Raw genomic sequence first — 57,671 nt, 5'->3', positions numbered from 1 at the left:
GGGCGAAGAACAGATGACGGGCATGGGCCGGCACTGGGGTGGCAAGCAGACCTTGCTGGAACGGCATGACAGGCGAATCCTCGGCAAAAGCGGGAATGCTACTGCGACCGGGCGCCTGTCGCAATGCGGCATGGCAGCGCTGTACGCCAAGGTTTAGCGGGAATCCGGTAACAAACAGTTACCAAGTGCTGGCGCATTGCAATTAGCCAGTCCGTAGGGCCGGCCTAGACTGCTTGCATCCTTTGCCCGAGTGCCTGCCCATGACCGCCTCACCCTTGCTGACTGCGTTTCTCCCCCTGGCTTTGGGCTTCATCATGCTCGGTCTCGGGTTGTCCCTGACGCTGGCCGACTTCGCCCGCGTGGTGAAATACCCAAAACCGGTGGTGATCGGCCTGTGTTGCCAGATCCTGCTGTTGCCACTGATCTGCTTCCTGATCGCCAATGGGTTTGGCCTGGAATCGGCGCTGGCCGTCGGCCTGATGTTGCTGGCAGCCTCCCCCGGCGGCACCACCGCCAACCTGTTCAGCCACCTGGCCCACGGTGATGTGGCGCTGAACATCACCCTGACAGCGGTCAACTCGTTGATCGCGATCCTGACCATGCCGCTGCTGGTGAACCTGTCCCTGGCCTGGTTCATGGCGTCGGACCAAGCCATCCCGCTGCAATTTGCCAAAGTCATGCAGGTGTTCGCCATCGTCTTGCTGCCAGTGGCCCTGGGCATGCTGATCCGCCGCTGGGCACCACGCTTTGCCACCGGCATGGAAAAACCGATGAAGCTGGTGGCGGCACTGTTCCTGGCATTCACCATTGTCCTGGCCCTGGCCAAGGACTGGCAGACCGTCGTCGAATATGCCCCGGTGGTGGGCCTGGCAGCCTTGCTGTTCAACCTGATCAGCCTGGTGCTCGGCTACTGGGTACCACGCCTGCTGAGCATCCCCAAGCGGCAGGCCATCGCCATCGGTATGGAAATCGGCATCCACAACGGCACCCTGGCCATCGCCCTGGCGCTGAGCCCATCGCTGCTGAACAACGCCACCATGGCCGTGCCAGCCGCGCTATACAGCCTGATCATGTTCTTCACCGCAGCCGGTTTTGGCTGGTGGGTCAGCCGCGGTCGCGTGGCAACCGCGCCTGCAACTGGCGCTTGAGTACCTTCAGCGGCGGAGCGTAGAAGAAGCCGAACGAGACGCTGCCCGTGCGCCCTTTCACGGCGTGATGCAACTGATGGGCGCGGTGCAGGCGCTTGAGGTAACGGTTGACCGGCCGCGGCCTGCGCGGCCAGTGCCGGTGAAAGAAGCCGTCGTGGGCCAGCACGTAAAGCACCCCATACCCGGCCACGCCAGCCCCCACCCACTGCAATGGCGCATGCCCGGCCTTGCCCAGGGCGACCAGCGCCGTGGCAATCAGGCCCAGCGCCACCAGGTACAGGTCGTTGGTTTCCAGCATGCCCAGCTGCGGCTCATGGTGTGATCGGTGCAGCCACCAGCCCCAGCCATGCATGATGTACTTGTGAGCCAGCGTGCCGAAACCTTCCATGGCCACCAGGGTGCCGAGCAGCACTGCGAGATTGAACAGCATGTAACGGTCCGGGGTATGGCGAAGAATGGCGCAAGGGTACCCATTACCCACGTTTATTTCCATGCAGCGTCACAGGGTGTAGGGCATTTCCGGATGAATCCCTTGTCATGTTTTTGCCCTTGACCCGGTGTAGCTGGCGGCGTAAGGTCCGCCCCGCAATTTCGCATCCCTTAACAGGAGCCCTGCCTTGGACAGTAGCCCCAGTCGCTTGCGACAGGCCCACACGGCGAGCTAGTCCGGCAGTTGCCTGCCACTGTCTCGCCATTAGCCAGACGGTGGATTTCCCCAGCCTTTGAAGGCTGTCCCCCGCTTTCCCTTTCGTGGTCCTGCGCATTTTCTGGTTATTCAACCGTGCGGGCGTGTGCCCGTGAAAGAGGTTTGCTATGGATTGGAAAGTCTTTCTGCTGCGCGTCGGCATTGCCCTGCTGCTGGGCGCCCTGATCGGTGCCGAGCGCCAACTGCGCCAGCGCCTTACCGGGCTGCGCACCAACGCGCTGGTCAGCACCGGTGCCTGCCTGTTCGTGCTGATGACCCAGGCAGTACCGGGCATGGCCCCTACCGACGCCTCCCGGGTTGCCGCTTACGTGGTGTCGGGTATCGGTTTTCTCGGTGGCGGGGTCATCATGCGCGACGGTTTCAACGTGCGCGGCCTGAACACCGCCGCGACCCTCTGGTGCACCGCTGCCGTCGGCGTGCTGTGCAGCCTCGGGCTGTTGCTGGAAGCGGCCCTGGGCAGCTTGATGGTGCTGTGTGCCAACATCCTGCTGCGCGACATTGCCCAGCGTCTCGATCGCCAGGAAGTCCTGCCGGCCAACGAGGTCGAACAGCACTACGAAGTGCGCATCATCTGCCGTGCCGAGGATGAAATCCAGGTACGCAGCCTGATGCTTCACAGCCTGGGCGACCCGCAACTGCGCCTGCAATCGCTGCACAGCGAGGACCTGGCCAACCCGGCACGCCTGGAAGTGCGCGCCGAACTGCTCGGTAACCCGCAGGCCCCTGCGCAACTGGAACGCCTGGTCAGCCGGGTGAGCCTGGAAAAAGGCGTAAGCTCGGTGCGCTGGCAGTTGCAGCCACAGGTACTGGCAGCGGACTAACGCTCATCGCGCAGGTGGCGCTCCTTCTGTTCCTGGCGCTCCTTGGCTTCGATGCACAGCGTTGCCGTGGGGCGCAGCAGCAGGCGGCGCAGGCCGATCGGCTCGCCGGTTTCCTCGCACCAGCCATATTCGCCACGGGCCAGGCGCTCCAGCGCCTGGTCGATCTTGTCGAGCAGCTTCTTCTCCCGCTCCAGTGAGCGCAGCCGCCACTGCCGTTCCTCTTCGGCGCTGCCGATGTCGGCCGGGTCGCTGTGCACTTCCTGCTCGCGCAAGCTTTGGAAGTCCACATCGATACGGGCTTGCAGGTCGAAGCGCTGGCCAAGCAACAGGGTGCGGAAAAATTGCTGTTGAACCTCGTTCATGTAGGCTGCAGGCGCCTGACGCAGCAGTTCCTCTTCAGTCATCAAGGCAGTCTCGCGTGGCTTGGAAACAATAAATGTTACGTTATAACACGCTCATTGCAACCCCCACTCATCTCGCCGCAGACTATTGCCAGCCCATGGAGGACATTCAATGCGCATACGCCCCGCCCAGCCCGATGACATCGCCGAGCTGATTGCCGTCGAGCGATCCGCCGCACACGCGTTCGTGCGGCTGCCCGATCTGGCCTGGCTGGCACGTGCCGAGGGGCTGGACGAAAAGGCGCACAAGGCCTTCATAGACTGCCAAGGCAGCTGCTTGGCCGAGGATGACCAGGGGCAGGTCCTGGGCTTTGTGTGCCTGCGCCTGGAAGGCCAGGCATTGCACATTCACGAGCTTTCGGTTCGCTTGGCTTCACAAGGGCAAGGCATCGGCAGGCAATTGCTGGACCGGGCGTGTGCCCAAGCGCGGCATCAGGGGGCGCAGGAGGTAACCTTGACCACCTTTGCGCAAGTGCCCTGGAATGGCCCCTTCTATGCGCGATACGGCTTCGAAGTGCTCGATCAACCGCAACTCGGGGCAAGGTTGCAGGGCATTCTGGCCACAGAGCGCGCGCATGGTTTAACAGGGCGCTGCGCAATGCGCCTGCCGTTGGCCTGACCGCTCACTCGGTACGTTCCGCCATGGCCGCTGCCACCGTGTAACCGTCGCGCCCTTGCCGCTTGGCCTGGTACAACGCAGCGTCGGCCGCCGCCATCAGGCTTTCCGGTGTGATGGCATCACGCGACGGATGGCCTACGGCAATCCCGGCGCTGGTCGACACCCGCCCCAACGGGCTCGCGGCATGCACGATTGCCTGCCGACGCAGTGCCTGCATGATGTCCTCGACGACCAGCTCGGCGCCAGGCTTATCGGTGTCAGGCAGCAACAAGGTGAACTCTTCGCCGCCGTAGCGTACCGCCAGGTCTGCCGGGCGCTTAAGTGCCGTTTTCAACAACTCGGTAAAGCGCCGCAGGCACTGATCCCCGGCGGGATGACCATAGCGATCGTTGTACAGCTTGAAGTAATCCAGGTCGAGCATCACCAGCGCGATCGGGTAGCCCTGGCGCCGGGCCCGCTTGAACTCGGCCTCGAACACCGCATCCAGGCGCCGGCGATTGCCGAGCCCGGTCAGGCTGTCAGTCAGTGCCAGCGACTTGAGGGTCTGGTGCGCCTGGTGCAGCGCCCGCTCGATGGCGATGCGCTCGCGCAACTGGCGCAGCACCACCCACCCGAACGCGGCCAGGCCGACCAGTAGCAGCAACAGTACCGCGACCGATTTGATCACATCGTGCCGCCAGGGCGCGATGATCGATTCCCGTGACAAGCCCGCCTCCACCACCAGGGGGTAGCTCGACAATGCCCGGTAGGCATACAGGCGCGGGGTGCCGTCAATCACCGCCACCGCTTCGGCCAGGCCTTCGTTGGTATAAGGCAGGTGATTGCGGAACACTTCGCTGTTGGTCAGGCTGCGCCCCACCACCTTCGCCACGAACGGCCGTCGGACCAGAATGGTGCCATCGCGCTTGGCCAGTACCAACGCGCCACGTTCATCGATCTTGAAATTGCCGTAGTAGCGCACGAACCAGTCAACCTTGATGGTACCGAGCAACACCCCGGCGAAGCTGCCATCGCGGTTGTCGAGCCGGCGCGAGATGGGGATGACCAGGTCACCGGTGGTGCGGCTGCGCACAACCGAGCCGATGTGCACGCTGCGATCGGTATGGTTACGATGAAAGATGAAGTAGTCGCGGTCAGCATTGTTCGCATTGGGCGGGATCGCGTCGCGATCGGTCACGAGCCAACTGCCGTCCGGCCCGTAGACGAACAAACCGTGCAGCTGCGGCATGATCGCCATCTGCTGGGCCAGCAGTGCATGCAAGCGGCGGCGGTCCAGGTGGTCGAAGCCGTCACCCTCCAGGCGCTCGGCCAGTGCTGCGGTAATTGCATCCACCTGGCGTATGGCATCTTCGGCATGCTGGCTGGTAGCCCTGGCCAGGTTGGTGACCATGTTTTCAGCAGCGCTGAAAGCGAGCCGGTAGTCACGCCAGGTACGCCAGCCTTCGACCAGCACGAACACCAGCATCACCACGGCCATGAACGACAGCACCAAGCGGAACAGCGCCACGGCACGCCCCTCGCCGCTCACTGTGAACAGCGCGTCCTCGTCCTGCTTTCTGGCCGCACCCATGGAAGTCCTTGCCCTCAAGCGTATGCCACCTATGACTATAGTTCAGCGCCGAGGTGCCTCACGGTGGTCGCCCGGCGACAAGAAAAACGAAACCTTTGCCGCCGGGCACGGCTCAACCGTACGCGACACTGAGGTCGCGCCAACGGTTACAAGGAGTCAGGCATGAGCAATCTGTTCATCAAACGCGCCGGGTTGTCGCTGGTACTGGGCATGGCATCGCTGCAGGCCCTGGCCGCCACTTCCGATGATTTTGTCGAGGCCGCCACAGAGGCCGGGATCGCCGAGACGGTCACCGGCAACCTGGCCATGGAAAAAAGCCAGAATGCCGAGATCAAGACCTTCGCCCAGCAGATGGTCACCGACCACACCAAGGCCAACCAGAAACTCGGCGACATCGCCCGCAAACTGGATATAAGCGTGCCGGACGAGGCCGCACTGACCGATAAAGTGAAGAAGATGATCCTCGAATGGCGCGACGAGTCGTTCGACAAGTCGTACGTCAACAACCAGGTCGACGCCCACGAGAAAGCCGTGGAGCTGTTCAAGAAGGAAGCGGCTTCCTCAGACAAGCCTGAGCTGAAAGCCTTTGCCAGCGAAACCCTGCCGACCCTGGAACATCACCTGGAGCAGGCCAAGGCACTCCAGGCCACCCACGGCAAGTGACCGACCCACGACACGAGGCCACACATGACTAACGATGCATTGCGAAGCGAAATCCTCACCCGACTGCTACACGCCCACCCACAAGGGCTGGGCAAGGAGTTGCTGGACAACTACCGCGGCGAAAAGGCCGTGGCCGGCATGCTCAAGACGCTGCAGGAACACGGCCTGATCCAGGACGGCGCAGTGGCGGTTGACGCTGATCACCAGATCAGCATGAGCTATCCGGTCAAGCTGTCATCGGCCGGAGTCGAGGCAGCCAAGCAACTGGAGAGTTGAGGTGCAGCGCCCCATCGCCGGCCTAGCGGCGATGGGGTAGCCCGCATCAGTGCTTGCTCTTGGCCTTCTCATCGTCCCTTGGCGGCTTCGCCGGCCCTTGCGGATCGACTTGCGGATCGTCCAGGTCCGGTGAGTCAGGGTCGAAACCGAGGTCATCCTTCCGGTTGGCCTGCTCTGAAGAATGTGGCCCCTGTCGATGTTGCTCTGGCTTGTTCATGTTGCGCTCTCCCGGGAGTGTCTATGGAAGAACGCAGATACCTCGGGAAGTTTGATTCAATTGCTTGCAGCGAGCTGTACGCGACAGGCCTGCAGTGCGTCGTCGCGTTTCAACAGTTCGTCCTGCAGGTGCTGCAACTGCCTGCCCTGCTCGGCACACAGGCCTCGTTTGTCTTCCAGGATTTGCGTTTGCGCCTGCAGCTGCCGACGCATCTCATCGCTGGCGCCCTGGGCTTGCGCGAGAATCGTGCGCAAACCCTGGATCTGCGCTTCGCGCTGCTCGACCAGTTCGTTCAATGCCTTGCATTCGCCGCTGACCTGACGGTGCTCGCCGAGCATTCGCTCATTGTCGCGGTGCAGGCGTGTCAGCTCGTCCTGCTTGACGATCAGGCCCTGTTGCAGCTGGCGCAGCTCCACTTGCAACTGTTGGGTCTGCGCTTCGTGGCGGCGCTGGTCCTGCTCGCGCTGTTCGCGGCTGGCGCTGCGGTAATGCTCCAGTGCTTCACGGGCATGGCGATGCTTGTCTTCCAGCGAGCGCACCTGTTCATCCTTGTCGGTCAGACGCACCTGCAATTCACCCAGTGACTGGTTCAAGCTGGCGCTGCGCAACTGCTCGGCCTGAAGCGAGTTCAGGGCGGTCGCCAGGCGCTCCGATTCGGCAGCCAACGCAGCAGCCTGGATCTGCTGTTGCTGGTGAGCGGCTGCCAGTGCCTGCTGTGCCAGTTGCAACTGCGCCTCCAGCTGCTCGCGCTGTTCGTGGAACACGGCTTCGGCCTGCTCGACCCGTGCGTCCCCCTCCTCCTGTACCTGTGCGGCCAATTGCGATACCAGCCTGGTCAGCGAATCGCTGAGCGCAGCCTGGCCTTGCAGGGCGGCTGGCTTATGCCCTTCCAGTTCTTTCAGGTAGCGATGAATAGTCGTCTTCGAACCTGTATTGCCCAACTCGATACGTACTGCATCGATGCTGGGGTACTCACCCCGGGCAATCAGCACTTGCCGCGCCTGCTGCACTACTGCCTTGTTGATACCGCCCCGGGCCATGCTTGCTCCTACGATTTCGTAACATGATACATACCCCGCATGGAGGTGATTCTTGGAGAATTCAGCGGGTTTTGGGGCGGATTTTAACCGGGCGGGAGGTAAATCGTGGAGTTTAAGTCGTCGAAGATGGTAATTCTTGGAGAAAGGGTCGTCCAGCGTGCGAACTCTTGGAGAAAAAATCGTCAATGATTGATGAGGCCCTAGCCAGCCCGTGCTGGGACCAGCCCAGGCGAAGATAAGCTCGGATAGAACTCAGGACTCGAGGCGCTAGGTGCCTTTTCTCTTGCTCCGGACGGATCAGGCTTGCGAAGAAGCTACACCCCTCGCTGTTTTCTCTTTGATGCTGAATCAGAAGAGCTTACTTCAATCAGCTCGATTCTGATTTTCTGGAAGAGACGATCAACGTCCTGAAGCTCGTCCCTGTCAACGTAGGCGGCCACAAGGATGGTGAGGGGGTGCACGCCCAACGCTCCCGCAATCTGATCGATTTTCTCCAGAGTTGGGCTTTTCAGGCCCCGCTCCAGAGAGCTGAGGTACGTGCGGCTGCTTACTGTAGAGAAATCTTCTTGCGTGAGATTTCTACTGCTTCGGACCTTTTTGAGCGCCTGGCCGAACGCGATGCTGAGTTCCAATTTGCCGTTTCCACAAAAGGAACGATGAAGCGCTATCGAATCCTATAGAGCTACAATCTATAGTGTTCATTTTTGGGGGCTGCTATGTTCACAACCTACCCGCGTGCCGAAATAGCCTTTGATCTTCCCGATGAGCCAGCGTCTCCCGCAGGGCAGCGACTGTGGAGCTATGTTGAGCAGGAACTGTTGATGCCTTGGTTTTATATGCAGGTCGTGCATAGGTCTGGACGTGAGAATTTTGCCAGCATGTTCATGATGTACCACGCACACGAACTCAAGCAGTTCATCGATGCGCAGTCCGACCGCCTGTGGGTAGAGCAGGTTCAGTTGGTCACACCACCTCATGTCAATGGGCAACCCACCTGGCTTATGGAGCCGCTTGTAACGGTGACAATCGTCGCAGATCCGATGGACGGATCGCATTGCCTCTTCTATCAAGTGGCAAGTGGAGCCATCTATTCATTGAGAGACGATCTTGATAAAAACTTGGCTCCAATCTGCACCTTGTTTTCGGAAGAGCGCGACCTTCGGCGATAGGTTGCTCATCGGCATGAGTAATGCGTAAGCCAACGAGCAAAGAACTCCACGGTTCGCTTGTGGGCCAGATCTCATGCATCCATAGCGGAGGAGCCATGAAGGGACGACGCAAAGTGAAGACCGAGAAATGGAAGGCTATAGAGCAGTTGATTCAAGAGGCCAGGGCTACTTTAGAATCCAGTCCTCGTGCTCAATTCCAGGGAAGGTTTCTTGCCAAAGCCGAAGCTGCTGGTCGGCATTACGAGCCAAAGGGCATTCTCGCAGGGAGTGCTCAGGGAGCGCTGCATGTAACAGGAAGACGGTGACTGAGCCGGACTAGTCGAAACTATGGGGCTCGCCAGAATAGAAGCGGTGACTAGCACAGTGATGAAACCTCCGAAAACTCCTCACACCGCAAACCGTGCTTCACGCGTCCACCCACCTAACCAATGGATTTCTGGGCGGACCGGCTCAGCCATATCTGTCGCAGCGTATATCTCCAATCGTATCAAACACATGCCCAAAGGTAAGCCGTTTGCTGGCGCTGTTTTTGCGCATGCGGGCTCACGCGTTTCGGTAGGCCAGGCGCTGTCTCGACTGGTGCTCAGCGGCTCACTAGAACGCGTTTTTCGCGGCGTCTACATGCGCCCCAAGCGCAGCAAGTACACGGGTAGGAAAATTCGGGCTAACCCCATTTCAGTAATGGAGGCCATCACAAAGGCAAGAGGCGAAACTATCCAGATACATGGCATAGAAGCTGTACGCCGGCTGGGACTAAGCACCCAGATGCAGGTTGTGCCAACTTATTACACCAGTGGACCGACGCGTGAAATTAAGATCGGAAACGCGGTGGTTCGATTGCATCATGCATCTCGTCAACGACTCCAGTACGCTGGCACCCAGGTAGGGGTAGCCCTGACCGCTTTGTTTTATGTTGGGAAAGAAGGGCTGACTGAGGATGTTTTGAGTAAGGTAGTCAACTCGTTGAATGCCGAGGAGTTGAACAAGCTGATGGCCTGCACGATGCCTAGGTGGATGCTGTCGGCATTGGCCTGCTCCGCAAAGGTTGGGACTCGAACCTCCGCAGGGATGAGGTGAGTGCGACGGATGTCTGGAGCAATCAAAAGCTGCTCAGTAGGCGTAATGCTTAGTAAGCCTAACATATGATCCGCTCCATTTTATGCTGAGTAAATGCCGCGATTGAGGTGGGACTATGAAGATCTTTGGCCGAGTTGAAATCGACGCAGTGACAGATGTCCTTTGTGATGTATGCGGTGTTAGTGCCCGGCTGGTTGACGGTAATTTCTAATATGTGAGACTCGAAACGCGTTGGGGCTACGGTGCTTCTCATGATGGCTCGCGTTACGAGGTGCACTTATGCGAGTCCTGCTTCTTTGCCACCCTAGCGTATCTCAAACAAGAACGAAGGACTTCCAATTTGTTTGAGGAGGATTCCCAATTGTCTAAGGACGAGTTGGGCTTGTTGTCTCAAGATGATTTTTTCGCGATGGCGACTAACGCGTATTGGGAAATAGATCAAGCAATTAGACACGCGGGCAGGCTCAGCACGTCGTAGCGTGACAGAGGGCCGATACAAAAGTAACCTCGACGTCCAGTTAGACAGGCTTCGCGCACAACTAGGAGATCCAGAGTAGCAACCGGTCCGCTCACCCTTGACCAAAGTGCGTCGTCGAAGGAACGAGGGATGTGTCGTCATCTCAACCTGCCCCTTCAGGTCATTAAGCATCAAGCCAAACGTGAACTCGTTGATTTCTTCAGCGGGATGGCCAGTTGCGCGCCACAGCCGACGTGCTCAGCCCTTCGGCACCTAACCTAGCGAAAGTCTTCGGAGTATTCGTCTCCGTCTTAATTAGTGGCTTCTTTGTGGTATACACCGCCGGCGAGGCGGCCGGGCGGTACAGCAATTAAGCGGTGACCGACCTCTGCAAGAGGCAGCTCGAAATGTGTCAACGTGAGCTAACCGGCGCGCGCGTGCAGATTACAGCTCTTAAATTGGATTTACAGCGTAGAAAGGATGCTACGTTTAATGGGATCAACTGACCACCTCTAAGGTGGCCAGTTGATCCTGATCCTTACGATCTCATTAGCGCTTCAGGGGTGTGCTTCCTTCAAGCAAAGCCTTAACTTTCTGATGCGCACCGGGCATATCTGATCTGAGCAAATACTCATTCAGAGCTAGGTGGCCATTGACGTTCTCCGCTGTAGCCACGGTATGTGCAAGAGCGGGGGTATGGATGAGCCCTGGGAAACAGCGGACAGCTAAACTGCGACCGTTTCGCTGTACCAGCATCGGTACCGCCTCTACTGCGTTGAAGAAGCACTGGAAACCGTCAAGCTCAAGGCTTGCGCGCAGTTGCGACAGTGTATGCCACTGCTTATCCAAGGATGCACAACGAGGCTCAGTACCATCCACTGCATACCTCAACAACATTGCACCGAGATTTCTGTCGAGCCGATGCTGCAAATGTTGATTATGGAAGTGATTGAGACATTCGGTACAAGACGTTTCGCAGTCGCAGTTCTCCAACAGTTTACAAGTTTCCTTGAGGATCTCGGTGATGTGTCTAGCGGCAATTTCTGCGTAACCTGCTCCTCCCGATAGGGTGTCGTAGAGGAATACTTCCAGTATCCGTGCCTCACCCTGCACACCAGGGTCGATTCTGAAGCCAGAACCGAACTCAGATGGATCGAGGTCTAGTTGCGGGTGACGGCTTGCTGCCAATCGCAGCGCCTCCGCGATAGAATGCAAGGCATCTTCAAGGATGTGCAGTACTACGACCTCGGCGGTCTTGCTGACCAGTGGCGCTTCTACCTTCAACCTCAGTAACAGCAAGTCGGTCTTGAAATCGTGACCAAGCAAGACCCTCTCAAACCTACCGGAGCATAGATCTCGCGTGCCTTTCTGGCTCAGCAGCTTGTAAGGGCGCTCATGAGCGCCGACATGAGCGTTGCGATCGAACACCGATGCGTGACCACATTCAACACACACCGAGAAGCCACCCAACTCGGCGCCCTCGAGACCCCGGTTGACCGTCACCAAAGTCTGGTTTGTCGCATGGGTAAAACTGGCTTTCGGCCCGCAGGTTTGGAACGTCAATTCATCCGGGTTAACGGGCTGCGGGAATTGGGCCATGGTGGCGAAGGTGATCTCCTGCTCACGATCGTTCTCCGGTAGATCATCTGCATTTTCCGGACCGAACACTTCCGGAAGAATCATCGTCTCCGTAACCAACTCGCCACCGCAAACAGGGCATGGTCCATGACTTCCCACCGCTGAGTTTGGGTTCCGCACGAAGGAGCAGGTCTTGCAGTGAACATGGCGCTTAGCCTTTTTGAACAGTGCCGCAGCGCGGTTGATCACATTTCCGGGCAGGTCAGCGAATACACCGCCCGATCGATAGGTATGCCGATCGATGACTATGAGCCGCCCCGGTGCATATTCGCTCAGCGCTTTTGAAATAGATTGTTGCGGACGTTGAACCGTCTGAATTTCCGGCATGCCATTGACCCTAGCAATGTTTTCTACCAGGAAACTGCACAAATCTGTGGGAAACGCATACGTGGGTAGCAAACTATGGTGGAACAAAAACTCGAGCAGTTCCTTTTGTTCTATTTCAGATGTGGAAGCCTTACTCTCATCGTCATGGGCATCATCCGCCGCCGCTTCACCTTGATCTTGCTCATTGATCACTCGTTGCGGTAACTGTGCCGCCAACTCATGCAGCTTGTGCATCAGCGCGCTCGCAGTGTCCTCCAGCCATTCCGCCAAGGTCAGACCTTGCGTATCGAGATTCGGCGGCAACCAGGCCAGGACCGAGCTTTTTAATGGCGCGCTATCTTGGAGGAGCTTGCTTGAAACCCAAGACTTGAATCGCTCCAGATTGAGCCCGGAGTCAGTGCCGGCGAAAAAGAAATCATGGGTCGAGCCCAGCGCCTTTTCCAGAAGCGCGGTCTTGGGCTTAGATACCAACGGATTTTTCGCCATGACTTCGTGAAAGAATGTCTGGAAAAGGTATGCATGAACATGACGACGGGCTATTTTCTCATTGTCCACCTTGATTTCTGGCGTTCGCGGCGGTCCGGAAACGATATGCCGCGGATTGAGGAAGTAGTGGCTGTCATGAGGCCCGTTCTGCGAGTAGGTGACCACTGTGGAAACAGAGGAACCACGGCGCCCAGCCCGCCCCGCGCGCTGCTGGTAATTTTCGCGTTGAGGGGGCACGTTTCGTAGTGCAACCGCAACTAAAGAGCCTATGTCGACGCCTACCTCCATCGTGGTCGTGCAACTGAGCACATCGATCGGACGATCCTTGGCATCAATTAGAACGTCTTGGAACCTCAGTTCATAAAGCTCTGTTGTCGCATGAACCTTGCTGCGATCGCGATTCGACAACTGAGCTGTATGTTCTTCCACGTTGAGATTGGTGAGCCTGGCCCCCGGCTGTAGGGCTTCGCGGACCGGTTCGCGCCAAAGCCCCTTGCGAGCAGATAAGTACTCACTCGTAGCAGGATCCACACGCGTGGCACGATCACTCCCGCATGCGAGACAAATTCTGCCGGCCAGCGCAAGTGGCGAGACTGCGGTACATTGGCCACACTGAGCCCAAACGTGCTCAAGGTCTATGATCAGGCTAATTGAGTTGGGCGAAAGGAACCACGTGCCGTTTTCCTCGTCTGCAAGATGGTTGCGGAAAGTTGCCTCGATAGTTTCAAGCGCCGACAGACTGCCGGGTAAGTGGGCCGCTAGCCCCTCTCTCAGCGCCTTGTCAAACATACCGGTGCTGCCCCACGGTGATTTTACGTAGCCTGCCGCTTTATAACGTAGGTAGCGATCAATTGATTTATCAAACGCAAATTCCTGCAGTAGCGTTTCTATCCAGCCAATCGCGAGCGCTCGCAGATCTTCATCCGCGAGCGAAATGCCCGCTGCACTAAGATCCTGCTTTATTTTTTTACGTTTGGCCTCGACTGGCTCGACATAGCCAATGGTTGTACCCGTCAGAGAGTAGTAACTGCTACACAGTAGCTTGAGCAAGGCAACGCGGTAACGTGGCGGCAGTTCTGGGGGCAGGCCGTTCTGTTGAAGTGCCTCTTCCAAGTCAGCGTCGCAATCGCGTTTGTAAACCGCAATGGCGTCGGCAACCTTGCGTGCATCAATTCCATCAAACAGCGGCAAGTCGAACTCGGTGAGAACAGCTAAGAAGCCGGTGTAAAGCACTTGCGTAGGCCGCGGTTCACGAGAAATGTCGCGCAGTTTATGACAGGCCAAGGCTATCGCTTGGCGAAACACATCCAGTTCGATATCGCGTGGAATGTCCCTCGCCAAGCGGGCCGCTTTCTGCCGACCGTCCGAAAAGATCAGAACTTTTCGTCCGCCGTTGGGGTGACGGGCGTCCACTACCCTGCTCTCTGGCTGTCTGGCCATCTGAGTACGAACCAAGGTAGTGAACGGTGCCTCCCCCTTGGTGATGTGGTCCATGATCTTTGAGGGTTCATCCCTACCGTTGCGGACCTTTCGCGTGCAAACGGGACAATTGTCGAACGTAATGGCCTCGCCAGCCGGTGGCTTATCCGGCACTCGAACCCTGCGAAATCCTTCAACACCTTCTTGGCTGGTGGAGCTCATGATGCCCGTCGAAATATGCAGCCACTTGTCGCGATGGCGGCTTCGTGGGTGAGTCGTTTCCTCGACGAAAATGTCCACCGGCATCAGTGCCGCTGTACCCGCTTCGGAGAATGGACCATTGGGTTGATGCCAAACGAAATCCATGTCTTCGTTCACGTAGCCGCGAATGAAGGCAGCACCGCAATCGCGGTGGGTCAGAAACTCAAAAACACGTCCCTTTGACTCGCAGCTACATTGTGTGGAGGGTTTGGTGTGCAAGCGACCCAAGATGGTTGGGCCTTGGTGCTCGCCTTGTCGACTGGTACAGCCGGGATCAACGCATGCATAAAGTCCCGGTAAACCTCGATGAAACAGGTGCAGTCGGGTCGGCAACAATACTCGGCCGTCTGTGTGTCGTTGAGCATGGCTGCCCAACGCTAGCAATGCATCGGTGGCTTTATCCGCAGTTGCTAACGGAGCTTCATCAAATAGCTTTCTGCCCAGGTCATCGAGTTTTTCCGCTTTACCTGACACCAACTCGATCAGCTTTTCCAAGGGGGCGAAGCCGGTCAGGTTATTAAATAGCCAGTCACGCAGCGCAGTGTGTAGCGTGCCTTGGAACGTGGGCCAGCCGAGCTTTTGAGCCAGGTCGTTCAGCGCTTGGGTCGCCGCCGGGAGGTCGTTCGCCACTCGCTGAAATGCAGGCAGATCCAAGGAAGCCAGCGCCCGCACGTGCAAATTGGTGACGTTGCGATCAAGGGATCGTGGTTCATGAGTACCTTGAATCACTCGGATTTGGCGCGGGGAGGTATCAAGTAAACCCGTCAAATCACGGGCAAATCGCTCTCCATTAGCAACTGCAGTATCCTCGCTTCCTAAGCTGGCACTAGTGAGAATGCAGCGCATACGCTCGCGTGGAATGTCCAGGCGGGCACACAGCCGACGGATCAGCAGCGCTACCTCAGCGCCACCTGCTCCGCGGTACATGTGCGCCTCGTCCAGGACCAGGATAAACTCGTTGCGAACGTCAGTTTTCAGCCAGTCCTTGGTCTGCTCGAAGATATCGCGCTCAATGGGGCGCATTAGCATGTATTCGAGCATGGAATAGTTGGTGATCAAGAGCTCGGGGCATCGCACCTGCATCTCGTCACGTGTCATCAGCTCGCGGTCGCCGGATTGAGTAAGCAGGCGACCCTTCCAATTTTTCGAGATGAACTGTTTGCCTTGCCGCTTACCTGAAGCCCATGTCTTGGTCTGCACCGAGTCATCGTCATAAAAGCCAACCAGATCCTTACTCGGCCAGCGTCCGATCCGCGCCAGTTCGCCCTGCACTGAAGGGATTTTGGCGACTTTCTGATAGAACTGCTCGAACAGCGGCTTGATAAAGCGCTCATCGCGGCCACTGTCCCGCTTACCCGGATAAGGCGTGCGTCCCGTGTAGCTACCAAATCGAATGGGGAATGGCCGGTCTTGCCGGAGGATGCCCGCGGCATCGGTGTCGCCGAAAATGCGACGGATTCGCGCCAATTGATCGTTGACCAAGGCGTTCATGGGGTACAGGAGCATGGCCCTGCAACCTGGCATTGCGGCGCAGGTGGGGCGCTCGGCCCCCTCCACCGCCAACGAGCCAATGACTGGCATGAGAAAGCTCTCGGTTTTTCCTGAGCCCGTGCCAGTGGCGATGACCAAATCCGCCGCATCCTCACCCAAGAATGCAGTAAGTGCCTGCGACTGGTGTTCGTACGGGCGAGGATAGAGACCCAATCCCATCGCCGAGAGGTTACTCAATGCCGAAGCCGCTGCTGCTGGTATGGCCAAATTCGTGTAGGTCTCACCTGTTTTGTATACCTGAGTGGCCTCGACGTAGGGGGTCTGTGCGATCGTTTCATTAGCTCGCAGTAAGGCGTGCCGTTCTCTGACCAGTCCTTCATCGCGGATATGGTATTGCGCTTCGATATATTGCCGCAGGCTTTCAGCTAGGCTCTTGGCGGTCTCGTGGACCCCGGCCGCCTCTGCGGTCATCGACGTGTTACTCATCAGATCCCTCCTTGCGCCCGTTTGCGCTCGACCAAAACAATGCCCAGTCCCTCAAGCGCAAGGCGTACGATGGGGAATGTCTCGACAGGTATGACGTGGATTTTCAGCCCAGGATGTTCACCCTCGGCTTTGGGTAACTCCCAACCCAGCAACAGCGCTTTCTCCTGCTCTGGTGGGAGTCGGCGATACGATCTCAGCGTTACGAAACGTGGCGACGTTTCTGTTTCCATCGTGTAAGGGCGGCCAGCCTGAAGATCCAACTGGAAACGCAGGCGGCGAACATCGGCGGCTTCAATTGAAGCCAACTGTTGAAGCCGGCCGGACTGAAACCTACCGATAAAATAATTGACAGTGGCCCCGGTGGGGAACCTGCCCAACAGTTGGCCTGAGGCATTGGGGTGGGATGCCAGCTCAACCCAACGTCCCTGTAGGTACACCGATACGGGTTCTTGCGCCTCAGGGCACGGGATGAAGCGTTTGGTCGCTTGCAGCATAAAGCGTGAAGACCAGTCGGCTAAACCCTCGATGGGCGCACCGATCCAGTCGCCTGGATCGCTCACATCAACCCACCCCTCGCAGAGCGAGGTCGGAACTACACGTACACGCCCGAATGCCTGGGTTTTGGTGCCGCCCGGGAAGCGCGGTGACGGCCCCCCACCCAGCACGACGGCGTTGCCCTCCAGCGCTCTGATTGCGCGAGGCGGAGGAGGCAGCCACCCTTTTTCGACCCGGGCCAAATCGCCTATCTGACCTAGGCTTTCCAGGACGCTCAGTACCCCTGGCTTGGAATCTGCGTCCTCCAGTATGTCTGGCCACATCGGCGACAGATGCTTGCGGACCAGGCTGGTCAGACTGAGCGATGCGGCAGGCGTCCATGCCCCACGTCCATCTGTAGGCATCGAGCACAGTAGACAAGCAGATCGTAGACACTCTGCGATGGCGGCAAGCCTCAGGCCTTCGCCTTGGCTGGTGCAACCCAGGCCGATGGCCACGATTTTTTGTGCCTCGTCTGGGGACACCGCCTGCCATTTCATCTAGGCGCCCTCTAGGTCGGCCGTTTCGACCTGGTACTGCGCAATGATCTGCTCCGCCAGGCGAGTCAAATCGGCGATGGGGCCGCCGGTGGCTTTTGCCCAGGGCAGCGCCCAATGCATCAACATGGCGTGCAGGTCCTCGGCTTCGCTACCACCCGGTGCGGCCCGGATGCGGAGGTAAATCCGTTCAGCGCATCGTTTCCACAAATTGCCCGGCTGGAAGTCCGCCTCCTTGATCAGCGCCTTCAATTCCGAAACGAGACTGCCAGAGATATCGCTGGCAAAACCCTCAAGCTGATCCCATGAATCGCACATAAGGTGGCCGTACTTTAGACCTATCACGCGGGAGGTCACCCCACGCATCGGCAGCACGTCGGTGTCGAAGACCGGGCCGAGTTCGGCAAGGGTGCCACCTTCGGGAAACGCTGCAGGGCCCTGCGCCCAAGAAGCGATCAGTGCAAGGCGGGGATAGGCTGACAAGCCCAACTGACGGCGGGTGATCGCATCGCGAACGGTGGAGCCGTACACTTCGAAAGCGGAGCGATTGGCCCCTTTCAGAGTTAGGCAATCCGAAGTATCGCCCACTAAATCCAGGCATTCTGCCGCGGCCTCATCCGACACCAAACCAACAGGCACACGCCACTCATGACAAACTGGCCCGCCCACGGCCGCTGCCACAGCGTCGGCCGCCACGTCCGCCAAGGATCCGGAAAATTGGATCAACTGTCCGGCAGCTAGGGCAGCCAAGATTTGCCGGGCAACAGTCTGCGCTGCGCCCTTGACAACACTGCAAGCTTGTAAGTTGTTCGAGATCAGCTCACACGCAGTCTCTACGCTGTGGATCTCGACAACCGGGCCCTGCGCCTCTAACTCGAACAGGCGAATCTGCGACGTGGGGGGCGTGTTGTTGCGCGCAGTGCCGAGGTTGCTTTGCATTGCTTCTTGGCGCTCAGACAGTCGCACAACCGCTTCAGTGGTCTCGACCCATGCTTTTTCACGTGCGGCGAGCGCGCCAAGCTGGTCGCCGATAGCAACCAACTTCACCACTGCCTCATCCCAGCCGTCTGCTCGGCGAGCCAATACTTCAACCGCCTCGCGCAACGATCGCGCGTGCTCATCGGCTGCTTTGGCCGTTGCATCTGCGTGCTGAGCATTCTCTTTCAATGCTCTAAGCGTCGAAGCCAGTTGCTCATCAGCGGCAAGCAGCCGCTCCGTCAGGGCGTGCAGTTCGACCAAGTCATTCGTCGAGTGTACTGCGCGATCGCTGACATCAGTCACGTCCTGGATTAAGTACTCGACCTTAGAACGCAAGGACTCAATCGCCGCGGCAGCCTCCTCAGTATCGGCTTGCAGGACCTCAATACTGTCCTCAATCATTCCGACACGATTCGGTAAGGCGTCAAGCAGTCGATCACGCGCCACCGTCGACGCGGGCCGGAATTTGCCCAGCATTATTTGGTTATCGTCGTGATCAGCGAACCCACTGAACACCATCAATCGCTCTACCATCTCGCGCGGGGCATCCGGGAACCGCTCTACAAGGTCGGTGAGAAAAAGAGGGCCGGCGTCATCAGCGGACGGCAATTTGTCGCCTGCGGGGAAGTCGCTATGCAGATGGTGTCTCGCCCACGCTACCCAGAAGTTGGCGAAAGTCTTCCAATCGGTTTCACCTTTCGCGCCGCCTTGTGGATGCAAAAGATGACTAATGAGTCGTTTCTGTTTCGCTTTGAACTCTGCTGGCGAGCCGCTGCGAAAACCGTCAATCGCGGCTAGGCGGCTATAGGAGGATTTCCGATAGCTATGCGGGACTTCCTCAATGAAATCGGTCAGATACTGTTGTTCGAGCGCCGAGATTCGAACTCTTGCCTCCTGGCTGTAGTGATAACTCATGGCGAGACACTTTTCCCTGTTGGTTTGATCTCAAAACCGCAGGCGATCACGTCCCTGATCAGGGCACGGTAATGCGGGATGAGCGCGGGTTGTGGATTGATAGTGCCGATCGCGCGCACAAGTTGAGCATCGTCGGCGTCAACGCAGATCGGCGTGCAGTTTTGCAATTGTGAGATAAAGCTCCGTACTCTCAAGCGAATTTCCGCCCCCAGAGCTGGGGCGACGACATCTGAAATGCGCGGCTCGCAGCCGTTCAGACGCAACCTGCCGAATCCTCCAAAGTCGAGGTCGACGTGGCATGTTGCATCTGTTAGGCAATCAATAAGGGTTGCCTGCAGTTCAGGAAATAGCAGGCGCTGATCCGGGCAATGGGGCGCGCCCAGGTCGCTGGTAGACAGTTCGTACTGGATGCCGGTCGAAGCTCGCGCTGCGTAAAGCAAACCACCTGCGCCTGGAGGGAGAGCCATGTACTCCAGTTTCATCTGGTTCTGCCTGGCCAACTTGAGATAGTCCTTGCAGCGATCCCTGCCGAAGGGCACTACCAGGCGTATACCAGCGGGGTTGGTAAACGCCATTTCCACTGCCGGCAAGTCGGCCACAGTGTCAACCAGGAACGTCGTAGACAGAAGTTTCTCAATATCATCCGCCCCGGCTTTGGCCACGCAAAACTGCTGAAGGCTGTCCGGTACTAGGGCAAACAATGCCGTATCCCGCTCCACCCCAGTTGCAAATAACCGCTGTTGACCGCCACGCAACAGCATGATGGGGCCGGCGTCGTTCTGCCCAAGCGGCATTCCCTTGGCAGCTACAATGAGCGCGGCAGAGGCGGAGCATTCAGTGGAATTCAAACTTGAACTGCGAGTTAAGAACGGCCAGGTAACTGAAATACTTGGCGTCGAGCCGCTGACGGTTAAGCCCGTCAAGGACTCCAGCCATTCAGCACAGATGCTCGACGGCGCTGCAGGCAACGTGACTAACGCCAGATTCCAGCCCTGGCGGCAGACAAATTTGTCGGGTACCAGTTCTTCAGGAATTTTCAGGAGGTCAGGTGCCTTCCACAGCAGTGCATATGTACCTGACTTTCGAAGCTCATGCGCCCGGGGGAAGCCTGCCGCACCATCACCGCCGGAAGCCGTGAACACGGCAGCTCCGAATGTAGGGAGCCCTTGGCAGGCTCGCTCCACGCCCTCGACGAAGTGCCGATCAGGCTTGCCCTGAAAGGATACGATCCGGAAACTCTCTTGGGACAGTTCTGCGGTCACGCGGCGACCTGTCGACATGCCACGCATGTCGATCTCCTGAAGCATGCCATTGCCGACGTCGAGCGTGACAGTCGCCTGGCAAGATCGACATGGCGGTAGCGTCAGTTCCAGATACCATGCAGCGCGGTTTTTCCCTCGCTCGATTTTCAGTCGTAACTCCATGCTGCGCATGGGTCGCGCCGCCAATGCGAGTCCGGCACCGTTCGGTCCGTGGAGACCAGGCACAAAGTTTTCGCACCGTGCTGAGCCAAAGCCTGGCCAGTGGGCAAAACACCTTTTCTGCTTGTTTCCGGCGCGGAGCAATACTTTGGCGCGACAGATCGGACACTTGTAACTGCGCTTGGCCGTCGCCTGGTCTGCTGTCTCGATCTGGTTGGTTATCGTGTTAACGGCATAGTGCACGGCCGGTTCCCTCGTGCCTTAATTTCTGAAAGCGCGTACCGGCCCCTGGTCGAGTTCAATTCTGGGGTGGAGCAACTGCGCTTGGCTACCAAACAAGCTAATCAGATCCGATGATCGCCAGCGCCTGTAGTCCGGCACGCGTGAAGCGCGTGGGATTACCCAGCGCTCCAGAGCCATTCCCGCGATTTGCTTGACGGTTTGGAGGGAACGGATGTCCGGCTTGCCTTTGCCGGTCTGCAAGATCTGGTTGGCATTAGCTGCCAACTGGCAGATAAAAACTTCCCGCTGAATGCCGTGTCGCATCAAGTCATCTTTAAAGCCCAAGGCCTTGAGAGCAGCTCGGGTGGTTCGAAGTCGCCAGTTGGGCCCTTGCCCATAGGCGTGATGATCGGCGTAGGTGTGATCAATGTGGCGTAGATAGTCACGGAGCTCCAAAAACAACCAGTCTGGGATATGGAAATGTCCCCAGCCGCCGGTGTAGCCAATCGACTTGAGGTATTCCGTGCCCTCAAGCCTCAAACGGTTGTATACCGACGATCGCCCCATTGAGGAGGTGGTGATGACAGCCATAAGACGCGCCCGCTTCTCCTCTTGAGAAATAATGCCGGTGGATGCCCCATAGGCATGGGCGAAATCGTTGTACAGGTCACGGCTGCGAAGCAGGCAGGCGATGAGCTTGCCACAGAGCAGGGTGTTGTAAGGCGGGAGCGCGCCTAGGACATAGGCATCCATGATGTTGACCAGTCGCGCGCCGCGATCGTGCGAGTTCCAGCCGATGAACTTGTCACGTACACCCAAATTGAAGACCGGATCGCCCACGGCAATGATACCCATCAGCTTACCGTTGGACTGGTCCCACACCAGGTAGCGCAAGCGTCTGCCAAATCCACTAGATACGGGTACTGACCATGAAAGCGATGCCAGCCTGAACAGGTCACTTTGCCAAGTGCCTGACGAAACCCGTTCCAGCGCAGGCGAAATCTTCTTAGGAATTACCTCAGTGCCGCAGGCGAAATACTGCATCAGCTTCACACCCGCACGGGCGACGAAGTTACTGCTGGCAGTGAGTCGTTCTTCCCTCTGGGCACCATGCAACACCCGAATCGCTTCCTTGTCACTCCCAGGTGCCCGCAAGGCACCTTCATCGGTTCGGGTAAAGCCCAAAGTATGCAGGTGTTCGCGAACTTTTCGCTTGAGGTTTGCTTCCCTCGGGTTCACACCCGCGATAATGATGTTGCCTTGAGGCATCTACGGCTTCCTGCTCATTGTCATGCGGCCTTGAACAATATGACGCTCATCATTTGACGCCTGCCGTGGTTGCTACGCTGGGCAGCGGCAGGAAACCAGAGCTGTGGAGAAATCTCGGCGCCAAAGGTGGAACATCCGTTTCTTCCCTGAACTTTCGTGCCGGCGCTAGCCTAAAGCTTAAAGGTGGCATTACGCCAGCCATTTACAGTGAATTTTGCGGCCTTCTGTCCGGTAGAGCTCTGTCTGCCCTCCCCAGCCGATGTGTCAGCGAGTGCGAGGACTATGGGGGCGATAGGATGCAGCCTCATCGCAATCCGCGGTGACGCCTGTACGGAACTTAATCGCATCGCGGCAGAGGATAAACAGGATCTCTTGCCGGCCGTGCGCTTCACTTGATTCAATGGATGGCGGGTGGTGGGGGCGCCCGGAGGCGCGGGTGCCATCAGCAAAGATCCTTCGCCCAGCTAAGCCAGACCGGCCTGCTGGGCCATCCTACCGCTAGCGATGCGCGCTTGAGCCAATTTTGGCCCTCGGAGGGATGCGCATTTAGCGCTGGGCGTGAGACACCTGTATGGTCAAACGGTGCTTTTTCTGATCCTTCACCAAGGTTTCTGAGCGGGTAATCCTGATGTAATCCCGCAGCGCCAAATAGGCATACAAACCACCGCAAGGCAGGGTCACCACTGCCAACCAAATGAAGCGCGACGGATAGTCCAAGTGACCAGCTAGCAGTAACGGCGAGGCCGCTAAAAACGAAGCGCCGAAATAGCACAGGAGCCAGCCCACCTTGCGCAAAGAGCGAGAAAGCCCTCTGCGGTATTTGGCTTTGAATTGCACTCGCTGCAGCTTGTGATCAATTTCGACATAAGCCCGCGATGCCGCAAAATCTTTGAGTGCGCGGTCCGGCGATGTCAGAGTCAGCAAATATTCGACATCTTCCGGGCAAATGCTGGCCGTGCCAGCAATCGCATACAGGCCACGCTCAACCGCCAACGGATGAAGTTTGTCGCCCCCCTCTGGCACGTACAGGTCTTTGAGAAACTCTTTGGCGAAGCGGTATTCCTCACGGCGACGAGCCTGGCCGCCGAGGGAAAAATCGTGGATTACCTTGGCCGCCGTTAATATTGCGCCCACAGCGGCAATGACTTTGATAAGGGTGCTGATGTCCATGTCGCTTCCTGGAACAAGGCAGTCGTCCGCTGCCAGTAAAATCAAAAAACACACTCTCTGTCTGGGGAGCTCAATCGGTCAGGCGGGCTTGCGCGGCGTACGCTTTTTAATCGACACCGCGCGGGCGGTGCCGATCTGCTGGGCCAGCGCGTCCGCTCGGGCCGTTGCCGCTGCTGACTGTTCCCGAGCGTTGAGTAAATCCTGCTGAGCCAGTTGCAACTGCTGTTGCAATGCATCGATTCGCTGGGTCAAGTCGGCCAGTAAATGTTGCCGCTGCTCCTGCTCACCCTGCAGAACTTGAAGTTGCGTGTGTGCCATGGCCCTCTGTTCGCGCGCTTCGGTCAGCTCAATTTGACCGGCCAGCAGAGTTTGCTGAAGGCCTTGCTGGCGCTGATTGAGGTCCTTGAGCTGTCCCGCGACCACCTTGTGCTCCTCGCGCACCCGATCGATCTCGCGATAGGCCCGGTCCTCCACATCGCGGGTGTACCGCTGCTGCTCCATCCGCGCCTGCTCGGCCTGCTCCCGACTGTTGTGCAACTGCTGCCGGACCTCGGCCAGGTGCGCATGGAATTCGTCACGCTGCGACTGCAACTCGTCGCGTTGCGCGCGCAGATCGTCAATTTGCGTCTGGCGCTGAACCAGCAGTTGCTCCAGATCGGCCAGACGGGTTTCCACGCGTTGCCGCGTGGTGACGGCCTCAGCGGTCTGCTGCTGCGCCTGGACCACCTCCAGGCGAGCGCGGGCTTCCAGCGCCCCCAGTGCTTCGCGCTCCTCGGCCAGCACCTGCCGCTGGGCATCCAGAGCCTGCTCGGCGACACTTTGCGCCATCAGCGTGGCCTGCTGCCAGATGGCCACGAAGGCTTGCGCCACTTCCGTCGGCAAGCCGGGTAGGCGGGTTTCGCCGCGCAGGCGCCCGGCCAGCTGTTCCCACCACTGATCGAGCAAGCCACCGACCCGCGCCGGGCTACCGCGCCCCAACTCTAAGCGTACCCGCTCCACCGTCGGCCGCTCACCACGGGCCAGGACTGCGTCTGCCGCGGCAAACACGTCGTTTTCTGGTACGCCTACTGCCATCCCCTACCCTCCAATCATTTAGGTCTGATAATTAAATCTTATCCGATCTTATTTTTTTAAATCTAATAATATAGTACGTTGAACGTATGAAAAAATACACATCAACTAAATTGAGCTGTGTAAAAGTCTGCTGCGGCGGGTACTGTCTAAACAAAGGAATCGTCGTACCACGGCGCGCGTAGCTGCTGGCGTAGAAGCGCGCGGTCATCGTCACTCAGCAGTGATTGCGAGCCGGCTTCATGCCAATTATGTCCGCGGCGGTCGATCAGGAGTACAAGTGTGCCCCCTGAGAAATTTGACCCTGTGCTAATGGTTGGACGGCGCGAGGACGATCGCGCAGAGAGGTTGTGGTGAAACTGATAACAGTTCGAGACGTACGCCTTGCATCACACGAGGCAGCCACGGAATGGATACAGGCATGCAGCGCTATGTGGAGGAAGGAATGATTTGTTAAATTTGCAACCTGAAGGCTTGAGCCTGATGCTGGGCACTGCTAAGAAGCTTGCTCTCTCTTTGGAGTGGCCAGGGTGAATTTGCAGTGGCTTATTCTGCGAGCCAGACGTTGTGAGGCTCAATACAAGGCACGGGATGATCACGCCGCTGCTGTGCAAGCCACTTGCGAGTCATTTCAACATCGAATATTTGCCCCTGCTCCATCAATGTCAGGATGAGAGCGTCGGCTACACGGTAGCGTCCGCAGGCAGGACAGTCCCGCTCCTCCCAAGGGCCTTCGCATGTAGGTCCAGATGCAATTCCAGCGCAAACCAAACACTTCATAAGCGAACCCCATTCCCGTAGGTTTAATCCATTTTTTACTGAGGAAGGCACGATTAAGCATCGAACGCCTAATTGCATAACTCTGTCGTCGGCCGCGGGTAAGGCACCCAGAGGCAACAACATACCCGTCCGAAGCGCCAGTTGGGGAAAACTCTGAGCCAGACGCCTGTTAACAGAATCCCCTACAGACTTGTGATGCTTACAGACCTGTGTCTAGCGAGGAAACAGTAGAGTAATAGCAGCCCGCCCTCCCCATCCTTCCGGTCCATCGGTTGCACTTTCGACCCAGTAACGCGGTCCGACTTGGATCGTCATGGGCTGGTTGCCAACCTTCAAGAGTTGGGTGACTGTGAAGTTGATTGGAATGGACCATTCATGGCTCTTCCAATTGTACGTCGACTCGCTGTTGATACCGAATGTCGTGAATGTGCTGTTGGTATAGGAAAAGAATGGCTGAAGGAAGGTATGGTTGATTCTTTCTTTGTTATCTGCCGGCGCGGTCTCCAATCCCCACAAATGATTAGCCAGCATCCCGTGGGTCCATCCGTTGGATTGTTTCAGTGCCACGGCTGTAGGTCCCGCAGCCCATTGTTCTGCGCTGAGCAAATCATCACTGCCAGTCGGAAATAGCAGCGCTGGGCCGGCGCCCCAGATCCAACCATTTGACGTTGGCTTTTTCGGTGAGAAGAAAAAGCTTTGCGTAACATCTCCTATCCCGGATTTGTCAGCCCCGCCGCCCCTCACTAAACCGTGCTGATCAATCACCGGCAGGATCGTTCGGGAAATGAGGTTCCACTCCGAATTCAATGAAAAAGGAAGCACGGGCTGGATATTGGTGACGCTATGCATTCCGTCCCCGGAGGGCCCGATTTTTTGATCCCAGTTGTACTGAATGGGTAGGCTATACATGGCCGCGATGGGATTCTGGGCTTTCTTAGCTAGTTCAGAATTGTCATCTGCCTCTGCACTGAAAGGGATGAACGGGACAAGTCCGAGCAGCGACAACCCAATGAGCGTTTGGTGATTCCGCATTTTCAGACTCTCCATGAGCGATCTGCGCGCCGCTGCGCGCTCACTGGGCTAGATGATATTGATTACGGTGTCGCTTGGCTTCATACATCGCCGCATCGGCTGTTTTGATCAGTTCGGCGGGATCCGTTGAGTGGCGAGGCGAGTTTGCAATACCGATGCTAGGTGTCACGAAATCGATGACCAGTTCGCCAATGCGGACTGGTTTACTCAAAACACCGAGCAGTCGCGCAGCCAATCGTTCAGCAGCCTCGACGTTATCGCCCAGCACTAGCAGAGTGAACTCATCCCCCCCCAGTCGAAACGCACGATCCGGCTTTCGTACGGAGTTCTCCAACCGGCGTGCGAGACACACGAGTAACTCATCACCCGTTTCATGGCCGAAGGTATCGTTGACCTGTTTGAAACGATCCAGGTCAACGAAAAAGAGGGTCAAAGGCTGAGGTTGTCCTCCCAGAAGCTCTCTTAGGTAATGGTGGAATGCCTTGCGATTGCCCAGGCCTGTTAGGGCATCATTGTGCGCCATGGCATAAAGCTGATTTTGATATTCCACGTGCGCGCTGACGTCATGCAGAATGCCACGGTATCCGCGGAGGGTCTTCTGCCCATCAACGATTGGGGTAATGCGGGCTTGGTAATGGCCTACGCTACCGTCAGCGCGTCGCAATCGAGCCGACAGTGCCGGGCTTTCGCCTCGCTGCTGGGGATGCAGAATACTGTCCAGCACCTCCTCATTTTCCATCAGGGTGGCAAACGCCATCCCCGATAGGGTTTCGGCTGGGTAACCCACTTGGGAACAAAAGGCAGGATTCATGGACTGCAGGTAACCGGCTTCATCTAGCTCAAAATAGCCTTCCTGGATCTCTGCAAGAATCGCGGCATCACGTGCCTCACTTTGTTCCAGACGGTCCAACGTCCGGTTTGCCTCGCGTCCCAAATCGCCTAACTCATCCTTTCCGCATTCCTGTAAACGGGAGTGCGGATTGCCAGGTCCGATCGTCGCTAGCTCCGCATGCATTTTTCGAATTCGGCGCAGCAGAAATCGTTCCAATCCGAGATGGATTGCTACCCAGGCCAGCACCAGGCTTGCGGTCAGGAAAGCCATAAAAAGATTCAGCTGAGCTAATCCCTCCTGATAGAGGTGCCTATCACGTATCACCCGCAGGCTTAGTTGTGCGTTTCCAAGGCTGTCGTGAAAAATCAGATCCACATTGTGATGGGCGGCGTTCATCACGTGCCGCCTCGAAAGACTCATCTGACTGCTGTCGGAACTACCGAGCATCACAGGGTCGAAGTCACCGGGCGGAGCCCAGATAAGCGCGCCACCTAGCTGCCTTTGCAACTGCTCTACCCGCTCGGCATCGAGCAGCGTTCCTCCGAACAGGTAGCCGGAAGGCGAACCAACGCTAACTAGGAGCATCGGAACGTCTTGCACAGTGATCAGTTGCGCACGTGGGGTTGCGCTCAAAGCCGGGCGCAATGATCCCAGACGATCAACTATGCTCGCTTGAAAATCCATGCTCACTGGATAGACTTCCGAGAGTTTTGAAACCCGTTCAGCGTCCAGGGGATGCAGGACTGTGAACGTGTCTGAGCGGGTTTGGATCAGGAAATCAAAACCCGACGCCCCCAGTTGAAGCGTCGGGCCAGCTCGTTGAATAAAAGTGCTGAGATTGGTTAGCCGGTCAACTTCGCGCTCGAACAGTACATCCATCATCGCCCTCAACCGATTAGCTTCGACCAGGAGCAATTGCTCATCCTCATGGTCTAGCCGGCCGAGCAAGACGTTATGCCCCCACCCCCACATCAAGAACATTACCAACAGCATGGGCGGCGCAAACAGACATAGGAGTTTCTTGCGCAGGCTCATGGCCGGTTCACCAAGACGGCATGCATCTTTTGAGCCTCAACCTGCCGGGCAACGGGCAGAGCCGTTGGTAGCGCTCGCCTGAACCGCGTCAGCAAACTTGCGCAGGTTTGCTTGTTGAGCGCTAACCAAGCTTGCGATGGTGTTCTGCGCTGGCGTTTGTACCGTCGTGCGGCACGTGAGCTCATCCAACCCTGGTCGTTTCAGGCGCCATACCGCATCGAGCAAGGCATAGTGGTCAGGTACTGAATCAAAACGCTGTACGTCGACTCGCAAGATTGCCTTGCGCCCCCCTCCAACCGGCCCACCCAGTAAGTCCTGTAGCGCACTGCCAAACTCATCAACGAGGTTTGCACCCCACCATTCCGTTTCAAGAATGACCAGGCCGCTGTCGCCTTGTCGCACCACCAATTGCGGACGATCCACTTGAGGGGGTACGGCCACCCGCTCAACCTGAACCCGCTCCCCTGCGACCCGGCTCGCCTGTGCAGGTACAAGGGTGTGGTAGTTGTTAGGCGTACTGCTGCAACCAGCAGCCATCGTTAGTAACAAAGCCATCGAGGTCCGGTATAGAGGGGGCATCATATATAACTCCTTGGCCGAGTGTTCCAATCAACGCTGCAGATTTTCCGCACCTGCTGCTTTAGGTCGGCCGCGGATCAGCGACTCAGGATGACGACCCAGGTAGTCCGCTAGGTCTCGTAGCGAACGGGACATGCGTTCTAGCTCCTGCAATGTGTCCCCAAGTTTCTCACGCTGCGGAGAATCATCAGCGATCGCTGAATTGGCGGAGCGCAGGGTTTTCTGTAGCTGCTCCAAGGTAGCAGTCACCCCAGGTAGCGTTTGACCGTCGACGCGTTTCAGGGTGTTGCGCATTTCGCGGAGTGTCCCATCCAGATTCCCCGCGATGCTCTCCAAGGGAAGCTTGCCAAGCCGCTCGACAACGTGCTGCAGCTGCTCTTGCAGTTTTTCCAGACTGCCAGGCACCGTCGGAATGACAATAGGTTGTGCACTGCCGTCAAACTCGACCTTGGGGGCGTCTGGATAGAAATCCAACGAAATGAACATCTGCCCGGTAATCAGATTTCCACTGCGAGCCTGTGCCCTAAGCCCATGCTCGACAAAGGTACCAATGAGGCGCCGTGCGCCGGCATCATCCTCAGGGGTGTGATTAAATGCCTGCAGCATCTTCTGGTGAACAGGCCCTAATCGTTGCGGATAGATAACCGCATCGACCACGACTGGAAAGACCTGCTTTTTCGCATCGTAATCCAGAGTCACCGACGTAACTTTACCGAACTCCACCCCCTTGAATTCCACCGGTGCGCCTGGTGAGAGCCCTCGCATAGACTGATCGAATCGTAATCGCAGGTATTGCGCCTTGCCTGTTGGCGGAGCTAAGGCAGCATCACGGTCTGCAAAGAGCGTAAAACTTTGCTGATCGGCGGCCGGCTCGCCTCGGCTGAAGCTTTCGGGAGCAGCGAACGCCAAACCGCCCATGAGCACGGATGACAAAGACTGGGTCTCTACTTTCAAACCGTTGGCTCCCACCTCCATATCGATGCCGCTTGCATTCCAGAACCGAGTATTCGTGGTGACAAAAGCGTCGTAGGGCGCTTGTACAAACACGCCAATGTCGACCCCTTCGCCGTCTTCTTTCAGCGCATACGAAACAACCTCTCCGACAGGTATTCGGCGGTAGTAAATAGAGGAACCGATATCGAGCGAGCCCAGATCATCAGCGCTCAAAAGAAAGCGCTTCCCCTTTTCTCCATACGTCACCGGGGGCGGAGATTCCAGGCCAGTGAAGGTTTTCTCCGGATTTTTGGATTCACCGGCGTCGGCGCCAATGAAGGCTCCAGACAGCAAGGTGTCTACGCCTGACACTCCTCCGGCGCCGATACGCGGGCGGACCACCCAATATCTCGCACCTTGAGTGGCGAACGACTCGGCCTCTTTAGATAGTTCCACCTTAGCCACAACGCTCTTGCGGTCATCAGCGAGTTCCACGGACGATACCTCGCCTATCACCACGCTGCGATAACGTACCTGAGTTTTATGCGCCACCAGACCTTCGCCGGTGCGGAAGGAAATAGAGATCACCGGCCCCTTCTCCAGATAGTTGCGCACTACCAGCGAGGCTCCCACAAGTAGAGCCAGGATGGGCACAATCCAGACCAGTGAGAAATTGAGACGTCTAGTGCGCACTTGGGCCTGACCTGCACTGCGTTGTTCAGTCTCCTGCGCCATCACTGCGCTCTCCTTGTTGTGACGGACTATCCCAGATAAGACGGGGGTCAAAGCTCATGGCGGAAAACATGGTCAAGACCACCACCATGCCGAAGAACAGAATGCCTGGACGCGGTTCAATGGTCCCCAAGCCGTGCAATTGCACCAGTGCTGCTACCAAGGCCACCACCATGACATCTAGCATTGACCAGTAACCGATGAGCTCCACGAACCGAAACAATTGGGAGCGCTGGCGTCTTGCCCAACTGCTGCGGCGTTGCGCGGTGATCAGTAACAGGGCTAAAGAGCAGAACTTGATGGCCGGCACGCCAATACTGGCGATGAAAATGATGAGCGCGATGTCCCAGGCTCCTGCTTCCCAGAACTCCAACACACCACCGCCAATGGTGCTGTCACTACCTTGCCCAAGCATCTCGGTGCGCATGACTGGCAACACGTTGGCTGGAATGTAAAAGATCAATGCAGCGAACAGAAATGCCCAGCCACGCGCAATCGGATTGGTTTTGCGACGGTGTAAGGGGGCGCCACATCGAACACACTCATGGGCCGATTCACGCAGATCACAAGTTTGGCCGCAACCATGGCATAAACAGACATGAAGATCGTCAGCCAGAATCGATTCGCTCATACCTGACCCCACAGATCGCGAATGTCTCGACCAGCAACGTAGATCAGCAGCATGCTCAATGCAGCCAGTGCGATCAAACCGATACCCGGGATCACATCGAGAAGACCGGCTAGCTTGATAACTGCGACCATGGCACCGAGCAGGCATACCTCCAGCATGCTCCAGGGCCTTAATTTCTCTAGCGCCTGCATACACCCAGCAAACCCAGGGGCTCTGTGACCCCGCATAGCGAAACCAAGAACCCAGCACAGCACGGCAATCTGCAGGATCGGGGCGAAAATGATCGCCAGCGCCAAGACAAGTGCAATGAACGTGATGCTGCCAGAGCTGAGCACCATCACAGCGTCCCAAAGGGTCGCCGAGTTAGAAATACCTTTCATGCTGATGGTCATCACCGGATAAGCGTTGGCGAAGATCAACAACACTCCACCCGTTACGCTCAGAGCCAAGCGCTGCTCCACACTCAAGCTATTGTGGCGGTACAGCACTCCCCCGCAACGGGTGCACCGGGCGCTCTGATGACGCAGCAAGGGAGTACGGTGATACACCGCATCGCAGTACTCGCAAACAATGAGTTCATGTAGGTGAGTCATGGTGAGATTTCGTCTGTCGTCCAAGGCTCAAATGGGCGTCACTTTGCACGCCAGCCTCATCACTAAAGCACACGAACGTGGCTAGAACCGATGCACATTTGATGACACCCCTATATCGCCAGAGGTATCGCCGCAGGATTTTGCTAATACTCAAAAGTGATCAAATGATCATGAATGGATGAGGAAAAGGTGATGATGGACCTAGCCCTTGGCGCTTTGCGTGCCAATCCTGAGATTGCAGTTTTTTTGGCGATTGCGTCGGGAATACTGCTAGGACGAGTGCAGATAGGAAGCTTCCATCTGGGGTCCGTCGCAGGTGCGTTGCTGATGGGACTACTGATCGGCCAAATCGGCTTGCAAGTTCCTCATGAACTAAAAGCTGTGTTCTTCGCCTTGTTCATCTATGCGGTGGGTTTCAAGAGTGGGCCCGAGTTTTTCGGCAGCCTTAACCGGGGCACGCTAAAACTAGTCCTGCTCTCAGTGATCTTATGCGGCACCGCATTGGCCACCATCCTCGCCATGAATGCGCTTTACGACTTTGACGCAGGCTTCACCGCGGGCCTTGGAGCGGGGGCATTGACTGACACGGCGATCATGGGCACTGCGAGCAGTGCTATCGCCCAATTGCCATTGGACGCAGCTGCGAAGAACGAACTTAACAGTCACATGGCTGTGGCTTACGCCATTACCTATGTGTTCGGTACGGTCGGTTTGATCGTTTTTGTCGGAAGCATCGCTCCACGGCTGTTAGGGGTGGATCTGAAAGCCAGTGCCCAAGAACTTGAGAGGCAGCTCGGTATTGAGAGGCATGAGGAAGCGATCAGCATTCCCTACACGCGCATTGTGGTGCGCGCCCATCGCCTCAATCACGCTCAAAAGTTGGGTGATACGATTGCAGATCTCGAAGCTCGCTACCCCTCCCTTAGCATTGAACGTGTCATTCGGGGAGAGCAAATTTTTGAGCGTAGTCCGGCACTGCTTATACAGCCAGGGGACATCTTAGGGATCTACGCGCTACGCGACTCGGTGGGTCACCTCGCTAGCTGGATCGGGCCTGAAGTTGATCACCCGCTAAGTCTCTCTTTCCCTACACGCAGCGCCGACATCGTGCTAACTAATCGTCTTATGGCTGGGCGTACTATCCATCAAATCAAAATGGTGTTGGTGGGTGCTGAGCGAATGGGATGCTTTCTCACAGGCATCTCACGCCAAGGACTGTCATTGCCCCTTTTACCGGAAACGGTACTGCGTCGTGGCGATCTGATCAGCCTGACAGGGCGCGCCGCTAGCGTCGACGCACTTGCGGCTCAATTGGGACGTGAACGGAAACCAAGCCATCGCACCGACATCGCTATCCACGCTCTGGGTTTGGTTGTTGGCTCTTTGCTCGGCTTGCTTTCGACCCATATCGGCATGATACCGGTCGAACTAGGGATTGGAGGCGGCATCCTGCTAACTGGTCTTGTGATCGGTTGGTACAACTCGCGACACCCAGAAATAGGCGCTCTTCCGCCCGCCGCACAGTGGGCATTCTCCGAATTTGGCCTGACTGCGTTTGGAGCAGTTGTGGGCCTGCTCGCAGGTCCTGCAGCACTTACGGCCATCGTGGAACAAGGGCTCGCGCTCGTGATAGCAGGCGCCTTAGTCACTCTCATTCCTCCTTTGGTGACGCTCTATTTCGGGCGCTACGTGCTCGGACTTCACCCGATGATCTTATTCGGAGCTTTGGCGGGAGCCCAGACCGAAGCCGCTTCGATGAACAAGATCATCGAGCAATCAGGCAGTAATACTCCCGTGGTAGGTTTTACCGTCTGTTATGCGGTTTCCAACGTTTTGCTAGCTGTATGCGGACCGATAATTATATCGCTAGCGTGACATCAAATCGCTACCAACTGCGATTTTTGGAGCACTTTTCGAATTTTTTAGAGTTTTTGCTTGAAAGCCGTTTGATGTCGCCTAGTGTCTAGAGTCAGCCATGGAGTTTTGCGTCTCATTCATGGATGGCGATGTCGTGATAGGAGATCAGCAATGTAGGCATTAGTACGTGCTCTTTTTCGCTGTGAGAAATCTTTCGCTGGCAGTTACCGCCACGGTACAGCGCATGGCGTTAGCGGACGAAGGCAGGGCTCTTGGCAGTTATGGAGACCTCGCCCAGTCCAATGGGACGAAGGCCTGGTAAGCCTCCCTGCCTCACAATTCGGAGTCAGCGACCATGGAAACTTATCGAGCCGGCTCAGCGCACGGCGTGCAATTGCGTCCTCTCTGCGTACCGGTACTCGCTCTCGTAGCCGCCATGCATGCCAACCCCAGTTGGGCAGGCGGGATTCTCATTTATGAAGCGGGACAGGAAGGCAACGGACTGGCAAACGCAGGCTCGGCCGCCTTGGCGAACGATCCCAGTGTACTGATGAGCAACCCGGCTGGGATTACCCAGCTCAAGGGCACGCAAATTAGCGCAAATGCGCAGGTCATTCTCGGAGACTTGCGATTCACCCGTGACAGTAGCAACCAGTTCGATGGCAACGAAGGGGGCAACTCGCTTGAGTACCTGCCAGGGGCCAGTCTCTTCATCAGTCACCAAATTGATGAACGCTCGGCCATCGGGTTTGGTATGTATGGAAATTTTGGTCTTGCACTGGATTACGACGACGACTGGGCAGGCCGTTACTTCACCCAAGAGGCTGCGGTTATCGGGGTGTCGTTGCAACCGACATGGGCCTACAAATTTACTGATGACCTGTCGATCGGCATCGGACCACGCATCATGGTCGGCTACTACCGTACCGAGATGGCCATCAATAACAACCTGCTGGGCCTGGCCGATCGACCGGACGGACAGTTGGAATACAAGGACACTGACGTCGGTGTCGGCGTCAACCTGGGCGTGCTTTATCAAGTGGACCCAAAAACCCGCGTCGGCCTGGCGTACACCAGTAAGATCAAACTGGAGTTCGAAGACAAACCCCACCTGAAAGACATCAATAACCCGCTGCTCAATGCGGCATTGCGCCGTCTGGATGTCGACTCTTTAGAGCTCGACTTAAACGTCCCACAAACGGTTACAGCCAGTATTGCTCATGAATTAGGTAACCAATGGACGCTGTTGGGCAGCGTTGGTTGGCAGGATTGGAGCGACTTCGGAGACATCGGCGTGGATATCGACACCAACGGTGGCGGTACCAGCCGTACCGTTGACCGTAAATATAAAGATACCTGGCACGCCTCGATCGGCGCCCTGTATCAAGCGAATCCGCAATGGCGCTGGAGCGTCGGCCTGGGGTACGACAGTTCGGCCGTGGATGATGAAGACCGTACCGTCGACAACCCAATGGGTGAAGCGTGGAGGTTGGCCACTGGGGTCAACTACACGGTAGATGAAGGACTGGACTTACATCTTGCCTACACCCTGCTGTGGCTGGGCGACATGGATGTTGACCAGACCAAGAGCCGATCCGGTACCACATTGTCTGGCAGTTACGACAACAGCGTTTTACACATCATCGGCGGGGGCGCGACTTGGCGTTTCTGAGTGACTGATATCGCTAACGTAAGGAAGGAGATCCTGCATGAAAACCAAGGTATTGGCCGCAAGTCTTTGCCTCGCCACGCTGATGCTGCATGGCTGCGCGAGCAAATATGTGGAAGCCGATCAATATTCAGGCTTCCTCAAAGATTACAGCGTCTTAAAGGAAGATAAATCGCCGTCAGGGGCGGCGGTTATGCGCTGGATCAAACCGGGAGTAGATGCAAAACGCTACACAAGCGTGTACCTGGAGCCCAGCCAGTTTTACCCAAAGCCACAGCCCACTGAAAAAATTCCGCAATCGACGCTGCAGGGAATAACCCAATACTACGATCAAACGCTGAAGAACCATTTCTCTCAAGCGCTGCCTTTGGCAACAAGCCCTGGCCCCGGGGTTCTGGTGGTACGACCGGCGATCACCGCTGTAAGTGCCAAGACAAAAAGCCTGCGACCTTATGAAGTTATCCCGATTGCCTTGGTAGCCGCTGGCATCAGTACGGCCACTGGCATCCGTGACCAGGATACATCCATTGCTACCGAGGCAGCTTTCTTGGATGGCGAAACCAACCAAGTGGTGGCAGAGGTCGTACGTAAAGGGGCAGGCGCAGAGTTGGACAACTCATCACAAGTCATGCAGACCAAGGATGCGAAGGCAGTTCTGGATGGCTGGGCCAAGGACATGGTCAGCTCGTTCCAAGCGCTCAAGAAATAATCGCAAGCGCCCCATTTAGAACACAGATGGGGCGTTTTCAATTTACCGATATAATTTATAGGCGCGAAACCATGGAAAGCATTCGCGATGAAGACAATGTTAAATTAACTGCTAGAGCCAGGCTTAGTAAAACCAATGACGTCGCTTTTTCTCAGAATCCTTTGGCAATATTTGGCAGAAATGACGAAAGCGAGTCTTTTAATGGTAAGCTCCTACAGATATTTAAATACGATGTACAGACGCTGGGGCTGCCCTATTTGAATTGCGGCCTGCCTACAATGCAAGGCGCACCGTTAGACGGGCCTTTACGATTTCTTGCTACCTCGGCCCCCACTGTCGGACACGCACTGGTGGCAATCACTCGATACATGCGTCTTTACGATCCTCTGGTCTATTTTCGGTTAGACCACCGCGCTGGGCAAGCTGTACTGCAATTTGAACCGTCGAAAGCCGCTCAACCTCTCAGCCCTCATGCCCTCGAGAAATGGGTGGTAGCTGCCTGGTTGTTGATTGGCGAATTACGCGGCACTAAGTTAAAACCTCTCTCACTGAGTTTTCGACATCGGCCGCTAGGTGATGCAGGTAGATACTCAACCTATTTTGGCTGCCCGGTTTTTTTTGAGCAGTGCAACAATTGCCTCATCATGGCATCTGACGTACTCAATGAGGTAAGCGTCAAACGCGATGCCGAACTACATGAAATGGTGCGTTATTTTCTTGAGCTTCGTGCGTCCCCCGCAACCGGACTGAAAGCACAAGTGGAAGAATATATCAAAATCTTATTACCATCCCAGCGCTCTACGCTGGAGCAGGTTGCGCTGGCTTTGCAGTTACATCCCCGCACACTTCAGCGACGGCTTGCTAGCGAAGCTATCGACTTTGAAGAATGCTTAGACCGGATTCGGCGGTGCCAGGCTGAACAAATGCTTCAGAAAACTAATCTTTCAGTCGGCCAAATTTCAAACGAGTTGGGCTACCGTCGAACAACTTCCTTTTGCCGTGCTCATTTGCGCTGGTTCGAGATGACACCCTTGGAGCACAGACGTCGGCATGGTGACAAGACTAGGCTCCAGAAATGACGGTAAACTATCGAGTAGTAGGCTCTAGCAGGGCAACATTCAAGACGAATGTATTACACATAAAAAAGCGGCCTACGAGAGGCCGCATAAAGGAGGAGCATCCAAGGGAGCTTTCAGGTATGACCTTTGAAGCCTAGTCTTTGCGTGGCACTAGCGCAAGCCCGACTTATTCGTACCCAAGCACAGCTTTGAACTCTGTGGAGGCTGTATGTACAAATTCGTAAAAACCACGATTGCGGGCGGCGTGTTATTTATCCTCCCCCTGCTGATAGTTATCATTCTGATAGAAAAGGCGATTCATATTCTGAGGCCACTGATCCAAAAAGTGATGCCTCTCTTCTCAGGCCACACCCTTGTAGGAGGAACTTCTTTAACCCTCCTTGCTTTGCTTGCGCTGGCCCTAATCTGCTTTATCGCGGGCTTACTCGCAAAAACCACAATAGCTGAACGTATTTTAGGTGCTCTTGAAGATCGGATTCTGAGCAACCTTCCTGGCTATCAACTAATAAAAGATGCAACAGCCCGCTTTGCCGGTCTTGAAAATATGGAAGGCGCTAAAGTGGGACTCATTGCTGAAGGTGAAGGCTTCCGCTTTGGTTTGGTACTAGAGAGCCACGAAAAGTGGCTATTGATCTATTTGCCTGATGGAGGGCCGGCCGGCACTACTGCTGGAGAAGTACGGGCCCTTCCACATGATCAAGTAACGTTAACCGATGTACCTTGGCTATCGCTAGTAGCCTGCCTGAGACGAGGTGGCCGGGGGACATTGGACCTGATGAACGAGTATGTGCGGACGCCTACCTAACGGGAGGATTACCGAACGAATACGCAAAAGACTCAAGGCAGTTGGCTCAGTAACCAGCTTCTTGGCGTCCGCTGCCACAGGACAGGCCCACCCTGCAGCATCAATAGCCTGTGGTGATTCGATATTCGCCTCGTTCTGAAGATCACTGGATATCCTTTTCGGTTCTGCTGGGATCCTGCGCCGGCGTGGTGTACCAGTGCTCGCGAGGTACCCATTTTTCTTTCGCTGGATCGCCTAGGTAATGCGGCGACATGATCTGCACACCGTAGTCATTAAACACGTCCTGGATATTAGCGTGCAGCAGGCTCAGCAGCTCCGCCCTTGGGCGTGGCTCACTCGGAACCGCCTGCGCTACCAGGCGATATTCAGGGTAGAAATCTGAAAGCCCGGTCTGGAACACCTGCGGTCGCGGGGTCTGCAAAATGCCGTCAGTACGCTCGGCCGCTTGTAGCAGCATCGCCTCCACCTGTCGCCACGGGGTGTCATAACCGATTGTCACCACGGTGTCGACGATGTAACCCTGGCCTTGCACCACCCGCGAGTAGTTGCGTGTCACCGATCCAGTAATCATTGAGTTTGGTAACGTCAGTACCTCGCCCAGGCCAGTGCGTATAGTGGTGTTGAACATGCCCACCTCGGTCACCGTGCCTTCGTTGTCGCCTACCCGTACGTACTCGCCGGCCTTGAGTGTGCGTGAGTATGTCAGGATCAGCCCCGCTGCCGCCTGCCCGACCACGCTGGAGGCACCCAGCGAAATCATCAGCCCTACTAGCACCGACAGGCCCTTGAACGCGTCGGTGCCAGAACCTGGCAAATACGGGTAGGCCATCACCAAGGCAAACAGCCAGATAGCCAATGACGTGAGTCGAGTGGTGGGCTGGAGGGTTTCTTCCGTCAACCATTTGAGCGTACCAGGACGGGCCATGCGCTCCAGCAAACGCTTGCTGAAACCGCTTATTCCGCGGGCGATGAAGAAAATCATGACCGCCACTGCAAGGCCTGGGATCGCATGCAGGATGCCCGTAACCAAGTACCGCAGCAGGTCGAGCAGGTGCAGGTTGAGGCTCTCTCCCCACGGCCGGGTGTAGGGAAATTGGGACAGCACGAAGCTCAGCCACTGGTAGCTCAGCAGCAGCACGAACGCCCAGTAAATTAACCTCAGTAGGCGGTCGATCAGGAAGTATACGTACTGCATGTCAAACAGCGGCATGTGGCCGACCTTGATCTGCCGCGCACGGTCTCGCATCAATTGTGGGAGGCGCCCGCGCAACTTGCGCCGGCCAAAGTTGGCGCCCTTTATCAGCACCACGAACAACAGTGTGGCAGCGGCAGAAAAACCCAATGCCTTGAGCAAGAAGCGCAGGCTGCGCGCTTCACGCGTTTCATCCACCACCTGGCGCAGGGTGGCGGCAGCCCTCTCGGCGGCCAAGCGGGTATCCCCGCCCTCCACGCCCAGATCCTGCGGCGCGACGATGAACGCTCGGCGCCCGCCCAGCAACACCAGGTGGCTGTTAAGGATCGGGTCAATGCTTACGTACAACTCATCGGTGCCGCGCAAGGTGTCTTCGATCACCGTCGTGGCTCGGTGCACCCGGGCAGCGGGCGTCTCGCCGAGCAGCGTGGCATTGAAGGTGAACACGCTGCGGTTGGCAATACGCAATTCGGCCGGCTCGCCCGGCACGCCGTCGGTGGCGCTACCCGTCGCGTCGTTGCCCTGCCCCGCCACTGGTAGCAATGCACATAGCATGAGTAGCACAGTCAGAAAACGATTCATTGCACACTCCCCGGCCGGTAACTCTGTAGTGATAGCACCGCTTCACTGGCCAGTGCCGCGTCCCAGGAACCAGCGATAGTAAGGGTTGTTGCCATCGCTGCGCGCCAGTTCGCGGGCCTCGTTCGCCCACGCCTGGCGGTTCCCGTTGTAGGCGTGCAAGCTGAGGCTGTAGAACCGCGCCAGGCTACGCCACTGGTCATTCACAGCAATAGCAAAACCAGGCTCGCCACCTTGCAGCGGCGGAGCAACGCGCAAGGCCAGCAAGGTCGGCAGCACGCGAGTGATTTCTCGCGGGCGCACCCACGGGGCATACTCGATGCGCGGCTGATCGTCGGTCACCGGCAGGGCATCGGCGGCGTAACGCTGCAACCCGGCTCGGTCGGTGACCCAGGTGGCCAGCAAGGCCTGCGGCGAGTCGATGCCCACCTCGGCAAGCGCCTCAGCCACCGGCACCTGCGCCAGGCGCTGGCGAATGCGCGGCACATCCAGTTGCAGCGGCTGCAGCGAACCGATCAGCAGCATTTCGTGAAACTCGGTGGTCCATAGGCTGGCATGGGGGAACACGTCAATGAAGCTGCGCACCAGCGAACGGCTGTCTTCATCGTTTTGGGTCGGCAGGGGCAGCCATTGCGCCATCAGGCCACCGTGCTGCAAACGGGCGGCAGCCAATTGGTAAAAATCGCGGGAGTACAAATTGACCACGCCCGCAGCTGAAGGCGGTGGCGGCTCCAGGGTCACCAGGTCGTATCGTTCTTCGCTGCGCAAGAGTTCACGACGGCCGTCGCGCAGGCGAATGTCCAAGCGCGGGTCGACAACGGCGGCGTAGTTGCCTTTGAAATGAGGTGCGGCTTGCAGGACTTCGGGCAGTAGTTCGGCCACCACCGGACGGTTTAGGCCCGGGTAGCGCAACATCGCCCCTGCGGTGATACCGGTGCCAAACCCGATCACTAGCGCCGAACGGGGTTCACCGTTGTGGATCAACAACGGCAGTAAAGCCTGCAGCCGCATATAGCGCAGTGACGGCATGGCATCGCCGGTATTGGAAACGCCCTGGATGTAAAGCCGGCTGAAGGTCTGACCCTCACGCCCCTGGGTCACCACCGCCACCGTGCCGCCCTTGCCCTCATGGTAGTAAGTCAACTGCCCGTTGCGCGCCCCTGGCAGCAGGCCAGCCAATTGTTGCGGTGGCGTCAGCAGCGCTACCAGCACGGTCGCCAACGCCACCAGGCCTACCGCAACACTCGCCGGGCGCCGTACGCCCTGCCCTCGCCAGGCGGCTACCAGGCCGACAACTGCCGCTACGCTGGCCAGTACACCCAAGGCACGCACCAGGCCCAAGTGCGGCACCAACACGAACCCGGTGAGCAGCACGCCGACGATACCGCCCAAGGTGTTGAGCGCCACCACCGCACCGACATCCCGGCCCACGTGGCCGCTGTCCACCGCCAGCCGCAACGCCAGCGGAAACGCAGCGCCGAGGAAAGTGGTGGGCAAAAACACCATGCACAGGGCTGCCACGGCAAACCGGGCGCACATGCCGGCCAGTTCACTGCCGGTCAGCTGCAGGGCAAACAATTCGGCCTGGGTCTGCGCTAACACCAGCCAGCGCCCCAGCCCGGCGAGTTGCAGCATTGCAAGCAGGCCGGCGACGGCGATCAAGAGGCCGAACAAGCCCCACGGGTCACGAATGCGGTCGGCGCGCCGGGCATACAGCGCACTGCCGGCCAGCAGGCCGCCCAGGTAGGTGGCCAGCACCACGGCAAAGGCAAACGCCCGGGTGCTCATGAACGGTACGATCGACTGGCTCCAAACCACTTCGTAGCCCAACGCCACGCCCCCGGCCACGCAGTACAGGCTGATGGCCAGGCGGGCCTGCGCCGAGCGCGGCATTGAGGTTGCCTGGGCTGGCGGCGTTAACGCAGTGTCACGCCGGCGCGCCAACCAGGCGCCCAGTGCAGCCAGCAGGTTCAGACTGGCTGCGGCGCAGGCGCTGCCGCTCACGCCAAGGCGCGGCAATAGCACAAAGGCGGCCAGCAAGGTACCGGCAATGGCGCCTGCGGTATTGGCCGCGTACAAACGACCGCCCGCCTCCGCCAGTTGCCCGCTGGCAGGCGCCAGCGCGCGAACCAGCACGGGCAAGGTGCCGCCCATGAGCAACGCGGGTACACCCACCAGCACAAAGGGCAACACCCAGGCCAACAGGCCGGCACTGGCTTCCAGCCGGGCGAAGGGCCCGGCGGCGTGGGCCAGGCCCAGGGTGGAGCCCAACCCCAGCACCGCCACGGCCAGTTCCAGGAACACGTACAAGCGTACCGGGCGTTGCAATCGGTCAGCCCAGCGCCCGAACAGCAACCCGCCTACAGCGAGCCCGGCGAAAAATGCACTGATGCCGGTGGCCACGGCGTGCACTTCTACGCCTACCACCAGAGACAATTGTTTGATCCACAGTACTTGGTAAACGAGGCCGGCAGCGCCGGAGAGGAACAGCAGCGTGGCAGGTAGGGCCAGCAGCAGTCGAGAATTGGTGCGCGGTGCATGCGAGACAGCGGAGGATGCTGCAGATGATGCCATGCGTGAATGCCTTGTCCGATGATTGGACTGTGGGAGCGGATTTACCCGCGAATCAGACACCGCAGAGCCAGGCACCAGCTTCGCTGATGCTCGCGGATGAATCCGCTCCCACAGAAGTTACGCCAGCTGTTCAGGAATCTGCCTATTCAGCTCCCGAAGCGTTACTCACTGCTTTTTCATTTTCTCTTCGATCTTCTTGTCCACGTCAGCACGAATCTGGTCGATGCTGAAACTGGCGGGGCGTTGGCTCGGCGGGTAATCGACAAAGGTCTGCAGGAACTTCGCTGCTTTCTGCACACCATTGAAGATCAGGTAGTCGTTTTTCGCCACCCAGTCGTAGTACTGATCAGATACCACATCGGCCCGCTCATACGGGTCCATGCGTAGGTTGAACAGTTTCGGTACCCGCAGCGGGGTGAACGGTTCGCTCCAGACCTTAAAGCCACCCGGTGCGCGTTGCTCGGCGAACACCAGCTTCCAGTCACCGTAGCGCATGCCCACCAGGTCGCCGTCGTCGTTGAAGTAGTAGAACTCGGTGCGAGCACTCTTGTCGGTTTTGCCGGTGATGTAGTCGAGCTGGTTGAAGCCATCCAGGTGCACCTTGAAGTTCTTGCCTCCCAGGTCGGCGCCCTTGAGCAGGCGGTCCTTGATGTCGGTGTCGCCCACGGCGGCCAGCAGGGTTGGGAACCAGTCCAGGCCAGACATCAGCTGGCTGGAGATGGTGTCAGCCTTGACGTGGCCTGGCCAGCGGACGATCGCCGGCACTCGGTAGGCACCTTCCCAGTTGGAGTTCTTCTCATTGCGGAACGGCGTGGTGGCGGCATCCGGCCACGACCACTGGTTCGGCCCGTTGTCGGTGGTATACACCACGATGGTGTTGTCGGTGACCTTCAGGTCGTCGAGGGTCTTGAGCAGTTTGCCGACGTCGCCATCATGTTCCAGCATGCCGTCGGCGTACTCGTTGCCGACCATGCCGCTCTGGCCTTTCATAGACTCGCGCACGTGGGTAAAGGCGTGCATGCGGGTGGTGTTCATCCACACGAAGAACGGTTTGTTGGCCTTGACCTGTTTGTCGATGAAGTTGATGGCTGCCTGAGTGGTCTCGTCGTCGATGGTTTCCATGCGCTTCTTGTTCAGCGCACCGGTGTCTTCGATCTTGCCGTCGGCGCTGGATTTGATCACCCCACGCGGTGAGGCGGCCTTGACGAAATCGGTATCATCCTTCGGCCAATACGGGCGCTCCGGCTCCTCTTCGGCGTTCAGGTGATACAGGTTACCGAAGAACTCGTCGAAACCGTGATTGGTCGGCAGGTATTCGTCCTTGTCACCCAAGTGGTTCTTGCCGAACTGCCCGGTGGCATAGCCCTGGGCCTTGAGTGCCTGGGCGATGGTCACATCGCGCGCCTGCAGCCCCACCGGCACGCCGGGCATGCCGACCTTGGACAACCCAGTGCGCAGCGCCGTCTGGCCGGTAATGAAGGTAGACCGGCCCGCGGTGCAGCTGTTTTCCGCGTAATAGTCGGTGAACATCATGCCTTCTTTGGCGATACGGTCAATGTTCGGTGTCTGGTAACCGACCACACCTTTGCCGTAGGCACTGATGTTGGTTTGGCCGATGTCGTCCCCAAAGATGATTAGGATGTTCGGCTTGTCCGCCGCATTGGCCATCCCCATTCCAAAGGTTGCCGTGGCCGCGAGGGCGGCCGCTGACAACCAAGCTCTACTGGACTTCATAGCTACGCTCTCCGTTTCACTTCCTGCTGTCGTCCACGACTGCTAGCACGGAAACTACCGTGCGTCTGCGGCTGGTTTTCGAATCATTGCGGTGTTTCAAAGGGGTACACACGGCGCCAATCGCTGGCCATGTCGACCACAGTCCAGCCCTTGGCCTGGGCCTGGTCCAAGGCCTTGTCGAGCCGGCCCACAGAACTCTTGCGGTCATACGCCCACTCGCGGTGGGCGTCGGTATGGTGCACCAGCCCCGCAAAGCGCTTGCCCTTTCCGGCCGTAGTCCACTGCAACATCTGCAAGTCACCGTCAGAGTTGCCAAAGGCCAGCACTGGCCGACGGCCAATGATCGAGTCAATGCTGACCGGTTTGCCCGGACCATCGTCGTTGTGCACGAGCTTGGGCAAACGCTGGATGCTCAATGTGCCTTGCTTATCCTGGAGCGATGCACCCAAGGTAGTGCCGATCACCTGTTCGGGGGGGATGCCATACACCTCTTCGGCAAAGGCGCGCATGAACGCTACCTCCCCGCCGGAGACGATGTACGTCTTGAAGCCGTTGTCACGCAGGTAGTCCAGCAGTTCCAGCATCGGCTGGAACACCATTTCGGTGTAGGGCTTGCCGGTACGCGGGTGGTGGGCGCTGGCCAGCCAGCTACGGCTGCGGGCGATGAAATCTTCACTGCTCACACCCGCATGGGTCGCCAGCACGATTTTCATCATACCGTCCATGCCTTGGGCGCCGAGGGCCTGGTGATCGTTCTCCAGCACTGCCTTGAACGGTTGCTGTTCGCGCCACTGCGGGTGCTGCGGCGCCAGGCGCTTGATTTCATCCATGGCGAACAGCACTTCGAAGTACATCGGTTGCTCGCTCCACAACGTGCCGTCGTTGTCGAACACCGCAATGCGCTCGGCGGGTGCGATGTACTCAGGGCCACCCACCTCGGTAACGGCGCTGACGAATGCCTCGATGGCCTCGCGCGACTGCCCTTCGCGCCAAGAAGCCAGCGATTCGGCCGCCAGTGCCTGCATAACCGGGAAAATCAACAGCCCACACAATAATGTGCGCGCGAAAGCTTTGCGAATCGGGGCATGGCGCATAGTCAACCATCCTTGCTGAAGTTACCTGGCTGACCACGCGGGTCAGGGGTTCAGTTGCTTGAGCGCGTGTTTACCCTGGGCCTTGGGTGGCAGGGCCTCGACCCGCTGTCGCAGGTTTTGCAACACACGCCGGCGGGCATCGGCAGGCGGCCGTTCAGAGCGTCCTGTGGCATAAAATTCTTGCAAGAAGGCTAGCAAAACCACGTCGTTCTGCCCGTCGCCAGGATGTTCACTTGACGACAGCGTGCGCTGCCCGGTGGCACGCCGCAGCCAGCAGTACATAGCGTCCAGCCGCACTGGTTCTTTGGTGCACTGCTGCCGAGCCTGTCGCCAGGCATAGCCGGGCGACTCCAGCCAGGCCTGATGGCGGCGTGCCTGCCAGCGCCGCAGCCGCTGCCAGCCGGCCATCCCCCATTCGCGTGCGGCCCAAGCCAGCCCGGCCAGCAACAACAGCAGCAATGCCAGCAGTACACCATGGCTGGCGATGCTGATCTGCGCCCCCTGGCCCAGCGCGCGCAAGTCCTCACGAAGCGAGAATGGCGCCTGGTAGCTGCCCTCGCCTGCCTCAAGGTCCACGGCGGGCACGGTGAGCGTTCGCGCCTGGCCAGTGATGGCATCCCACCACTGCACGTCGATGGCGGGTAGCTGGTAGCGGCCTGCGCCACCCACCACATAGGTGACACTGTCTTCGCGCTGACCACCCAGCGTGCCCCCACGGCCGTCGCTCAGCGGAATCACACTGGGCGTCTGCACGTAGCGTTTAAGCCCCTTTACTTCAGCGAAGGTCGGCGGCGGGATGAGCATTGCCTGGCTACCGCGGGCGACGATATGCACCTTGCGGGTAAGGCTGTCGCCTGCACGCAAGGGGGTGTGCGAACGCTCCACAGTCTGGTCGACCTCAACCGCCTGCGCGACCAGCCGTTGCTCGCCGCCGCCACCGCCGGGGCTTTTCACCGTGAACGACAAAGGCGCGCTTTGTATCGTCTGCGCAACCGTGCCCTGGCCTGGATGCACACGGAATGTAAGCGCAGGTATGCTGAAAGGCTGGGCCACCGTGGGGGTGATCTGGTAGCTGTAGCGCAGGCCGAAGAAGGCTTTGCCATCGAGTCGCTGGTTCAAGTGCTGGGCCTCGCCACCGGGCGGGTTCACCACTGCACCGGGCAACTGCAGCACCGGCAGCTCGGGCGGCGCGGTGAACCAGGTATCCACCAGCAAGTCCACTTCGAGGGTCATAGTGGCACCGACCATGACGGCGTTGTCCGGTACCAGGCGCGCCTGCACCCGCACCTCTGGCTCCGCAGCATTGGACAACCCCGCCAACCCGGCCAGGCAGCCCAGCAAAAGCACGGCAAGGCGGCTCATGGCGCCTCCTCGGCCGCGGTATGCCGCGCGGCCTCCTGTATCGAGAACTTGCGCTTGAGAAACTGCGCGGGTGATGTGGTCAGGTTGTTCAACCACACTTGGTCGGACGCCGCCTGTGGCGTCTTCTTCTGCTGTTGCTGGCCGCCGACGGCCGGGGTCTGGTCTTCGACCACCTTGTCGGCTTTTTCGTCGGGCGTACCGGCCTTCTGCTGGTCCTCGTAGTCCTTTTGCAACGCCTGCGCCAGCGCCAGGTTGGCCTTGGCTTCAGCGAAGTCCGGCTGCAGGCGAATGGCCTGCTGGTAAGCCGCGATGGCCTGATCGAACTTGAACAGTCTTACGTAGCTGTTGCCTTGGTAGAACCAGGCGGGTGCCGTGTCCAGTTTGCCAAGGACGGCCAGCGCTGCCTGAAAATCCGCGGCCTGATAGGCAGCCACGCCTTTCCAGTAAGGGTCGTGGAAGTGCGCGGCAGCTTGCGGGTAATGGCCGTGCTCGAACGCCCAGCGTCCTTGCTGGTCTGCGGTGAAGAAGGCATCGGCAAGGACACCGGCCCGGGCAGGCTCTGCCCCGGTCCCCAGTAGCAACGCCAGTAGCAACCCAGGTAACCAGTTCACCCGCCAACCGCGACGTACGCTGAACAAGCCGATTACCAACAGCGGCCAGCACAACCAGTAGCCGGCGTCCTTCCAGTGCACCTGACCGGCATCGGCGCTGGCGGCCTTGAAGTGGCGCTGGGCGTGCAGTTCGATCCAGTCCAGGTCATCGTCGCCCAGCGTAAGGCTGCCCAAGCTCGCGCTGGCGGCCTTGGCCAATCCCTTGAGGCCTTGCTCATCGAAGTCGCCCTGCACGGGCCGGCCCTCGGCGTCCAGCCGGGGCATGCCTTGGGTAGTACGCAGAGGGCCCGTGGACTGGCTGCCGACCGCCAGCACCAGCACCTGCAACGCCGTGCCATTCAGGCGTTTATCGATAGCGTCGAACTGGCTGGGGTCGGCGCCGTCGGTCAACAATACCAGGGTGCCTGGCGTTTTTTCCGCATCCAACAGCTTGAGCGCCTGGTCGATCACGCCCAGTACATCCTTGCCGGGTGCGCTCATCAAGTCAGTGCTCAATGCCTGGATGAACGTGTCGAGCAGGCCTGGATCCTCAGTAGCCGGCAGCACCAGATGAGCACTGCCGGCGTAAGCGATCAGCCCGGTGCGCGCGCCTCCACGGCGCATCACCAAGTCGTGCAGGGTATGGCGCGCGGCAGCCAGGCGGCTGGGCGGTACGTCATCGGCGTCCATTGAAGGCGACAGGTCGACCGCCAGGATCAGCGGCGCGCGGTCATCGAGAAAGTCCGGGATGTCCTGCTGCCAGGTTGGCCCAGCAGCCGCCAGTGCAGCCAGCACCAGCATGGCGCCCAGCCCGTGCACCGGGCGCAGTCGGCGTGGGTCCGTCGGGGTGATCATCAAGTGCTCGACCAGGTGCGGGGCGATGACACCATTCAACTGCCGCCGCAGGTCGTGGCGCCGCAGCCATAGCAACGGCAGCAGCACACCGGGCAGGATCAGTAGCAGCCACAACGGGCGCAGAAAATGGAAGGTGGCCAGGTCGACGGTCATGCCTGCATCCCCGAGCGTCGTGACCACGCCACCGCCAGCAGGTGACTCGCCAGCAGCGCAGCGGCCGCGGCGCCCAGTGGCCACACGAACAGGTCGCGCTTGGGCTGATGGCTGAAGGTCTGCACCTTGTGCGGGGTCAGCCGGTCTAGGGTGGCGTACACCTGCTGAAGCGCCTGACGGTCGTCAGCGCGGAAGAACTGACCACCGGTTGTCCGCGAAATTGCCTGCAATGTTGCCAGGTCGACCTTGGCATCGCCGGTGGCGTGGGGGTCGCCGATACCAATGGTATGCACGACGATGTCGTTGGCCTGAGCCAGCCGGGCGGCGTGGTCGGGGGTAATGGCGCTGCTAGTGTCATTGCCGTCGGTCAGAAGGATTAGCACTTTCTCCTGCTCATTGGTGTTTTCCAGGGCTTTGATGGTCAGGCCAATGGCATCGCCCAGTGCGGTGTTGGGCCCGGCCATGCCGATACCGACCTCATCGAGCAGCAGCAGCAGACTGGCATGATCGAGAGTCAACGGCGCCTGCGGATAGGCGCCGGTGCCGAACACGATCAGGCCGATGCGGTCGTCCTTACGCCGGGCGATGAAGTCGCGCACCACCGCCTTGACCGCAGTCAACCGGTCGGTCCTCTGGCCGTCGGCATCACTGTAGTCGGAGGCCTCCATGGATTGGGAGATGTCGATGGCCAGCATCAGATCGCGGATCGGCTGTTCGCGCTGGACGGGTTTTTCCACTAGCACCGGCCGGGCACAGGCCGCCACCAGCAGACACCACACCAGCACATTGAGCAGCAGTTGCGCACGCCCGCCGCCACCATTCGCCTGCCCCGGCTGCTTACCCACAGCGCGGCTCATGGCCGCGAAAAACGGCACGCGCAACGCGCTACGGCCTTCTTGATACGGGGCCAATAACCGATAGGCCAGCCACGCCAGCGGAAGCAGCAGAAACACCCAGGGGTAATCAAACTGCCACATGGTGCCCCTCGATCCAGCTGCGGCTGGCACTGAAGAGCGCGCTCGCTTGCTGTGCATCCAGTGCGCGCAGGGCGGCATCGGGCGCGTAGGCAAGCGTGTGCAATGTTTGGGCGAAGTCGGCGGGCAACGGCTGTGGTGCGCGCTGGTCGAGAAAGGTTTGCCAGGCCGCACCGGCCAGACTGGCAGCCGTGGGCCCGGCCGGCATCGACAACGCAACGCGCTTGAGCAGTACGGGTAGTTCGCGCAGTGCGGCCAGGCGCTGTTCTCCCTGGCTCGCGGCCAGCGCATCGAGCCGGGCCAGCGCCTCGCGACGATATTGGTCACGCTGCCAGCGGCGCCAGCGCAGCGCAGCCCACAGGCCAACCAGCGTCAGCAGCAAAATGCCGAGCGCAAGCCAGGCCCAGGTCTGCGGCAAGTAGCTGAACGGCGGCACCCCGGGTGCCAGCTCGCGCAGATGATCTATGGATGGTGCCGTACTGTTCATCGGGGCACCTGGGCCAAGCGCCCCAGCTCACGACGCAATTGATCAAGGCTGTCGTCGCCGGTGCTGATCAGCATCAGCGGTACCTGGCTGCGACGCAGCAGGTCGGCCACATCTTGCAGGCGCCCGGCCAGAAACTCGCCCAAGGGCCGATTGATGCGCCGCTGCCCCACCTCCAGTTCCACCTGCACAGCACCCTGGGTGACGTTCAGCCGGCCCTTGTCCGGCACCTGGAGGGCAATTGGGTCGTACACCTGAATCGCGATCACATCATTGTGCTGGCTTAGCTGGCGCAGCAACGGCAAGGTGTCTGGCGTGATGCCGGCAAAGTCGCTAATGATGCAGATCAAATGGTCGTGGCCTGCACTGGCAGCGCAACTGCGCAGCACCTTGTCCAGCTGGGCATCGTTTTCCTGGTCGGCGGCATACGCCGATAACCGGTGGTTGGCGTTTACCACCGAGCTGCACAGCGCTTCGACCCGCGCCCGGCTGCGCAGGGGCCTGACGTACTGCACCTGCTGGCCGTCGAACACCATACCGCCGACCCGGTCACCGGCATGAAAAGCCATCCACGCACAGAGGGCTGCCAGTTGCGCGGCGCTGACCGATTTGAAGTAACGCTGCGACCCGAAGTACATGCTCATGCGCTGGTCCACCAGCACCAGGGTCGGCCGGTCGCGCTCCTCGGTGAAGGTGCGCACGAACGGTTTGCCGTAGCGCAGCGATGCCCGCCAGTCGAGGTGGCGCAAGTCGTCGCCGGGCAGGTAATGGCGCAGCTCGTCAAAACTTAACCCCCGCCCACGCAGGCGCGAGGCGTGGTTGCCGGAGAGGATGCTCGACAGCGGCTGGCGGGCAACGAAGCTCAGGCCGCGGGCACGAGCCTCCAGCGCCATCAGCTCGGCGAGCGAGGCATACACGAAGCCGTCTGCAACTACCTTGTTGGCATCCATAGCATGTCCGTCAGGCGGGAATCGCCACCTTGTCCAGCAACCGGTCAATGACCTGGTCGGCCGCCACGCCATCGGTGACCGCGTCATAGGAAAGCTGCAAGCGGTGCCGCAGCACCGGATGCACAACGGCACGCACGTTGTCGGGCGACACGAAGTCCTGGCCTTGCAGCCAGGCGTGGGCGCGCGACACCCGGTCGAGGCTGATGCCGCCACGCGGGCTGGCACCGATCCTGATCCAGCGCGCCAGGTCCGGGTCGTAGTCATTCGGGTGCCGCGTGGCGTTGACTAGGTCGATCAGGTAACGGTCGATGGCCTGCGACACATGCACCTGCGCCACCTCGCGGCGGGCGTCGAAAATCACCTGTTGGGCCAACCGTGCCGGTTGTGCGGCAGCCTCGTGGCTGGCCTGGTCCTCTTCCCGCACCAGGCGCAACACCTGGGTTTCGTCCTCGGGGCGCGGGTAGTCGAGTTGCAGCTTCATGAGGAAGCGGTCCATCTGCGCCTCGGGTAGCGGGTAGGTGCCCTCTTGTTCGATCGGGTTCTGGGTAGCCAGCACCATGAAAAGCCCGGGCATCGGGTAGCTCTGCCCAGCCACGGTGATCTGGCGCTCTTCCATGGCTTCGAGCAAGGCCGCCTGGACTTTGGCCGGGGCGCGGTTGATTTCATCGGCGAGGATAACGTTGCCGAACAGCGGACCGGGCTGAAAGCTGATCTTGTTGCCTTCCGGCGTCTGTTGCAGGATCTCCCCGCCGGTGATGTCCGAAGGCAGCAGGTCCGGGGTGAACTGTATGCGCCGCATCTGCGCCTCAAGGTGCGTGGCCAGGGCCTTGACCGTGCGGGTCTTGGCCAGGCCGGGCAGACTTTCGAGCAGAACATGGCCGTTGGCGAGCAGGCCGAGCAGGACATGGCGGATGGTCTCGGCCTGACCGAGGACTTTTTCGGCGACCGATGCCTCCAGGGCCTGGACGTGTTCGTGGGTGTTCACGGGCGCGGTCCTTGGGTGGGTTAGCGGTCTGATAGATCCTAGTCCCACGTGAGGTGGGTGCAATAGCGTGTCGTGAAGAGAGAATAGGGTTTTGATCGGTTTTTGATTTTTTTCCTGCGCCTGGGAGATCGCGCGCCGCCCGCGCAGCGCGCGATCTTAAACAAAATAATCGCACCGCAAACACATCACGGCCGTTCCTTCCAATAGGGCTCAATGGCCTGCAACCGCGGATCCTCCGGCGCCACTTCACGCATCCGCTGAACATACGGAAACGCTTGTTCACGCTCCCCCGCCAAGGCGTGCAGGTAGATCAGCGTGTACAGCAAATCCGCATTCTCCGGCGCTTGCTCCAACCCGCTGCGCAACGCCACCAACGCCTCATCCCGACGGTTCATCCGCGACAGCAGCAACCCCTGGTTGTAACGGATGCGTGAATTTCCCGGCAGCGCCACGGCAGCCTGTTCCATCCAGCCGACCGCCTCATCGGGTTTGTTCCGCTCCACCAGTAGTAGCGCCAGCATGTAGGCCAGATTGCCACGATCGGCCTGGGGCATCTTCTCCAGCGCCACGCCATCACGCAGCAACTGTTCGGCATCGCCCAGCCGCTGGGCGCTGCTTTCAAGTGTCACCAGGTTGACCCTGGCAGGGACGAAATACGGGTCCATCTTCAGGGCCTGGCGGTACTCTTCCATCGCCTGCTCGTCGCGCCCCTGGCGTTGCAGCAGCACGGCCAGGTTGAGCCGTCCACCGGGCAAGTCGGCGTTGCTTCGCAGGCGCTGTTCGTACTCGGCAAGCAGGGGCGCAAACGCAGCCGGCAACTGCGCTGGCGGTACATCGGCCAACGCCCGCACAGCCTCGTCACGCACCGCCCGGGTTGGGTCTTCAAGCAGTGGCAGCAGCGGTTTCAGGCGCTCCTCGGCCGGCAGACTGGTAAAACCGGACACCGCATAGGCACGCACCACGGCGTCTTTGTCCTGCAAGGCCCAGCGCAGGTTGCTGGCGGCAGCTGGGCCAATGTCCGCCAGCTGGTCGGCGGCGGTGGCGCGGACAATCGCCGGGTTGCTCTTGTCGGCCAACACGTAGCCCAAGCGGCTCAAGGTGGTGGACGGGTCTTGGCGCACGGCATGGAACGCTTGCCCGTAATGGGACGGGCGCTTGGGGTTTGCAAACCAGCTGTCGATGGCGCTGGCAGCCCAGGCTGGCTTCTGATCCTGATGGCAAGTGGTGCAGGCGTCCGGACCGGTGTCAGCAAGGTCGGGCCTCGGGATACGGATGCTGTGATCGCGCCGAGGGTCGACCACCATGTAGTTCTTGGTTGGCATATGGCAGTTCACGCACTGCGCGCCGGGCGAGCCGACCACGTGGTGATGGTGCGCCGGGCTGTCGTAGTCCTTGGCCTGCAGGCCGGCGAAGCGTGCGGTGTTGGGCTGCGTATTGTGACATTGCACGCACAGGCCATTGCCTTCGATTCGCACCTTGGTTGTGTGCGGGTTGTGGCAGTCGGTGCAGGCGACCCCGGCCGCGTACATCTTGCTTTGGCTGAACGAGCCAAATTCATAGACCTCGCCGTCGATCTGGCCGGCGTCATGGTACAGGCCGGTACGCAGCGTAGCCGGCAAACTTTGGTCGAGTTGGGGATGGCCGGGTAGTTGGCCGGAGCCCAGGCCTTGGCGGCGGCTGTGGCAATAGGCGCACTGCTCGACCTGCCCCTTGCTGCCCAAGGCTTTGAAATCCACGACTAAACCTTGCGCCGGAGAGGCGCCGGGATGCTGTTTGGCCCAGTCGACATGGGCCTGACCTGGCCCGTGGCAACCTTGGCAACCGACATTCTGTTCCTGCCAGGTACTGGCAAAGCTGTCTTTTTTGTCATCGTAGTGTTTGGCCAGCGCGGTGGAGTGGCAGTCGGCGCACATGGCGTTCCAGTTCTGGTAGCGGCCGGTCCAGTGCAGGGGGTCGTTAGGCGCGAAGCGCTGCCCTGGATACAGCGAGAACCAACGCTGCCCGCCCTGTGCGGCCGGGCGGCTGTCCCAGGCAAGGGTCAGCGCCTGCAGGCGCCCTCGTGACAAGGCCACCAGGTACTGCTGCAAGGGTTCGAAGCCAAACGTATAGAGCACGCGAAAGTCAGCCGGTTTGCCATCTTCCCCCTCTAGGTTGACGTAATAGCCGTTACCTTTACGGAAAAAACGGGCCTGGACCCCGTCTTCGTCGAAGTGTGCGTTGTCGAAATTGCCGAGCACGTTATCAGCCGTGGGCTCACGCAATGCCCAGGCATGGTCGGAGTGTTGCCATTGGCTGGCCTGGTCGGCGTGGCAACCCAGGCAAGTGCCAGCGTCGGCATACCCCTCGCGCTCGGTGGCCTGTCGCGGCAATTGCCCCTCGGCGGCTGCCAGTGCTGCACTACTCAGCAAAAACCCGAGCATGCAGGTGCGTATCAATGCCAGTCCCCACTTCCTTGCCAGCATGCCCCGCACCATTGAATCGCTCCATATTTGATCCCCGATGCAGCGTAGTACACGTCCATCGGTCTGCAATGACTGAAAGCCTGTCTTTGGGCAAAGCGCGATTTCCTTCCTAAGATGAGTGAGTTGCCCCCGCGCTCAACAAGGACACGAGAATGCCCATGCCCGTCGTTGGACACTGCTGCCTGCCCCTACTGCTGGCATTGACAAGCGTCACCGCCTACGCCGAACAGGACACGCCTGGCGACGCCCCGCAAGCCATCCGTGTGCTGCTGGCCGCCGAGCTGGAAACGACCCTGTCCAGCCAGATGAATGGCACGCTGGGTGAGCTGAAGACCAACTTTGGCGAACACGTCGCCAAGGGCGCCACGCTGGCACGCTTCAACTGCAGCGAGGCCCAGGCGCGCGGCAAGGTGGCGGTGGCAGAACTGGCCATGGCCCGGCAGAACTTGCAGGCCAAACAGCAGCTGCGCAAGTTGGACGCCGTGGGCGACATCGAAGTGGCAGCCGCCAATACCGAAGTGCAGAAGGCCGATGGCGCACGCGCCATGGGCGAGGCGCAGATGAGTTACTGCCAAGTGCTGGCGCCGTTTTCCGGGCATGTCGCCAAGGTTTACGTGAAACCGTATCAAACTGTCAGCGCCGGCACGCCGCTATTCGACCTGGTCAGCGACGGCGCCCTGAAGGTGCGCCTGAACGTGCCGTCGAGCCAATTGAAGACCCTCAGCCCCGGCCAGCCGCTGGAGGTGAATGTTCACGAAACCGGCAAGACCTACCCGGCCAAAGTCAGCGTGATAAATGCTCGAGTCGATGCCGTGGCACAGACCGTGGAGCTGGAGGCGCGCTTCGAACAGCGCTTCCCTGATCTGATGGCAGGCATGAGCGGCACCGCGCGGTTCGCTCCATGACCATGAATCAGCCACTGCCGCACCCGCAAATGCTGCTGCAACTGGACGCCCTGCGCGACAAGGCGATGGCCGCCGAGTCGCTGAACGCGCTGGCCTTCAGCATGGCCAACGACCTGTACCCGCTGCTGCCCTTTCATCAAGCCCTGGTGTTCAGGCAAGCCAAGGGCGCTTTCGAGCTGCTGTGCGTGTCCGGTCTGGCACGCCCTACCGAAGACTCGCCGTACCTGGTGTGGCTGAAGCGGGCCAGCCACTGGCTGGGCGAACACATAAAAGACTCGCAACCGGCCTGGGTCACCGTTGCCACCGCCACGCCACCGGCCGACATCGCCGAAGGCTGGGCCGAATGGTGGCCTGCAGGCCTGTGGTGCATCCCGGTGCATGCGTCAACCGGTGAGCGCCTTGGCCTACTGGTGGTGCTGCTCGAAGAGCCGCCCCCCGCGATCTTGCCCAAGCACCTGGAAGGCCTGACCGGCACTTGGGCCTATTGCTGGAACGCCCTCACCCACCGTCAGCGCCTGGGCCGTTGGCGCCCGAGCCGGCGCCAGGTGCTGCTGACCTTACTGCTGCTCGGCGGCTTGCTGCTGGTGCCGGTGCGCCAGACGGCGCTGGCCCCAGCGCAGATCGTGTCGCGCCAGGCGCAGATCGTCACTTCGCCCATCGACGGGGTGGTCGCCCAGGTGCTAGTGCGCCCCAATCAGCCGGTTGACGCCGATACGCCGCTTTTCACGCTGGATGAAACCACATTGCGCAGCCGCGCCGATGTACTGGGCAAAGAGGTGGCGGTAGCCGATGCAGAACTGCTTGCGGCCAGCCAGCGGGCCTTTGACAACCCACAGAGCAAGGGCGAACTGACGCTGCTGCAAAGCCGCGTGCAGCAGCGCCGCGCCGAACTGGCCGCCGTGCAGGCGCAACTCAAGCGCACCCAAGTGCTGGCACCGCGCGGCGGGGTGGCAGTGTTCAGCGACCCCAACGACTGGCTGGGCAAACCGGTGTCCACCGGCGAGCGCATCATGCACGTTGCCGACCCGGCGCAGCCGGCCATGCAGATCCAGTTGGCGGTGGCCGATGCCATTGCCCTGGAGCCGGGTGCCGAGGTAACGCTGTTCCTGACGGCCTACCCGCTCAGCCCGCTTAAGGGCAAAATTCTTGAAACCAGCTATCAGGCCAGGCCCAGCGACGACGGTGTGGTCGCCTACCGCCTGCTGGCGAGCATCGAAGAACAGCCGGCGCATGCCCGCCTGGGCCTGCATGGCACCGCCAAGCTTTATGGCGACCGGGTGATGCTCGGCTATTACCTGCTGCGGCGGCCACTGGCTACGATGCGTGCCTGGAGTGGCTGGTGATGCTCGACCCGGCCGACCTGCCCCTGCCGCCTCTGCGCGAAGACCTGCGCCTGTGCGATGCCGCGGATAACCGCGACGGGGAGCCGGCGTGGATGATCCACGACACTGTGGTCAACCGCTTCTACCGCATTGGCTGGCTGGAGTTCGAGTGCCTGCTGCGCTGGGGCCAGTCACCCCGGCAGATCAGCGAACAGGTAGCGCGTGACAGCGCCCTGAAGCCGGATGTGGAGCAAGTACTGGAACTGCGCACCTTCCTCGAACACCACCAGCTACTGCGCGCCGGGCCCGAGCAGTTGGGCAAACTGCAGGCGCGTAGCGAAGCGCGTACCTGGTCGAGTTGGCGCTGGTGGTTGCACCATTATCTGTTCTTCCGCGTTCCTTTACTGCGTCCTCAAGTAGGCCTGCGGCGCCTGGCCGGGGCGCTCGGCTGGCTGTTCCATCCACTGACCGGCTTGTTGGTGATCGGCCTGAGCCTGCTGGGTATCCTGCTGGTGATTCAGCAGTGGGACAGCTTCACCCATGCGGTGGTGGAATCGTTCTCCACCGAAGGGCTGTTGAGCTTTGCGCTGGCCCTGATCGTCGCCAAAACATTGCACGAGCTGGGCCATGCGCTGGTCGCCACCCGCCTGGGCCTGCGGGTGGGACACATGGGGGTGGCCTTTCTGGTGCTGTGGCCAATGCTGTACACCGACACCGGTGAAAGCTGGAAGCTGAAGCATTCGCGCCAGCGCCTGGCAATCGCATCGGCGGGCATCGCTACCGAGCTGTCACTGGCGGGCCTGGCGACGCTGGGCTGGGCGTTATGCGGCGACGGCGCGCTGCGCAATGCCCTGTTGTACCTGGCCACCACCAGCTGGGTGTTGTCGCTGGCGCTTAACGCCAGCCCGTTCATGCGCTTTGATGGCTATTTCATCCTCAGCGACCTGCTGGACTTCCCCAACCTGCACGAACGGGCCTCGGCGCTGGCCCGGGTGGCCCTGCGGCGCAATTTGCTGGGGCTGCACGAGCCGTGGCCGGAGCCATTCCCCAGCCACCAGCGGCGTCTGCTGGTGGCCTTCGCCTTCGCCACCTGGGTATACCGTTTAGTGCTGTTTCTGGGCATCGCCGTGGCGGTGTACCTGTTCTTCTTCAAGCTGTTAGGAATCGTACTGTTCATGGTTGAAATCGCCTGGTTCATCGCCCTGCCGGTCAAACGCGAACTGAGCCACTGGTGGCAACAACGGGCGCGCATCCCAGGGGGGCGCAAGCAGCTGTTCTACCTGTGCATGGGGCTGGCTGTACTGGCCTTGGCGATGCCGTGGCACAGCCAGGTGGATGCGGTGGGAGTAGCCCGGGCCGAGCAGCAACTGCGGGTTTACACGCCCTACCCGGCACGCTTGCAAAGCCTGCGCGAGCAGGGCCAGGTCAAGGCTGGCGAAGTGCTGGCGACGCTGGACGAGCCGGACTTGGACTCACGCCTGCGCAGTAGCGAGGCCACTGCGCGCAGCTACCAGGCACGGCTGTCGGGCCTGCTGGCCGACCCGGCGGGGCTGAGTGTCGATGCCGCCACCCAGCAACGCCTGAACGTGCAGAACGAGGAGGCCCGCTCGGCCCGCGTAGAGATCGCCCGCCTGAATTTGCAGGCCCCCTTCGCCGGTACCTGGCTGGACCGCGATCCGGATTGGCGCGCTGGGCAGTGGGTCAATCGCCAGGAGCCGCTGGGCATCCTCATCGATCCCCGCCGTTGGCAGGTGGATGCCTATGTGGCGCAAGACCAGGTACACCACCTGGCCGTGGACAATACCGTACGCTTTTACCCAGAAGGCCAGGCGATAGCATTG

The 57,671-nt window shown here is 59.2% G+C and carries 46 protein-coding genes (2 of these 46 cut by a window edge); 15 read left to right on the top strand and 31 right to left on the bottom strand.

The features are described from left to right. Window positions 1-67 carry the beginning of a Dyp-type peroxidase gene (locus APH27_RS06850; RefSeq protein ID WP_060484377.1) on the bottom strand. Its footprint begins 815 nt before the window's first position, so the window shows 67 of its 882 coding nt (coding positions 1-67); its start codon is at window positions 65-67; the stop codon falls past the left edge of the window. Window positions 68-260: 193 nt separating this feature from the next. Between APH27_RS06850 and APH27_RS06845 the strand changes: the two genes are divergently transcribed. After that, on the top strand, window positions 261-1,148 hold the full coding sequence (locus APH27_RS06845; RefSeq protein WP_060484376.1) for a bile acid:sodium symporter family protein: 888 nt from the start codon (window positions 261-263) through the stop codon (window positions 1,146-1,148). On the opposite strand, the gene APH27_RS06840 is transcribed toward APH27_RS06845, so the two are convergent. Continuing rightward, window positions 1,105-1,578 carry a sterol desaturase family protein gene (locus APH27_RS06840; RefSeq protein WP_060484375.1) on the bottom strand — a complete coding sequence of 158 codons (474 nt, stop codon included), beginning with the start codon at window positions 1,576-1,578 and terminating at the stop codon, window positions 1,105-1,107. The genes APH27_RS06845 and APH27_RS06840 overlap by 44 nt on opposite strands. Window positions 1,579-1,961: 383 nt before the next feature. On the opposite strand from APH27_RS06840, the gene APH27_RS06835 reads away from it, so the two are divergent. Beyond that, window positions 1,962-2,675, top strand: a complete 714-nt coding sequence (locus tag APH27_RS06835) for an MgtC/SapB family protein (protein ID WP_027917299.1) — start codon at window positions 1,962-1,964, stop codon at window positions 2,673-2,675. Here the strand turns inward: APH27_RS06835 and dksA are convergent. Further along, the gene (gene dksA, locus APH27_RS06830) at window positions 2,672-3,079 is read right to left on the bottom strand and encodes an RNA polymerase-binding protein DksA (protein ID WP_060484374.1); all 408 of its coding nucleotides are present in this window, start codon (window positions 3,077-3,079) and stop codon (window positions 2,672-2,674) included. The two genes, APH27_RS06835 and dksA, sit on opposite strands and share 4 nt — an antisense overlap. Before the next feature lie 109 nt (window positions 3,080-3,188). Here dksA and APH27_RS06825 point away from each other — a divergent pair, with 109 nt between their 5' ends. Then, window positions 3,189-3,695 carry a GNAT family N-acetyltransferase gene (locus APH27_RS06825; RefSeq protein WP_060484373.1) on the top strand — a complete coding sequence of 169 codons (507 nt, stop codon included), beginning with the start codon at window positions 3,189-3,191 and terminating at the stop codon, window positions 3,693-3,695. A 4-nt stretch (window positions 3,696-3,699) separates the two neighbouring features. Here APH27_RS06825 and APH27_RS06820 read toward each other — a convergent pair whose 3' ends face one another. After that, on the bottom strand, window positions 3,700-5,265 hold the full coding sequence (locus tag APH27_RS06820) for a sensor domain-containing diguanylate cyclase (RefSeq protein WP_060484372.1): 1,566 nt from the start codon (window positions 5,263-5,265) through the stop codon (window positions 3,700-3,702). Window positions 5,266-5,427: 162 nt separating this feature from the next. Between APH27_RS06820 and APH27_RS06815 the strand changes: the two genes are divergently transcribed. After that, complete coding sequence (locus tag APH27_RS06815) at window positions 5,428-5,928, top strand: DUF4142 domain-containing protein (protein ID WP_027917295.1); 501 nt, start codon at window positions 5,428-5,430, stop codon at window positions 5,926-5,928. 24 nt (window positions 5,929-5,952) lie between these two features. Further along, window positions 5,953-6,204 carry a hypothetical protein gene (locus tag APH27_RS06810; protein ID WP_027917294.1) on the top strand — a complete coding sequence of 84 codons (252 nt, stop codon included), beginning with the start codon at window positions 5,953-5,955 and terminating at the stop codon, window positions 6,202-6,204. A gap of 46 nt (window positions 6,205-6,250) precedes the next feature. Here the strand turns inward: APH27_RS06810 and APH27_RS26560 are convergent, their stop codons facing one another. From APH27_RS26560 to APH27_RS06800, 3 genes are all read right to left on the bottom strand, one after another. Continuing rightward, the gene (locus APH27_RS26560) at window positions 6,251-6,421 is read right to left on the bottom strand and encodes a DUF6021 family protein (protein WP_177331652.1); all 171 of its coding nucleotides are present in this window, start codon (window positions 6,419-6,421) and stop codon (window positions 6,251-6,253) included. Window positions 6,422-6,477: 56 nt separating this feature from the next. Then, on the bottom strand, window positions 6,478-7,461 hold the full coding sequence (locus APH27_RS06805) for a DNA-binding protein (protein ID WP_060484371.1): 984 nt from the start codon (window positions 7,459-7,461) through the stop codon (window positions 6,478-6,480). A 314-nt stretch (window positions 7,462-7,775) separates the two neighbouring features. Next, window positions 7,776-8,093, bottom strand: coding sequence for a helix-turn-helix domain-containing protein (locus APH27_RS06800; protein ID WP_060484370.1), 318 nt, complete (start codon window positions 8,091-8,093; stop codon window positions 7,776-7,778). Between the two features lie 84 nt (window positions 8,094-8,177). On the opposite strand from APH27_RS06800, the gene APH27_RS26800 reads away from it, so the two are divergent. Together APH27_RS26800 and APH27_RS25705 are read left to right on the top strand one after the other, a co-directional pair. After that, on the top strand, window positions 8,178-8,630 hold the full coding sequence (locus tag APH27_RS26800; protein ID WP_060484369.1) for a hypothetical protein: 453 nt from the start codon (window positions 8,178-8,180) through the stop codon (window positions 8,628-8,630). A gap of 456 nt (window positions 8,631-9,086) precedes the next feature. Continuing rightward, entirely contained in the window at window positions 9,087-9,707 is a 621-nt protein-coding gene (locus APH27_RS25705; protein ID WP_256250560.1) for a DUF6088 family protein, read from the top strand. Window positions 9,708-10,713: 1,006 nt separating this feature from the next. On the opposite strand, the gene APH27_RS06785 is transcribed toward APH27_RS25705, so the two are convergent. The 13 genes from APH27_RS06785 to APH27_RS06725 all read right to left on the bottom strand — a co-directional run bounded on the left by APH27_RS06785 (window position 10,714) and on the right by APH27_RS06725 (window position 31,496). Beyond that, the gene (locus tag APH27_RS06785; RefSeq protein ID WP_060484367.1) at window positions 10,714-16,272 is read right to left on the bottom strand and encodes a DEAD/DEAH box helicase; all 5,559 of its coding nucleotides are present in this window, start codon (window positions 16,270-16,272) and stop codon (window positions 10,714-10,716) included. Next, window positions 16,272-17,306: a hypothetical protein gene (locus APH27_RS06780; RefSeq protein ID WP_060484366.1), complete on the bottom strand. Its 1,035-nt coding sequence runs from the start codon at window positions 17,304-17,306 to the stop codon at window positions 16,272-16,274. The genes APH27_RS06785 and APH27_RS06780 overlap by 1 nt, the downstream gene beginning before the upstream one ends. Beyond that, on the bottom strand, window positions 17,307-19,196 hold the full coding sequence (locus APH27_RS06775) for a hypothetical protein (RefSeq protein ID WP_060484365.1): 1,890 nt from the start codon (window positions 19,194-19,196) through the stop codon (window positions 17,307-17,309). It lies immediately after the preceding gene. Next, window positions 19,193-20,860: a hypothetical protein gene (locus tag APH27_RS06770; RefSeq protein WP_156335860.1), complete on the bottom strand. Its 1,668-nt coding sequence runs from the start codon at window positions 20,858-20,860 to the stop codon at window positions 19,193-19,195. Before APH27_RS06770 ends, APH27_RS06775 begins: the two co-directional genes overlap by 4 nt. A gap of 18 nt (window positions 20,861-20,878) precedes the next feature. Next, window positions 20,879-22,108 carry a Druantia anti-phage system protein DruA gene (locus APH27_RS06765; RefSeq protein WP_060484363.1) on the bottom strand — a complete coding sequence of 410 codons (1,230 nt, stop codon included), beginning with the start codon at window positions 22,106-22,108 and terminating at the stop codon, window positions 20,879-20,881. A 546-nt stretch (window positions 22,109-22,654) separates the two neighbouring features. Then, on the bottom strand, window positions 22,655-23,278 hold the full coding sequence (locus tag APH27_RS06760; protein WP_060484362.1) for a hypothetical protein: 624 nt from the start codon (window positions 23,276-23,278) through the stop codon (window positions 22,655-22,657). A 78-nt stretch (window positions 23,279-23,356) separates the two neighbouring features. Then, window positions 23,357-24,352 carry a DNA-binding protein gene (locus tag APH27_RS06755; RefSeq protein ID WP_060484361.1) on the bottom strand — a complete coding sequence of 332 codons (996 nt, stop codon included), beginning with the start codon at window positions 24,350-24,352 and terminating at the stop codon, window positions 23,357-23,359. Window positions 24,353-25,342: 990 nt separating this feature from the next. Further along, on the bottom strand, window positions 25,343-26,176 hold the full coding sequence (locus APH27_RS06750; protein WP_060484360.1) for a hypothetical protein: 834 nt from the start codon (window positions 26,174-26,176) through the stop codon (window positions 25,343-25,345). A gap of 25 nt (window positions 26,177-26,201) precedes the next feature. Continuing rightward, window positions 26,202-28,028 carry a diguanylate cyclase domain-containing protein gene (locus APH27_RS06745; RefSeq protein ID WP_060484359.1) on the bottom strand — a complete coding sequence of 609 codons (1,827 nt, stop codon included), beginning with the start codon at window positions 28,026-28,028 and terminating at the stop codon, window positions 26,202-26,204. Between the two features lie 36 nt (window positions 28,029-28,064). After that, window positions 28,065-28,607: a membrane integrity-associated transporter subunit PqiC gene (locus tag APH27_RS06740; RefSeq protein ID WP_060484394.1), complete on the bottom strand. Its 543-nt coding sequence runs from the start codon at window positions 28,605-28,607 to the stop codon at window positions 28,065-28,067. A 30-nt stretch (window positions 28,608-28,637) separates the two neighbouring features. Then, window positions 28,638-30,275, bottom strand: a complete 1,638-nt coding sequence (locus tag APH27_RS06735; RefSeq protein ID WP_060484358.1) for an intermembrane transport protein PqiB — start codon at window positions 30,273-30,275, stop codon at window positions 28,638-28,640. Further along, on the bottom strand, window positions 30,259-30,903 hold the full coding sequence (locus tag APH27_RS06730) for a paraquat-inducible protein A (RefSeq protein ID WP_060484357.1): 645 nt from the start codon (window positions 30,901-30,903) through the stop codon (window positions 30,259-30,261). Before APH27_RS06730 ends, APH27_RS06735 begins: the two co-directional genes overlap by 17 nt. Beyond that, entirely contained in the window at window positions 30,900-31,496 is a 597-nt protein-coding gene (locus APH27_RS06725; RefSeq protein ID WP_060484356.1) for a paraquat-inducible protein A, read from the bottom strand. The genes APH27_RS06730 and APH27_RS06725 overlap by 4 nt, the downstream gene beginning before the upstream one ends. A 192-nt stretch (window positions 31,497-31,688) precedes the next feature. On the opposite strand from APH27_RS06725, the gene aspT reads away from it, so the two are divergent. The 5 genes from aspT to APH27_RS06705 all read left to right on the top strand — a co-directional run bounded on the left by aspT (window position 31,689) and on the right by APH27_RS06705 (window position 37,615). Next, a complete protein-coding gene (gene aspT / locus APH27_RS06720; protein WP_060484393.1) occupies window positions 31,689-33,371 on the top strand; it encodes an aspartate-alanine antiporter in 1,683 nt (560 codons plus the stop codon). Between the two features lie 418 nt (window positions 33,372-33,789). Continuing rightward, window positions 33,790-35,025 (top strand): OmpP1/FadL family transporter, encoded by a 1,236-nt coding sequence (locus tag APH27_RS06715; RefSeq protein ID WP_256250559.1) that lies wholly within the window; start codon window positions 33,790-33,792, stop codon window positions 35,023-35,025. A 37-nt stretch (window positions 35,026-35,062) separates the two neighbouring features. Next, the gene (locus APH27_RS06710; protein WP_060484354.1) at window positions 35,063-35,731 is read left to right on the top strand and encodes a DUF3313 domain-containing protein; all 669 of its coding nucleotides are present in this window, start codon (window positions 35,063-35,065) and stop codon (window positions 35,729-35,731) included. Window positions 35,732-35,802: 71 nt separating this feature from the next. Next, window positions 35,803-36,810, top strand: coding sequence for an AraC family transcriptional regulator (locus tag APH27_RS25690; protein WP_156335859.1), 1,008 nt, complete (start codon window positions 35,803-35,805; stop codon window positions 36,808-36,810). A gap of 208 nt (window positions 36,811-37,018) precedes the next feature. Further along, window positions 37,019-37,615, top strand: coding sequence for a hypothetical protein (locus tag APH27_RS06705; RefSeq protein ID WP_060484353.1), 597 nt, complete (start codon window positions 37,019-37,021; stop codon window positions 37,613-37,615). 142 nt (window positions 37,616-37,757) lie between these two features. Here APH27_RS06705 and APH27_RS06700 read toward each other — a convergent pair whose 3' ends face one another. The 11 genes from APH27_RS06700 to APH27_RS06650 all read right to left on the bottom strand — a co-directional run bounded on the left by APH27_RS06700 (window position 37,758) and on the right by APH27_RS06650 (window position 53,603). Next, a complete protein-coding gene (locus tag APH27_RS06700; protein WP_082435024.1) occupies window positions 37,758-39,389 on the bottom strand; it encodes a mechanosensitive ion channel domain-containing protein in 1,632 nt (543 codons plus the stop codon). A 42-nt stretch (window positions 39,390-39,431) separates the two neighbouring features. Further along, a complete protein-coding gene (locus APH27_RS06695) occupies window positions 39,432-41,960 on the bottom strand; it encodes a fused MFS/spermidine synthase (RefSeq protein ID WP_060484351.1) in 2,529 nt (842 codons plus the stop codon). Window positions 41,961-42,125: 165 nt separating this feature from the next. Next, window positions 42,126-43,694, bottom strand: coding sequence for an arylsulfatase (locus APH27_RS06690; protein WP_060484350.1), 1,569 nt, complete (start codon window positions 43,692-43,694; stop codon window positions 42,126-42,128). 83 nt (window positions 43,695-43,777) lie between these two features. Continuing rightward, window positions 43,778-44,719: an HAD family hydrolase gene (locus tag APH27_RS06685; protein WP_371262703.1), complete on the bottom strand. Its 942-nt coding sequence runs from the start codon at window positions 44,717-44,719 to the stop codon at window positions 43,778-43,780. A gap of 111 nt (window positions 44,720-44,830) precedes the next feature. Beyond that, window positions 44,831-46,150 (bottom strand): BatD family protein, encoded by a 1,320-nt coding sequence (locus APH27_RS06680; protein ID WP_060484348.1) that lies wholly within the window; start codon window positions 46,148-46,150, stop codon window positions 44,831-44,833. Further along, window positions 46,147-47,748, bottom strand: a complete 1,602-nt coding sequence (locus APH27_RS06675) for a VWA domain-containing protein (protein ID WP_060484347.1) — start codon at window positions 47,746-47,748, stop codon at window positions 46,147-46,149. The genes APH27_RS06680 and APH27_RS06675 overlap by 4 nt, the downstream gene beginning before the upstream one ends. Continuing rightward, window positions 47,745-48,725 carry a VWA domain-containing protein gene (locus APH27_RS06670; RefSeq protein WP_060484346.1) on the bottom strand — a complete coding sequence of 327 codons (981 nt, stop codon included), beginning with the start codon at window positions 48,723-48,725 and terminating at the stop codon, window positions 47,745-47,747. The genes APH27_RS06675 and APH27_RS06670 overlap by 4 nt, the downstream gene beginning before the upstream one ends. Further along, on the bottom strand, window positions 48,712-49,209 hold the full coding sequence (locus APH27_RS06665) for a DUF4381 domain-containing protein (RefSeq protein ID WP_060484345.1): 498 nt from the start codon (window positions 49,207-49,209) through the stop codon (window positions 48,712-48,714). Before APH27_RS06665 ends, APH27_RS06670 begins: the two co-directional genes overlap by 14 nt. Continuing rightward, window positions 49,206-50,156, bottom strand: coding sequence for a DUF58 domain-containing protein (locus tag APH27_RS06660; protein WP_060484344.1), 951 nt, complete (start codon window positions 50,154-50,156; stop codon window positions 49,206-49,208). The genes APH27_RS06665 and APH27_RS06660 overlap by 4 nt, the downstream gene beginning before the upstream one ends. 10 nt (window positions 50,157-50,166) lie before the next feature. Then, window positions 50,167-51,141, bottom strand: a complete 975-nt coding sequence (locus tag APH27_RS06655) for a MoxR family ATPase (protein WP_060484343.1) — start codon at window positions 51,139-51,141, stop codon at window positions 50,167-50,169. A 185-nt stretch (window positions 51,142-51,326) separates the two neighbouring features. Beyond that, complete coding sequence (locus tag APH27_RS06650) at window positions 51,327-53,603, bottom strand: tetratricopeptide repeat protein (RefSeq protein ID WP_060484392.1); 2,277 nt, start codon at window positions 53,601-53,603, stop codon at window positions 51,327-51,329. Between the two features lie 152 nt (window positions 53,604-53,755). Here APH27_RS06650 and APH27_RS06645 point away from each other — a divergent pair, with 152 nt between their 5' ends. The 3 genes in view from APH27_RS06645 to APH27_RS06635 are tightly spaced (each overlapping or abutting the next) and all read left to right on the top strand, a layout consistent with a single transcriptional unit that may run on beyond the window. Further along, on the top strand, window positions 53,756-54,508 hold the full coding sequence (locus APH27_RS06645; RefSeq protein WP_060484342.1) for an efflux RND transporter periplasmic adaptor subunit: 753 nt from the start codon (window positions 53,756-53,758) through the stop codon (window positions 54,506-54,508). After that, window positions 54,505-55,851, top strand: coding sequence for an efflux RND transporter periplasmic adaptor subunit (locus APH27_RS06640; protein WP_177331650.1), 1,347 nt, complete (start codon window positions 54,505-54,507; stop codon window positions 55,849-55,851). Before APH27_RS06645 ends, APH27_RS06640 begins: the two co-directional genes overlap by 4 nt. Then, window positions 55,851-57,671: the 5' portion of an HlyD family efflux transporter periplasmic adaptor subunit gene (locus APH27_RS06635; protein WP_060484340.1), read on the top strand. 270 nt of this gene lie beyond the right edge of the window; 1,821 of the gene's 2,091 nt are visible here — the first part of the coding sequence; the start codon lies at window positions 55,851-55,853; its stop codon lies beyond the right edge, outside the window. Before APH27_RS06640 ends, APH27_RS06635 begins: the two co-directional genes overlap by 1 nt.

It is taken from the genome of Pseudomonas sp. NBRC 111123 (assembly GCF_001320205.1).
GTDB lineage: Bacteria > Pseudomonadota > Gammaproteobacteria > Pseudomonadales > Pseudomonadaceae > Aquipseudomonas > Aquipseudomonas putida_J.
Note: the sequence above shows the minus strand (reverse complement) of the source record. Positions and strands in the feature narration are given on the sequence as shown.

Excerpts from the sequence above, each read along its gene's own strand:
- APH27_RS06845 (WP_060484376.1), top strand. The coding sequence starts at position 261 with ATGACCGCCTCACCCTTGCTGACTGCGTTTCTCCCCCTGGCTTTGGGC.
- APH27_RS06840 (WP_060484375.1), bottom strand. The coding sequence starts at position 1,578 with ATGCTGTTCAATCTCGCAGTGCTGCTCGGCACCCTGGTGGCCATGGAA.
- APH27_RS06835 (WP_027917299.1), top strand. The coding sequence starts at position 1,962 with ATGGATTGGAAAGTCTTTCTGCTGCGCGTCGGCATTGCCCTGCTGCTG.
- dksA (WP_060484374.1), bottom strand. The coding sequence starts at position 3,079 with ATGACTGAAGAGGAACTGCTGCGTCAGGCGCCTGCAGCCTACATGAAC.
- APH27_RS06825 (WP_060484373.1), top strand. The coding sequence starts at position 3,189 with ATGCGCATACGCCCCGCCCAGCCCGATGACATCGCCGAGCTGATTGCC.
- APH27_RS06820 (WP_060484372.1), bottom strand. The coding sequence starts at position 5,265 with ATGGGTGCGGCCAGAAAGCAGGACGAGGACGCGCTGTTCACAGTGAGC.
- APH27_RS06815 (WP_027917295.1), top strand. The coding sequence starts at position 5,428 with ATGAGCAATCTGTTCATCAAACGCGCCGGGTTGTCGCTGGTACTGGGC.
- APH27_RS06810 (WP_027917294.1), top strand. The coding sequence starts at position 5,953 with ATGACTAACGATGCATTGCGAAGCGAAATCCTCACCCGACTGCTACAC.
- APH27_RS26560 (WP_177331652.1), bottom strand. The coding sequence starts at position 6,421 with ATGAACAAGCCAGAGCAACATCGACAGGGGCCACATTCTTCAGAGCAG.
- APH27_RS06805 (WP_060484371.1), bottom strand. The coding sequence starts at position 7,461 with ATGGCCCGGGGCGGTATCAACAAGGCAGTAGTGCAGCAGGCGCGGCAA.
- APH27_RS26800 (WP_060484369.1), top strand. The coding sequence starts at position 8,178 with ATGTTCACAACCTACCCGCGTGCCGAAATAGCCTTTGATCTTCCCGAT.
- APH27_RS06785 (WP_060484367.1), bottom strand. The coding sequence starts at position 16,272 with ATGAGTAACACGTCGATGACCGCAGAGGCGGCCGGGGTCCACGAGACC.
- APH27_RS06780 (WP_060484366.1), bottom strand. The coding sequence starts at position 17,306 with ATGAAATGGCAGGCGGTGTCCCCAGACGAGGCACAAAAAATCGTGGCC.
- APH27_RS06775 (WP_060484365.1), bottom strand. The coding sequence starts at position 19,196 with ATGAGTTATCACTACAGCCAGGAGGCAAGAGTTCGAATCTCGGCGCTC.
- APH27_RS06765 (WP_060484363.1), bottom strand. The coding sequence starts at position 22,108 with ATGCCTCAAGGCAACATCATTATCGCGGGTGTGAACCCGAGGGAAGCA.
- APH27_RS06760 (WP_060484362.1), bottom strand. The coding sequence starts at position 23,278 with ATGGACATCAGCACCCTTATCAAAGTCATTGCCGCTGTGGGCGCAATA.
- APH27_RS06755 (WP_060484361.1), bottom strand. The coding sequence starts at position 24,352 with ATGGCAGTAGGCGTACCAGAAAACGACGTGTTTGCCGCGGCAGACGCA.
- APH27_RS06750 (WP_060484360.1), bottom strand. The coding sequence starts at position 26,176 with ATGGAGAGTCTGAAAATGCGGAATCACCAAACGCTCATTGGGTTGTCG.
- APH27_RS06745 (WP_060484359.1), bottom strand. The coding sequence starts at position 28,028 with ATGAGCCTGCGCAAGAAACTCCTATGTCTGTTTGCGCCGCCCATGCTG.
- APH27_RS06740 (WP_060484394.1), bottom strand. The coding sequence starts at position 28,607 with ATGCCCCCTCTATACCGGACCTCGATGGCTTTGTTACTAACGATGGCT.
- APH27_RS06735 (WP_060484358.1), bottom strand. The coding sequence starts at position 30,275 with ATGGCGCAGGAGACTGAACAACGCAGTGCAGGTCAGGCCCAAGTGCGC.
- APH27_RS06730 (WP_060484357.1), bottom strand. The coding sequence starts at position 30,903 with ATGAGCGAATCGATTCTGGCTGACGATCTTCATGTCTGTTTATGCCAT.
- APH27_RS06725 (WP_060484356.1), bottom strand. The coding sequence starts at position 31,496 with ATGACTCACCTACATGAACTCATTGTTTGCGAGTACTGCGATGCGGTG.
- aspT (WP_060484393.1), top strand. The coding sequence starts at position 31,689 with ATGATGGACCTAGCCCTTGGCGCTTTGCGTGCCAATCCTGAGATTGCA.
- APH27_RS06715 (WP_256250559.1), top strand. The coding sequence starts at position 33,790 with ATGCATGCCAACCCCAGTTGGGCAGGCGGGATTCTCATTTATGAAGCG.
- APH27_RS06710 (WP_060484354.1), top strand. The coding sequence starts at position 35,063 with ATGAAAACCAAGGTATTGGCCGCAAGTCTTTGCCTCGCCACGCTGATG.
- APH27_RS25690 (WP_156335859.1), top strand. The coding sequence starts at position 35,803 with ATGGAAAGCATTCGCGATGAAGACAATGTTAAATTAACTGCTAGAGCC.
- APH27_RS06705 (WP_060484353.1), top strand. The coding sequence starts at position 37,019 with ATGTACAAATTCGTAAAAACCACGATTGCGGGCGGCGTGTTATTTATC.
- APH27_RS06700 (WP_082435024.1), bottom strand. The coding sequence starts at position 39,389 with ATGAATCGTTTTCTGACTGTGCTACTCATGCTATGTGCATTGCTACCA.
- APH27_RS06695 (WP_060484351.1), bottom strand. The coding sequence starts at position 41,960 with ATGGCATCATCTGCAGCATCCTCCGCTGTCTCGCATGCACCGCGCACC.
- APH27_RS06690 (WP_060484350.1), bottom strand. The coding sequence starts at position 43,694 with ATGAAGTCCAGTAGAGCTTGGTTGTCAGCGGCCGCCCTCGCGGCCACG.
- APH27_RS06685 (WP_371262703.1), bottom strand. The coding sequence starts at position 44,719 with ATGCAGGCACTGGCGGCCGAATCGCTGGCTTCTTGGCGCGAAGGGCAG.
- APH27_RS06680 (WP_060484348.1), bottom strand. The coding sequence starts at position 46,150 with ATGAGCCGCCTTGCCGTGCTTTTGCTGGGCTGCCTGGCCGGGTTGGCG.
- APH27_RS06675 (WP_060484347.1), bottom strand. The coding sequence starts at position 47,748 with ATGACCGTCGACCTGGCCACCTTCCATTTTCTGCGCCCGTTGTGGCTG.
- APH27_RS06670 (WP_060484346.1), bottom strand. The coding sequence starts at position 48,725 with ATGTGGCAGTTTGATTACCCCTGGGTGTTTCTGCTGCTTCCGCTGGCG.
- APH27_RS06665 (WP_060484345.1), bottom strand. The coding sequence starts at position 49,209 with ATGAACAGTACGGCACCATCCATAGATCATCTGCGCGAGCTGGCACCC.
- APH27_RS06660 (WP_060484344.1), bottom strand. The coding sequence starts at position 50,156 with ATGGATGCCAACAAGGTAGTTGCAGACGGCTTCGTGTATGCCTCGCTC.
- APH27_RS06650 (WP_060484392.1), bottom strand. The coding sequence starts at position 53,603 with ATGCTGGCAAGGAAGTGGGGACTGGCATTGATACGCACCTGCATGCTC.
- APH27_RS06645 (WP_060484342.1), top strand. The coding sequence starts at position 53,756 with ATGCCCATGCCCGTCGTTGGACACTGCTGCCTGCCCCTACTGCTGGCA.
- APH27_RS06640 (WP_177331650.1), top strand. The coding sequence starts at position 54,505 with ATGACCATGAATCAGCCACTGCCGCACCCGCAAATGCTGCTGCAACTG.